Origin of the sequence: Parabacteroides massiliensis (assembly GCF_900155425.1) — a bacterium.
In the GTDB taxonomy this organism is placed as follows: Bacteria; Bacteroidota; Bacteroidia; order Bacteroidales; family Tannerellaceae; genus Parabacteroides; species Parabacteroides massiliensis.
The window spans coordinates 652,400-710,070 of sequence record NZ_LT700190.1 but is presented as its reverse complement, the minus strand read 5'-3'; the positions used below and the strand labels follow the sequence as shown (position 1 = coordinate 710,070).

At 45.2% G+C, this 57,671-nt stretch carries 45 protein-coding genes, 1 tRNA gene and 1 pseudogene (2 of these 47 running past the window's edge); 15 read left to right on the top strand and 32 right to left on the bottom strand.

Annotation, left to right across the window (positions count from 1 at the left end):
- Positions 1 to 503, bottom strand: the 5' end (the start) of a protein-coding gene (gene nusA, locus BQ9893_RS10340; protein WP_075965952.1) for a transcription termination factor NusA. Its footprint begins 772 nt before the window's first position; only the first 503 of its 1,275 coding nucleotides appear in the window; it begins with the start codon at positions 501 to 503; the stop codon falls past the left edge of the window.
- An 8-nt stretch (positions 504 to 511) separates the two neighbouring features.
- Positions 512 to 979, bottom strand: a complete 468-nt coding sequence (rimP, locus tag BQ9893_RS10335; protein ID WP_208610811.1) for a ribosome assembly cofactor RimP — start codon at positions 977 to 979, stop codon at positions 512 to 514.
- 403 nt (positions 980 to 1,382) lie between these two features.
- On the opposite strand from rimP, the gene BQ9893_RS10330 reads away from it, so the two are divergent.
- Genes BQ9893_RS10330 through BQ9893_RS10320 form a run of 3 tightly spaced genes read left to right on the top strand, consistent with a single transcriptional unit; the run spans position 1,383 to position 4,815 of the window.
- Positions 1,383 to 3,590 (top strand): TonB-dependent receptor, encoded by a 2,208-nt coding sequence (locus tag BQ9893_RS10330; RefSeq protein WP_075965950.1) that lies wholly within the window; start codon positions 1,383 to 1,385, stop codon positions 3,588 to 3,590.
- A 3-nt stretch (positions 3,591 to 3,593) separates the two neighbouring features.
- Positions 3,594 to 4,202 carry a nicotinamide riboside transporter PnuC gene (pnuC, locus tag BQ9893_RS10325; protein WP_075965949.1) on the top strand — a complete coding sequence of 203 codons (609 nt, stop codon included), beginning with the start codon at positions 3,594 to 3,596 and terminating at the stop codon, positions 4,200 to 4,202.
- Complete coding sequence (locus tag BQ9893_RS10320) at positions 4,186 to 4,815, top strand: thiamine diphosphokinase (RefSeq protein WP_075966108.1); 630 nt, start codon at positions 4,186 to 4,188, stop codon at positions 4,813 to 4,815. The genes pnuC and BQ9893_RS10320 overlap by 17 nt, the downstream gene beginning before the upstream one ends.
- A 95-nt stretch (positions 4,816 to 4,910) precedes the next feature.
- Here BQ9893_RS10320 and BQ9893_RS10315 read toward each other — a convergent pair.
- The 15 genes and pseudogenes from BQ9893_RS10315 to BQ9893_RS10250 all read right to left on the bottom strand — a co-directional run bounded on the left by BQ9893_RS10315 (position 4,911) and on the right by BQ9893_RS10250 (position 26,185).
- A pseudogene (locus tag BQ9893_RS10315) lies at positions 4,911 to 5,884 on the bottom strand (Rpn family recombination-promoting nuclease/putative transposase).
- A gap of 179 nt (positions 5,885 to 6,063) precedes the next feature.
- On the bottom strand, positions 6,064 to 6,237 hold the full coding sequence (locus tag BQ9893_RS21715; RefSeq protein ID WP_167369850.1) for a hypothetical protein: 174 nt from the start codon (positions 6,235 to 6,237) through the stop codon (positions 6,064 to 6,066).
- A gap of 102 nt (positions 6,238 to 6,339) precedes the next feature.
- Positions 6,340 to 7,806, bottom strand: coding sequence for a DUF3868 domain-containing protein (locus tag BQ9893_RS10310; RefSeq protein WP_075965948.1), 1,467 nt, complete (start codon positions 7,804 to 7,806; stop codon positions 6,340 to 6,342).
- 8 nt (positions 7,807 to 7,814) lie between these two features.
- Entirely contained in the window at positions 7,815 to 8,372 is a 558-nt protein-coding gene (locus BQ9893_RS10305; RefSeq protein ID WP_075965947.1) for a DUF3575 domain-containing protein, read from the bottom strand.
- A gap of 311 nt (positions 8,373 to 8,683) precedes the next feature.
- Positions 8,684 to 9,082 carry an HU family DNA-binding protein gene (locus BQ9893_RS10300; protein WP_075965946.1) on the bottom strand — a complete coding sequence of 133 codons (399 nt, stop codon included), beginning with the start codon at positions 9,080 to 9,082 and terminating at the stop codon, positions 8,684 to 8,686.
- A 170-nt stretch (positions 9,083 to 9,252) separates the two neighbouring features.
- Entirely contained in the window at positions 9,253 to 11,337 is a 2,085-nt protein-coding gene (locus tag BQ9893_RS10295; RefSeq protein WP_075965945.1) for a VapE domain-containing protein, read from the bottom strand.
- Between the two features lie 327 nt (positions 11,338 to 11,664).
- Entirely contained in the window at positions 11,665 to 13,029 is a 1,365-nt protein-coding gene (locus tag BQ9893_RS10290; RefSeq protein WP_075965944.1) for a hypothetical protein, read from the bottom strand.
- Between the two features lie 24 nt (positions 13,030 to 13,053).
- Positions 13,054 to 16,209, bottom strand: coding sequence for a BACON domain-containing protein (locus tag BQ9893_RS10285; protein ID WP_075965943.1), 3,156 nt, complete (start codon positions 16,207 to 16,209; stop codon positions 13,054 to 13,056).
- 20 nt (positions 16,210 to 16,229) lie between these two features.
- Complete coding sequence (locus tag BQ9893_RS10280) at positions 16,230 to 17,354, bottom strand: hypothetical protein (RefSeq protein ID WP_075965942.1); 1,125 nt, start codon at positions 17,352 to 17,354, stop codon at positions 16,230 to 16,232.
- 294 nt (positions 17,355 to 17,648) lie between these two features.
- Complete coding sequence (locus tag BQ9893_RS10275) at positions 17,649 to 18,923, bottom strand: fimbrial protein (RefSeq protein WP_075965941.1); 1,275 nt, start codon at positions 18,921 to 18,923, stop codon at positions 17,649 to 17,651.
- 43 nt (positions 18,924 to 18,966) lie between these two features.
- Complete coding sequence (locus tag BQ9893_RS10270; RefSeq protein ID WP_075965940.1) at positions 18,967 to 20,097, bottom strand: fimbrial protein; 1,131 nt, start codon at positions 20,095 to 20,097, stop codon at positions 18,967 to 18,969.
- A 19-nt stretch (positions 20,098 to 20,116) separates the two neighbouring features.
- On the bottom strand, positions 20,117 to 21,061 hold the full coding sequence (locus BQ9893_RS10265; RefSeq protein ID WP_075965939.1) for a FimB/Mfa2 family fimbrial subunit: 945 nt from the start codon (positions 21,059 to 21,061) through the stop codon (positions 20,117 to 20,119).
- A gap of 38 nt (positions 21,062 to 21,099) precedes the next feature.
- Positions 21,100 to 22,479: a fimbrial protein gene (locus BQ9893_RS10260; protein ID WP_075965938.1), complete on the bottom strand. Its 1,380-nt coding sequence runs from the start codon at positions 22,477 to 22,479 to the stop codon at positions 21,100 to 21,102.
- A 258-nt stretch (positions 22,480 to 22,737) separates the two neighbouring features.
- A complete protein-coding gene (locus BQ9893_RS10255) occupies positions 22,738 to 23,898 on the bottom strand; it encodes a hypothetical protein (RefSeq protein WP_081415427.1) in 1,161 nt (386 codons plus the stop codon).
- Positions 23,899 to 24,151: 253 nt separating this feature from the next.
- Entirely contained in the window at positions 24,152 to 26,185 is a 2,034-nt protein-coding gene (locus BQ9893_RS10250; RefSeq protein ID WP_075965936.1) for a response regulator, read from the bottom strand.
- A 666-nt stretch (positions 26,186 to 26,851) separates the two neighbouring features.
- On the opposite strand from BQ9893_RS10250, the gene BQ9893_RS10240 reads away from it, so the two are divergent.
- Positions 26,852 to 27,775, top strand: coding sequence for a FimB/Mfa2 family fimbrial subunit (locus BQ9893_RS10240; protein ID WP_075965935.1), 924 nt, complete (start codon positions 26,852 to 26,854; stop codon positions 27,773 to 27,775).
- Positions 27,776 to 28,325: 550 nt separating this feature from the next.
- On the opposite strand, the gene BQ9893_RS10235 is transcribed toward BQ9893_RS10240, so the two are convergent.
- A tRNA-Met gene (locus BQ9893_RS10235) sits at positions 28,326 to 28,399 on the bottom strand.
- A gap of 201 nt (positions 28,400 to 28,600) precedes the next feature.
- Between BQ9893_RS10235 and BQ9893_RS10230 the strand changes: the two genes are divergently transcribed.
- The 4 genes from BQ9893_RS10230 to BQ9893_RS10215 all read left to right on the top strand — a co-directional run bounded on the left by BQ9893_RS10230 (position 28,601) and on the right by BQ9893_RS10215 (position 33,487).
- Positions 28,601 to 28,984, top strand: a complete 384-nt coding sequence (locus BQ9893_RS10230; RefSeq protein WP_075965934.1) for an START-like domain-containing protein — start codon at positions 28,601 to 28,603, stop codon at positions 28,982 to 28,984.
- Between the two features lie 101 nt (positions 28,985 to 29,085).
- A complete protein-coding gene (locus BQ9893_RS10225) occupies positions 29,086 to 31,023 on the top strand; it encodes an LptF/LptG family permease (protein ID WP_075965933.1) in 1,938 nt (645 codons plus the stop codon).
- Positions 31,024 to 31,050: 27 nt separating this feature from the next.
- Complete coding sequence (locus BQ9893_RS10220) at positions 31,051 to 32,268, top strand: bifunctional 3,4-dihydroxy-2-butanone-4-phosphate synthase/GTP cyclohydrolase II (protein ID WP_075965932.1); 1,218 nt, start codon at positions 31,051 to 31,053, stop codon at positions 32,266 to 32,268.
- Positions 32,269 to 32,293: 25 nt separating this feature from the next.
- Positions 32,294 to 33,487: a pyridoxal phosphate-dependent aminotransferase gene (locus BQ9893_RS10215; protein WP_075965931.1), complete on the top strand. Its 1,194-nt coding sequence runs from the start codon at positions 32,294 to 32,296 to the stop codon at positions 33,485 to 33,487.
- 74 nt (positions 33,488 to 33,561) lie between these two features.
- Here BQ9893_RS10215 and tsf read toward each other — a convergent pair whose 3' ends face one another.
- The 6 genes from tsf to BQ9893_RS10185 form a co-directional block, all read right to left on the bottom strand.
- Positions 33,562 to 34,551, bottom strand: coding sequence for a translation elongation factor Ts (gene tsf, locus BQ9893_RS10210; protein WP_075965930.1), 990 nt, complete (start codon positions 34,549 to 34,551; stop codon positions 33,562 to 33,564).
- 172 nt (positions 34,552 to 34,723) lie between these two features.
- Positions 34,724 to 35,566 carry a 30S ribosomal protein S2 gene (gene rpsB / locus BQ9893_RS10205; RefSeq protein ID WP_075965929.1) on the bottom strand — a complete coding sequence of 281 codons (843 nt, stop codon included), beginning with the start codon at positions 35,564 to 35,566 and terminating at the stop codon, positions 34,724 to 34,726.
- A gap of 140 nt (positions 35,567 to 35,706) precedes the next feature.
- On the bottom strand, positions 35,707 to 36,093 hold the full coding sequence (gene rpsI / locus BQ9893_RS10200; RefSeq protein WP_075965928.1) for a 30S ribosomal protein S9: 387 nt from the start codon (positions 36,091 to 36,093) through the stop codon (positions 35,707 to 35,709).
- A 5-nt stretch (positions 36,094 to 36,098) separates the two neighbouring features.
- The gene (gene rplM, locus BQ9893_RS10195) at positions 36,099 to 36,554 is read right to left on the bottom strand and encodes a 50S ribosomal protein L13 (protein WP_005637644.1); all 456 of its coding nucleotides are present in this window, start codon (positions 36,552 to 36,554) and stop codon (positions 36,099 to 36,101) included.
- Positions 36,555 to 36,830: 276 nt separating this feature from the next.
- A complete protein-coding gene (locus tag BQ9893_RS10190; protein ID WP_262497380.1) occupies positions 36,831 to 37,292 on the bottom strand; it encodes a PD-(D/E)XK nuclease family transposase in 462 nt (153 codons plus the stop codon).
- Between the two features lie 34 nt (positions 37,293 to 37,326).
- On the bottom strand, positions 37,327 to 37,956 hold the full coding sequence (locus tag BQ9893_RS10185) for a porin family protein (RefSeq protein WP_075966107.1): 630 nt from the start codon (positions 37,954 to 37,956) through the stop codon (positions 37,327 to 37,329).
- 128 nt (positions 37,957 to 38,084) lie between these two features.
- Here BQ9893_RS10185 and dnaE point away from each other — a divergent pair, with 128 nt between their 5' ends.
- Together dnaE and trxA are read left to right on the top strand one after the other, a co-directional pair.
- A complete protein-coding gene (gene dnaE, locus BQ9893_RS10180; protein WP_075965926.1) occupies positions 38,085 to 41,885 on the top strand; it encodes a DNA polymerase III subunit alpha in 3,801 nt (1,266 codons plus the stop codon).
- A 68-nt stretch (positions 41,886 to 41,953) separates the two neighbouring features.
- Positions 41,954 to 42,268: a thioredoxin gene (trxA, locus tag BQ9893_RS10175; RefSeq protein ID WP_075965925.1), complete on the top strand. Its 315-nt coding sequence runs from the start codon at positions 41,954 to 41,956 to the stop codon at positions 42,266 to 42,268.
- On the opposite strand, the gene mnmD is transcribed toward trxA, so the two are convergent.
- Positions 42,263 to 42,943, bottom strand: a complete 681-nt coding sequence (gene mnmD, locus BQ9893_RS10170) for a tRNA (5-methylaminomethyl-2-thiouridine)(34)-methyltransferase MnmC2 (RefSeq protein WP_075965924.1) — start codon at positions 42,941 to 42,943, stop codon at positions 42,263 to 42,265. The two genes, trxA and mnmD, sit on opposite strands and share 6 nt — an antisense overlap.
- Positions 42,944 to 43,366: 423 nt before the next feature.
- Here mnmD and BQ9893_RS10165 point away from each other — a divergent pair, with 423 nt between their 5' ends.
- Both BQ9893_RS10165 and BQ9893_RS10160 read left to right on the top strand, forming a co-directional pair.
- Positions 43,367 to 44,449, top strand: coding sequence for a TlpA disulfide reductase family protein (locus BQ9893_RS10165; protein WP_075965923.1), 1,083 nt, complete (start codon positions 43,367 to 43,369; stop codon positions 44,447 to 44,449).
- Positions 44,450 to 44,456: 7 nt separating this feature from the next.
- Positions 44,457 to 45,074, top strand: coding sequence for a DUF4858 domain-containing protein (locus tag BQ9893_RS10160; RefSeq protein WP_075965922.1), 618 nt, complete (start codon positions 44,457 to 44,459; stop codon positions 45,072 to 45,074).
- A gap of 124 nt (positions 45,075 to 45,198) precedes the next feature.
- Here BQ9893_RS10160 and BQ9893_RS10155 read toward each other — a convergent pair whose 3' ends face one another.
- The 4 genes from BQ9893_RS10155 to BQ9893_RS10140 are packed head-to-tail and all read right to left on the bottom strand — an operon-like array spanning position 45,199 to position 49,234.
- Positions 45,199 to 46,335, bottom strand: coding sequence for a fimbrillin family protein (locus tag BQ9893_RS10155; RefSeq protein WP_075966106.1), 1,137 nt, complete (start codon positions 46,333 to 46,335; stop codon positions 45,199 to 45,201).
- A gap of 53 nt (positions 46,336 to 46,388) precedes the next feature.
- On the bottom strand, positions 46,389 to 47,552 hold the full coding sequence (locus BQ9893_RS10150) for a fimbrillin family protein (protein WP_075965921.1): 1,164 nt from the start codon (positions 47,550 to 47,552) through the stop codon (positions 46,389 to 46,391).
- Positions 47,553 to 47,582: 30 nt separating this feature from the next.
- Positions 47,583 to 48,503, bottom strand: coding sequence for a DUF5119 domain-containing protein (locus BQ9893_RS10145; RefSeq protein WP_075965920.1), 921 nt, complete (start codon positions 48,501 to 48,503; stop codon positions 47,583 to 47,585).
- Positions 48,500 to 49,234, bottom strand: a complete 735-nt coding sequence (locus tag BQ9893_RS10140) for a DUF3575 domain-containing protein (protein ID WP_081415425.1) — start codon at positions 49,232 to 49,234, stop codon at positions 48,500 to 48,502. The genes BQ9893_RS10145 and BQ9893_RS10140 overlap by 4 nt, the downstream gene beginning before the upstream one ends.
- 301 nt (positions 49,235 to 49,535) lie before the next feature.
- Here BQ9893_RS10140 and BQ9893_RS10135 point away from each other — a divergent pair, with 301 nt between their 5' ends.
- Positions 49,536 to 50,672 (top strand): sialidase family protein, encoded by a 1,137-nt coding sequence (locus tag BQ9893_RS10135; RefSeq protein ID WP_075965918.1) that lies wholly within the window; start codon positions 49,536 to 49,538, stop codon positions 50,670 to 50,672.
- A 35-nt stretch (positions 50,673 to 50,707) separates the two neighbouring features.
- On the opposite strand, the gene BQ9893_RS10130 is transcribed toward BQ9893_RS10135, so the two are convergent.
- A complete protein-coding gene (locus BQ9893_RS10130; protein WP_075965917.1) occupies positions 50,708 to 52,846 on the bottom strand; it encodes a S9 family peptidase in 2,139 nt (712 codons plus the stop codon).
- A 37-nt stretch (positions 52,847 to 52,883) separates the two neighbouring features.
- On the bottom strand, positions 52,884 to 53,657 hold the full coding sequence (gene nudC, locus BQ9893_RS10125; RefSeq protein WP_075965916.1) for an NAD(+) diphosphatase: 774 nt from the start codon (positions 53,655 to 53,657) through the stop codon (positions 52,884 to 52,886).
- An 845-nt stretch (positions 53,658 to 54,502) separates the two neighbouring features.
- Between nudC and BQ9893_RS10115 the strand changes: the two genes are divergently transcribed.
- Complete coding sequence (locus BQ9893_RS10115) at positions 54,503 to 56,446, top strand: TlpA family protein disulfide reductase (protein WP_075966105.1); 1,944 nt, start codon at positions 54,503 to 54,505, stop codon at positions 56,444 to 56,446.
- Positions 56,447 to 56,531: 85 nt separating this feature from the next.
- Here BQ9893_RS10115 and BQ9893_RS10110 read toward each other — a convergent pair whose 3' ends face one another.
- A complete protein-coding gene (locus BQ9893_RS10110) occupies positions 56,532 to 57,560 on the bottom strand; it encodes an acyltransferase family protein (protein WP_075965914.1) in 1,029 nt (342 codons plus the stop codon).
- Between the two features lie 103 nt (positions 57,561 to 57,663).
- On the opposite strand from BQ9893_RS10110, the gene BQ9893_RS10105 reads away from it, so the two are divergent.
- Positions 57,664 to 57,671: the 5' portion of a S9 family peptidase gene (locus tag BQ9893_RS10105; RefSeq protein ID WP_075966104.1), read on the top strand. Its footprint extends 2,677 nt past the window's final position; 8 of the gene's 2,685 nt are visible here — the first part of the coding sequence; the start codon lies at positions 57,664 to 57,666; its stop codon lies beyond the right edge, outside the window.

Genomic DNA, 57,671 nt, shown 5'->3' with positions numbered 1-57,671 from the left:
AGCAACTCGTTACCCTCGTCGTCCAACAACAGGATTTCTTTCTTCCATACCTGATAAACATCGGCTGCAATAATGTTGCCGATTTTATCTTTATATTTAGCAAACAAGCTGTCTTTCTGTAATTCAAGTATCTTTGAAGCCAGCGTTTGGCGCAGGTTCAGGATGGCGCGACGCCCGAAATCAGCAAAATGCACCTCGTCTGTCACCTCTTCGCCCACTTCACAGTCGGCATCGATCTTGCGGGCCTCGGTCAGTGTCAGCTGAAGATTCTCATCTTCCAGTTCGTCATCGGCAACAACCGTACGGTTTCTCCAGATTTCGAAGTCACCTTTTTCCGGGTTGATAATTACGTCGTAATTTTCATCCGTTCCGAACATTTTAGCGATCACGTTACGGAATGAGTCTTCCAACACGCTGATCATCGTATCTTTATCTATATTTTTCAACTCCTTGAACTCAGCAAGTGTGTCAATCATACTGATTGTTTCCTCTTTCTTGGCCATAATCTTTTTTACTTGAATCTTATTAGGTATTTTGTATATTTTATTTCATCGAATGTATATGACAGGTCTTCCTGAACAGTCACTTTACGCTTGGCTCCTTCGGGTTTCACTTGTTTTTCGACAGTGACGACCACTCCGTTTTCGTCGGCCGACTTCAATATGCCGGTCAACTTTGTACCGTTTTTAAGCAGCATCTCCACTTCATTGCCTATATTTTTCACATACTGGCGAAGCACTTTAAACGGGGACGTTATCCCGGCGGAACCAACTTCCAACTCGAAGTCTTCCACATCGCGATCCAGATGACCTTCCACATAGCGACTCAACTCCACGCAGTCGTCGATACAAACACCCTCATCATTATCTATTTCTATGATAATCAGGTTACCTGGTTTAATTACTACATCTACTAAATAATTGTCGGAAGAAGCCAATTTTTCTTCTACCAACTGACTTATCACGTCTTTTTCAATCATATACATACAGTTAAGAACAAAAGAAGGGGACTGCCCGCCCCCTCCTCATCTTCGCTTAATCGTCCGCAAATATACAAATAATCAGTGAGTTTTCAAATAAATATATATTTTTTCTGTCTGTTATAGGATTTATCGCGTACATACTTGTATATATATCCCCAAAGCAGGCATATGGCATAGACCGATGCATTTGGTCATTTCATGTTTTTTTTGTTTCTTTGCCCCGAATACAAAGGGGTGCTTGCCGGAATGGTTCCCAAGAAACAGGAAGGCAGGCTGAGATTATACCCATTGAACCTGGACGGATAATGCCGGCGAAGGGAAAAAAGTGTGTTTTCTGCAAAACAGCCCACCTCTGTGCTATTCTTTTTTTTATTAAATCAGGTTATCAAAAAGAAAAAGAATGAAACGTGTTTTTATTATTGCCTCATCATTAGTGGCATTGTCGGCACAAGGAAAAACGACTGAACATGCCGATTCTTTAGGATTTTCAAAAGACATCTCGCTGGACGAAGTGGTCGTCACCGCAACCAAAGTAGCCAAAGGAACCCCGGTTGCCTACAGCGAACTGACAAAAGACGAGCTGAACCGCCGGAACGACGGGCAGGGAATCCCCTTCCTGATTCTCCAATCACCGTCTGTGATCATGACATCGGACGCAGGGACAGGTATCGGTTATTCCGGGTTCCGCATCCGAGGAACGGATGCCAACCGTATCAACATCACGGTCAACGGCGTACCGATGAACGACTCCGAGTCGCATACGGTCTTCTGGGTGAACATGCCAGACTTTGCCTCTTCGGTCGATAATATCCAGATACAGCGCGGCGCCGGGACTTCGACCAACGGGGCAGCCGCCTTCGGGGCAACCGTTGCCATGCAGACACAGAAATCGGAGTTGAAACCTTATGCCGAATATTCAGTCTCGGCCGGTTCGTTCGGAACAGTCAAAAACACGGTCAAGTTCGGGACCGGGCTTCTACAGGACCATTTCGTTTTCGATGCCCGCTATTCCAATATCCAGAGCGACGGCTACATCGACCGGGCCAATGCCAACATGCACTCCTACTTCGCTTCGGCAGCCTACTACGGGGACAACACGTTGATCCGCTTCCAAACATTCGGAAGCATAGAGAAGACATACCAGGCATGGACCGGCGTTCCTTCCTATATGTTGGACACAAACCGCACCTACAATCCTTGCGGTGAATATGAAGAAGACGGTGTCACCAAATATTACAAGAACCAGACGGACAACTACCGGCAGCAGAACTACCACCTCACAGCCAGCCAGCGTCTGAGCGACCTTTGGAACATGAATCTGACACTCCATTACACACACGGAGCGGGCTATTACGAAGATTATAAAGCCGGAGCCAAAGTCAAGAACTACAAACTGCCTCTTTATATCGACAGCCAGGGAGAAACTTTTACCAAAACGGATCTCATCCGCCGCAAGTGGCTGGATAACGATTTCTATGGTGCCATCTACAGCGCGAATTACCGAGGTGAACGTTTACAGTTTACCGCCGGAGCCGCCATCAACCGCTATGACGGCGACCACTTCGGGCGTGTCATGTGGGCAAAGCAATCGAACTGTCTTCCCGAACCGGACTACGAATATTACCGTAACACGGGCGACAAGCTGGATTACAATATGTACACCAAGGCCAATTACCAGTTCTATCCCAACTTGAACGGGTATCTGGACATGCAGTACCGGGGCATCCACTACACGATCGAAGGCAGCGACGACAAAGCCGGCGACCACGTGGATATCGACAAACATTGGAACTTCTTCAACCCCAAGGCAGGTCTTAACTTCCAGAAGGGCGGCCATAGCGCTTTCGTCTCTTTCTCGGTAGCCAACCGCGAACCGAACCGCGATAACTTCACCGAAGCCGGCCCCAATGAACGCCCGCAGCATGAAACGCTCTACGACTATGAGGCCGGCTACGGTTTCGGCAACTCCCGTTTCCACATCGGTGCCAACCTCTACTTCATGGACTACAACAACCAACTGATCCTGACCGGCAAAATCAGCGAGATCGGTGAAGCCCTCACTTCCAATATCAAGGACAGCTACCGGATGGGGATAGAATTAACAGGAGGTGTGAAAATCGCCCGTTGGCTGGACTGGAGCGGAAACCTGACGTTAAGCCGGAACAAGATCAAGAACTTCACCGAAAGCATCGAGGTCTACGACGCTGACTGGAACTACCTGCGCGAGGACCGCAACGACTTAGGAACGACCGACATCGCCTTTTCGCCGGATATCATCGCCAACAGCATGTTCAATTTCAGTTGGAAACAATTCAGTGCGAGCTTCAACACCCAGTTTGTCGGCCGCCAGTATATCGACAACACTTCTTGCAAAGACCGTTCCGTCGACCCTTATTTCGTCAGCAACCTGCGTGTCGGGTATGTTTTCAAACCGAAGTTCATGAAAGAAATAGCACTCGATGTCACGGTCAACAACCTGTTCAACGAGCAGTATGAGACCAATGCCTGGGTTTACTCGGCAATCGTCGGTGGCGAACGCTACAAAGAAGACGGCTATTTCACCCAGGCCGGGACAAACGCAATGGCACGAGTCACATTCAAATTCTAAAAGATGCAACTATTGGAATATTTCGGAGTATTGACGGGGCTGCTTTATCTGCTTTTGGAGATCAGGCAGCACCGTGCCATGTGGGTGGTAGGTTTCCTCACTTCCCTTGTCTATGTCTTTGTCTTCTTCTTTTCGAAGATATACGCCGATATGGGATTAAACATCTATTATGTTGCCATCAGCATATACGGCTTCTGGCAGTGGACACGCAAGCGTAAGGTCGAAACGGCCTCGACCGTAGAGGCCGCCCCCACTCAAGAGGCGATCCTCTACCGCAACATGACGCCCCTCCTTTTCGCCGGGATCGGCTCCGCCATCCTCGCCCTGTTCGCGCTGCTCTATTACGCCCTGCATTGTTTCACCGATTCACCAATCCCGGCAGGCGATGCTTTTACCACCGCCGTCGGGATCGTCGCCACTTGGATGCTGGCACGCCGGATCATCGAGCACTGGATATTCTGGATCATCGTCAACTGCGTCTCCGTCTATCTTTACTACCTGCGTGGGCTCTATCCCACAATGTTTCTCTATCTTTGCTACGCCATACTGGCGGCAGTCGGATTATACACATGGAAAAAGAATGGAACAAGAACAAATGATAGCACCTTATAAATGCGTTGTCATGGCAAATGGCAGTTTTCCGCAAACAGCTCTGCCGCTTCGTCTCTTGCACGAAGCCTCCGTCGTCATCGCCTGCGACGGAGCCGTCGAAGCGTTGGACAAAACAGGCATCACCCCGGCAGCCGTCGTCGGCGACCTGGACAGCCTTCCACCCCGCTTCCGCGAGCGCTACGCCGACCGTATCCATATCGTGGAAGACCAGGAGATCAACGACCTGACGAAATCCGTCCGTTTCGCCCACCGGTCCGGGCAACAGGAAGTCCTGATCTTAGGGGCTACCGGACTGCGCGAAGACCATACGTTAGGCAATATATCCCTGCTGATGGACTACGCCCCGCTGTTCCGCCGGATCGAGATGCTCTCTGACTATGGACTTTTCACTCCTATCCGGCAAACAACGACGCTGACAAGCAAGCCCGGAACCCAAGTGTCCCTTTTCTCGCTTGCCCCTTCCGGCACGATTTCTACTACCGGACTGCGTTGGCCCATCCGGAACCGCCGGCTGACAGCCTGGTGGCAAGGAGCATTAAACGAAGCGACGGGCAACAGCTTTACCGTCACCCTCTCACCGGAGGCCCGCGTCATAGTCTATCGTACATTATAAATTGGATTTAGACCTAAAATCAGCATTTACCGGTGTCTTTATTGACAAAACAATACCATTTTGACACCACCGTAAATCAACAATATTGCAGGTGACTATTTCAGGCTTTCTATTTCTTCTACGGAAAGCCCCGTTACCTGTATAATCGTTTCAAGAGGCAGCGACAGTTTTTTGAGATTGTGCGCGATTTCCAATTGTGTTTGTTTCCCGCCTTCGGCGCGGCCCATTTCAAGACCTTCGGCACGGCCCATTTCAAGACCTTCGGCGCGACCTTCGACAAGACCTTCCCACTTGGCATTCTCGATGGCGTCTTCCTGGATCACGACATTGGTGAGGTGCTCATCGTAGGCGTAGCGTTCACCACGCGACATGGAGTCGTATTTCAGTTTCTCGCGTGCTTCGCGAAGGCCGGGAACAGTCGTGTCCGGACGGATCGTGCCGTCCTTCAGATACTCGATCCACTCGTCAAGAGGCGTGCTCGCGACTTTGTCGAACTCGTTCACACGGATCAGTATGTATTCAGGGAAGATTTCGGCAGGCAAGCGGGGAACGACCACGTCGCGGTCGCGAGCGTTGATGCGTAGCAGGTCACCCGTATGCACACCCACAAAGTAGTTCTGCCCATGATAGAAATAGTCTGTACCGACACCGAGGTCGAAATAGAGAATACTAATGGAATAGACTTTCTTCACGTTCTGATAACTTTCACCGATATATATATATGCTCGGTGATCGCTTTGGCTACACCGTAGAGGATGCGTTCGAGGTAGTACATCTCGCGAGTGTTCTGGACTTCGACGATGATAATCTCGCCTTTACTGTTCAAAGCCTTGATGTCCACACGGTTGAATTTGTCGTCAAAAGTCGCCTGGTTGCCTTCACTTTCGAGGATTTCCAAAATCTTGACTTCTTCGCCGATCATGACGGTCAGGAAACCTTCGAGCACACTGAAGTTGGCCTTCTGGCGCAATAGGCGCTTAATGGCCCAATCAAAGCGAATATATCTTTCCTGCAACTCTTTTCTTTCCATCTCTCCCATGATTTTCTGATCTGACTCTTCCTTTTTCATAGTTAACGTTGTTATTTATTTGTATTCCACAAATATACATATTATTTATGAACAGGATGCCGGACCGGGGAAAATGTTTCGGCAATCGGCTGATCGGCACATTATCCCTCAACAAAAAAAGTCCCGAAGGGAAATCTTGCGATCCGCCTTCGGGACAAATACACCCTCAATTTTACAACTTAATATTTATTCAAACCTCTCGGTTGTTTAATAAAAAGGCAATTCAAGCAGGCCAGATAATAAGCAGAACGTTCATACGCGCACCATGCATTACCTTCGAGATATAAGTAGACACCATGTTGGTTGTCTATCTCATTCATCAGAACTTTTTCGACATCCGCTATACGCTCCATAAATCTTAATACTTTAAATTCTCAATCTTTTATATGCAAACTCTCAATCGCAAAGATATCGGCTAATACAGTAACGGTTGCACTGTAAAAGTATCAATCTTGCTATTCAAAACTATCAAAGAGCCGATTATCGGCCTCCTTCTTACGCAGTTCATCCAAATTGACCGCTGCTTCCTTCACTCCGGCGGCTTTTACCTGTTCCAACAGTTTTCCTGCCTCGTCCAGATTTCCATCCAGCAGATTCAGGACACCACGTGCATGGATGGCTTCGGGGCTATTGCCTGCCTTGCCCAGATAAGTACGGGCCACATCCAGATCGTTCTTCGACAAGGCAATATTGGCGGCGTTCAGATTGGCGACAGGATCATCGCTGTACATACGGACCGCAATCTCGAACACTTCATTATATTCCTTGCTCCCGATCTCGTAGCTGTTGGCCACCGCAAACATTTCGCTCAAGCTCAACTGCTGCGGATGCGTCTTGATAATCTCGCGGCCTTCTTCGACCGTAAAGAAACGCACCTGGTAAGCGACACGGTAATCGGAACGGCGCAACGAAGGATAGATATTCTTCAGCACATAACGGTAGGGGACCCCACCGTCCAAAGCAGCCAGCTTGGCGTCTTTCTTGTCCGGGTCGTCATTGCTGTCGATGACAGCCAGCACAGCCTCACGCGAAGGAACGCTCCGGTCGGCCTCCACTTTCGCTTTCAGGCCATTCCAATCTTCAGAACCGTTTTCCAACGTGAAAAGCTCCGGTTTGAAGTCATGTTTCTTCCGTATATATTCGGAAAGCGCTTTCACACGATTGCCCGCCAGAACCGTATTGGACTTGTAGCTGCCTTCGGGCGATGCAAAACCTTTCAGGATAATGCCTTCGAGCGTGATGTTCTTATCGTTTACGACCGTACTGACCGTATTGTCGATCTTTGCCAGTTCCGCCGCATTGTTGCGGAAGTCCGGCAGGATGGCATATTTACCCACTTGGAAGTCCAGATAAGCAGTCCCCACTTCGGCACGGTGTTTTACCGTTTCCGCTTCCGGAGAGATATAGGCCAGGACAGGCTTCACCTCATACCGTTTGCCGGGGCGGGTCAGGACCTTGTCGGCTATCACGAGCGGCTCACCCTGCGCTTCTTTCCCGCAACCGCACATGTTCGGGATCAACACGAAACGGGCGTCTTTCATCCACGATTCAAACGGGATTACCGTCTTATAGCTGATGACATTTTCGCTCTTTCCGGCCTGCACGACCAAAAAGCGGGGTTCATCCTGCAAGTTGTCCAACGCGATCTCACGGTCATACACCTTCTGGCTGATCCGTCCGTTCAGCAAGATGGAAGGCAACCCTTCCTGCTGCGAAGCCGATTCCAGGACCGGTGTCAGGGAGAGATTCTCACGGGATTTGATCCGGCTGCCGTCGACCGTGATCACGGCGTCGATCACCAATTCGTTACCCTTTTGTTTTAGCTCGTTACAAACCGCTTTTACCGGGACCTGAGCCTGGATAGCCGGCGAAACGACAGCTAACAGAGCTGCCGCCATATACATTTTCATCGTCTTCTTCATAGCTCCGATTATTTAATGAAGTAAATAATAGAAAGAGCAGCCTTCGTCACTCCGAAATAGTCTTTCGTTTCGCTCTTCTGAATCGTACCACACGATGCGCACGGATATTTATCATAGTCCAGATGCGCCCATCCGATACCAATCACAGCCTCCATGCTCCAACGGTTGCTCAGCAGCCACTGGTAGCCATAGGACACGCCGGCTCCGTAAAGGTTGCCTTGATAACGATAATTCTCCATATTTTTACTCAGAAACTTGATCCCGCCGACATTATAATCGGCATAATGAGCATGAACTCCGAGAAAATGGCCGTTAAACTTCTCGCATAGCCAATAACGTGCTTCCGGCTGAACCATCCAATGTTTCCAACGCATGTCGTCGCCCAACTTCCATCCGTTGTAGTTACCGGACAAGTCCAGCGTCCACTTCTTGCCCAGCCCCATCTCAACCCCAAGATTGATCGTTGCAGTCGCGTCATACAGCAAGTTTGACTTTACCGCAAACTTCTGTCCATAGACGTTCGTCATTCCGGCCAGAAGCAAAAAGAGGAAAAGTATTTTTTTCATACACTTCATTTTTAATTATCTTTTGTTTTTCTATTCCATAAACAACAGAGGTGATAATACAGTTTATCCCGACACAAAAATAGAACAAGTCTTTACCACGCACGGTAGGCACACGTTTCAAGTTTCACGGGCAAAGCTACCAAGAACGAACCGTATGATATAAATACCGACGAAAAAAGGAAGAGGGCGATAGAAATACCGATTTACACAGTAAACCTATTATCACACACAGACAACCTCATCAAACCGGTATCACCCTAAAACATATCAAAAAGACAAAAACAAAAAGCAATCAAAAGTTTGAAGCATGATCAAAACTTTTCCGGTTCTCGTTCGAAACGGGCTCGCTTCAGTTTTTGGTTGATTGCTTTCGAGACGCGTACGTGCATGCCTTTTACGGAGATGGATTCGGCGCGGATTTCGTTTTTGCGGTCCACACGGCGGTATTTGGCGGAAACGCCGAAAGTGCAGAAATCGTCGAGGCAGACATCGTAGCCGTCTTCCAGTTTCTCCTCGATATAATCTGCCATCAACATCCACGAACGCGCCAACTCCGCACGCAGGGAAGACGAACCGCGCGATATGTCATCAAACATTCGCTCTTTGCCTATCGTGCCGCGACTCACTACTTTGGGATAAAAACCCGTTACTTTCTCACCTTCCTCATTCAAGTTATCGTAAATGGGGACAAATTTGTATCGTATGCTCATAATATATTGTTTTATAAAAAATTTCTATTACCTAACCGACACCTGGCACTTTTCGACTCAACACACTGTCATGATGCCACTTAAGCAGTGCCGGTCCAGTGTCGGTTCGATATCTATCCAGTGTCGGTTCTGTACCGGATATATACAAAAACAGTAATAACCGGCACCGTTCACCTCTTCACCGGGATAACATAATAGTACTTCCTGTCGTTTTTGACCTTTTTCCGTACATTATACTTCGTCATCAACTTCCCGAACAACTCCAGTTTGGTCTCCGTCAGATCCGTTTTGCTCTGTTTGCTGATCGACATCAGAATTTCGGGAGCGGACAACGGCGTACACTCTTCTTCCTCTTCCGGGGCTCTGAAATAATACAAAAAAAGCTCCTCCAACAACGGACGCTTTTCGAACGCCCGATTATTCCGATGCAGCCTGACTTCTTCTTCCGCCGAAAACCAATAGCGTTCTCCTTCGCGCAACGCATTGACAGCCTGTGCATAGAGTTGAGGATAGTCGACCGGCTCTATCCGGATCATTCCCGTCACCTCCACTCCGATGAAACGGCGGCTGCCGGTGGTGTCGGTCAGCAAAGAGAAGGTGTTGGAGGTCGCGATAAACGAAGCGAACCGCCTCATCTCCTCCACGTTCCCGCCATAGGGTTTGCGCAACGTCACTTTCGCCTTCTGGAGCAGGTTCTTCAGATAGGGCTGGCGGGATGCGGGTATCGAGTCGAACTCGTCCAGGTTGATCAGCGCGAAGCGGTTCAACGCCATTTCCGCATCCTTCCGGCTTCCCAGGTCGATCCCGTCGACATAGTAAGGACGCAGTTCGGGCGGCAAAAGGTTCTGGCAGAAGGTACTCTTGCGGCAACCTTGCGGCCCGACCAGCAGGGGCGACGTGCTGTTGGCATGCTCCCGGTCCATCTGCAACCAGTGTGCCACCATGCTGAGGAACCAGATATAAAAGAAATCCTTCCACTCCTTGTTTTCGCAAGGCACACAATCGGCAAGGGCGCGAATGCGGTCCTGCCCGTCCCAGTTCGGCAGGTCGAAAAGATACTCCTCGACCGGCCAGTAATGGGAGATGCGCCGGGAGTCCACGTAACGCTGCACGTCGTATTCGATCGCCGATATTCCTTCCAACTGCGCTTCGAAACAAATGCTCTTGACCGCCTCGGTTGTCACCGGGCGATAATCCATGAACAGCGAATGCCGTTCGCGATATTCCTTGCATTCCTTCATGCGGTTGAACCTCAACTCATAGCGCCTCGTCATGAACTCTTCCATCTGCATCGCCACCAGCATCCGCCGGGGCATACAAAGCCTGAGGCTGCAAATCTTCTCTTTCCGGTAGACATTTCCGAACGTCGCCCTCAGTTCCATCTCCAGCTTCTTGCCGAACGGATGTATCAGGGCAAAACGGACGGCGTCTTCCTCCGGAATGGCGGATTGCCGGCATTTACGTGCCAGATATACCATGAACTTCTTACGTTCTTCATTGTCGTTGTCTTCCGGCCCGACCTGCCGGAACGTGTCGGCAAGGCAGGTTTCATAGAGGAGCGATATGCGTTTGTAGCGTTCATAGCCGGGTGGCATGCGCAGCAGAGGGTCCGGTTCGGCATCGTGCACCTCGCGTGTCGTCACCGGTGCGGGCATCCGCAAAGGTTGTTCCAGGCGGATCGGCAATGCGTCCGGATTATAAAACAGGTCGGGATCATACGACACGCGGCATCCTTGTTCCGGAACGGGAAACCCTTCTTCTTTCCATTCGACGGGCACCTGGAGCTGTGCTTCGTAATAGCGGCCCGCACGGAGGCAGGCATGGGCATGGAAAAAGCGCATATGCTCTTCCGTCTCCGGCAACGAACCGTCGGGCCGGGTGAAAGGGACCACGATTTTGACGCTCCGCCCGCTCGATCCGACAAACGAAGCAAGCGTTTGCGGAAAGCCTGCCGCACGATCCCGTATGGCAGCCGCCTCCGCACGGTCGATCAGGTTGCCGAAACTGAGCAACACCAATCCGGTATAAGAGGCCACGCCGATCCTTTCGCTATCCCGTTTCAGCGTAACGCCGAACAAGACAACGGGAACCTTCTCTGCTGCAAGGCTTTTCGTTTGGGGAGTCAGATAAGGTATGTTTTGCCGCAACACGGATACCGGCTTCCGGCTGTTTTCCGTTTTCATGCCGTTGAGAACAAGGCTTAATTCAAGATTACGGAAAGCCGCTAAGTCACCGCGAAGCTGTGTTATCTTCATATTGGTTTGTGTTTTTTTAATCTTCCGCAAGGTAAGGCTAATATTTCAGATATCCCCTGTTTTTCAATTATTTTATGCGCAACTACTCCAAAACACGCCAAGAACTAATGCAAAGCATGCCGGAAACTACCTCAAACCATACCGGAAACTACGGATAGGTAGTACTACATATCCGGCATATGTAGTACCAGCTATCACGAATACATAGTACTACATATCGTCCTTACATAGTAACTACCTACCAATACTATCTGGTATGGTTTGAAATAGTTCCCGGCATGGTTTGGGTTAGTTTGTGGAGGGATCCGAAATAAATTAGGTACGGATTTATCGGCCAATAGTAATTGTTTTCCATACTCCACCTGCTTTTATATAAAACACAGCAGGAAATGAGACAGTATCGTCAATCCAAATAAATGTTTCATAAAAAACATTTACATCACCTCTTTTCTGTTGGGCAATGATACCCTCAGGCATATCAATCATTTGCCATCCTCCTTGATAATTAGTAAAAATCTGAATTTTCGCATAATACATACCATTTTCATCATTATACGAAGCAATCGGTGTAGATGTATTTACTGCCAAATAATCCACACCATCAGTTGTAATATCATTCAAACCTTTCTCAATACAATTTCCTTGTGACGACGTATCACCCACGATCATAACTGTCGTTGAAGCTGAAATACGAGAAGCATTATCCGGAATAGATTTTTCGAATGCACTCTTGGCTGAACCGACTCCATATTCATGAACTGCATCGATCTTAAAAATATAACGGACATTTCTTTTGACATTCATATCTTCATTTTCTGTGTTTTGCAACAAAAAATCCAATCGATAATAACCGAACTTTCCAACTCCGTCTATTGTCGTGTATCCTCCGACTATCAAGCATAAACTACGACTTGGTTCACCACTGGGAAACGTTTCAGTCTTCAAAAGGCTTTCGGGAACATAAAACTTCGCTCTTGCATTATTCAAGTTCTGTTTATGAAAAGCTTCACTAAGAACACGTTCTCCTTTAGCACCGGACGGTATTGAAATCGTTCCTTTCTGCAAAGTCCCATCCGACTTAATCGGAGCTATAAAACCTTTATCATAAGTCCCGACCAGATAAACTTCCTCCAAATCAAAATTGATTACCAAGTCCGTATCTACAAGAACTTCCACACAAGCCAAAGAACGTGTCATCGGGATTGCAATTGGAGTATCATCCGTATACAAACCCTCGGGCAAATCCACCTCACCCCACATCGGAATAGAAACAGAACCTTCTTGAGACGGGACATCAAAAATCAAACTCTTCAAAACATCAGCCTTTGATGTATTCAAAGCAAATTCGTGTGTAATTGAAGACACATTAGCCAATGCCATCAATGTTACTGGTTCCTGAGTCGCTTTCAAATTGGCAGTTACAGCTTTAGCCGTTCCTCCATCAGTACCCACGGAACCTACTACCTGATAAATCAACTCATCTGATTGATTAAACATATAAAGCCACAAATCATTGATTCGATTTTCGTCTGTAGAGACAGCCTTTGTCACAGCTGGCAATTGCATATCGGTCAATTCCAACCGAATTTTGGCTACCACATCATTATCATTCCCTTTCACGAGGTCTTCTTGTGAACAAGAAGCAAAGAGAAGTATAAATGAAAAAATATATATCAAATTATTCGTTTTCATATTCTTTTTAATTTTAATAATAACTTACCACCATCTATCGTTCTGAGTGACAGCAATAGATATCGTTTCCCCGTTTGAGTCTTTTAAAGTAACAACTGTATTTCTTTGATACCAACTATTCTTAGATGCAGAAACAGTCAACCTATTTCCATTCCTTTTTACAGTCAGCCATTCTGCATATCCAGATTGAACACTCCAGTCATACTTGCTATTTGTAACAGTTATATCTTGACTATTAGACGGATTCCAGTCAAAAGTAAGTTTATTCGGTGATGCCTCGAAAGTATAAGAAGCGACCTTTTGAACCACCTTAATCGAATATTCACTGCCCTTCGAAGTCTTTACTATTAAAGTTGCTTCACGTTGTGCGCCTGCATTTTCTTCCGATGCAGTAAAGACTAACGTTTGTCCTGCACCACCATCCGGATCTCCTGAATATTTGTCAAGATAGAACCAAGGCGCTCCCGGGTTAATGACTTCCCAAGTTTCGTTGATAACTTTAATTGTTGCTGATTTCTTTGAGCCTTCAGCTGCATCTAAAATTATTCTTTCCGGGAACTCATTCAACTGACTAAAATCCTGAGATTCTTGAATTTTCACACAACGTACAGAACCCGCGAACTGTGTTTGTGCATATAAGTCATAAGATGTTTCTATAAATTTATGAAGATGACGGCCATTTCTTGTATTTCCATATTCCGTTCCATGCAAGAACATCGCGCCAGGCCTAAAATCATCCCCATTCTTTCCATATTTAATAGGAGTATTTGTCCAAACAATACTATTCACTTTCAATGAATTTTGATCATCTACTTCAGAAAAACTATAATTTACGTTTTCCCCGACATTCATATTTTTAGGATCATAAACTCCCGCTAACGGGAACCATGTGCTATTTGTGGCAGAAACAGATGAGTTGGTAACGCTCGGCCGACTGTTTGCGATATAGTTAATCCAAAAACCATAATGAGAAGCATTATCACTATAATTCGAACCTGACGGTATATAATAATTATTCCCATTATAATTATTTTTATAGTTCTCATCGCTATGGAACAAATAAGCCAACAGAGGAGGCACTCGATATCCAACCGGACATGGGTCATACACTGTTTTATTCCCCTCATTTACTGCACTTCCTGAATACATTTCCATACCGGAAGGCGTTCCCCATAAATAAGTTCCGTTTTGATCTACATTACACAAACCTGTTTTTAACAAATCGGTCGGGAACTTAATCGATTGCGCCAGACTTGTCGTTTCTGTAACTCCCCAAGTATAAGTTCGTGTACCAGAACCACAAGGTTGATAATTATAGGTGTTCTGCCTTACCTGATTTTGAGGTCCGGCCGCTCCAATAAACGGATCTTTACGCCCCCACTGATACAATAAGCCCAAAGCATCGTTACCCGGATTATTGGATAATGCTCCTATATAACGATCCATAAATGTATAGTCCTTAGAGTTTCCACCCCAGTTTTCTGTTGTAATTCCACCCGGGACAACCCAAATATGCCACGACCAGATACATTCGTTTGCACTGTTAAAAGCTCCAATTAAAGCATTTCCGCCTTTCTTCTTAGGAGTTTTATCTATATCGACATGGTAATTAACAACGCCACTAAAATCATTATCAGGATCAACTTGTACACTTGTTTGATCATACACTCCGTTCCCATTATCCAAGCGAACCAATCCTTCGGATGTTTCCCAAATAATCCCGATCTTCGATGGTTTCAACTTCAACTCTTCTTCCGTCAACAATTGTTTGCCATCGGCAATCATTCCTTCACGGCCATTACCCTTTACGCTTATATTCAAAGGATAAGTTCCTGATTCCGAACGAATATAGCAATTGGCTGTTTCTTCCGGGTCGATCTTTACCAAGATTTTCTTTTTCAACTGGCCTGATTGAACAAAGAAATACCCGGACGCCAATTTATTAAAACCAGAAGGCGAAATAACAACGCTATTACTTTCATGATTTTCCGTTATTGTGAAGCCATCCAACATTGCATCGACGATCTTCCATTCACCCCATGTCGTAGTAATATTCAAATTTGCCGGCGCTTGTTGCCCTATATTGAAATAAAATAAATTCGAACTTACTGCTAATGTATTTTGCTCGTATGGAGAACGTATGTACACATCACTCATCTCCTCTATATTGACAGTTATATCATTTTCTCCCGCTCCGATCTTCGACACATGTACCTTGTAAGTATGATTACGAAGAATATCCAACGCAGTACCGCCTACTTTACCTGTATTAGTCATATAAACACGATATAGTTTGTCCACGCCCCCAATCTCTCCTGCCATAGTCAGATAGACCCCGTCATAAGAAATAGAAGATGTTGATTTGCCTGCTTCCGGAATATAGATTTCATTTATACAGGTATTGTTGTTTACAGCATCCCCTTCATATACCAATGACGGATTCACATTGGGTGATGCCGGCAAAGTAGGAGTTATAACATTTTTATCCTGTAAGCGAGAATCGGGAACGATCAAACCATTACTCAATGAGTTATTTACCCGTATGGATGTCAATGTAAAATTACTGCTCGCATCTTCTGAAAAAGAGACATTGATACGTGCCAAAGCCCTCAATAAATCTACTTCTATAGGAGTAGCTGATATCTGACCTGTATACTCACCCCACATCGGGAAACGACGATAGTTTTCCGTACTGGTTGCATTCCATTTTTCATTGACCGTATAAGCCAAACGAGCCAAATAAGAACTCTTTGTATCATTAATCTGAATTTGAGGAATGGTCGTCAGAGTTCCATCATTAGTTTCTCCTTCATTTACAACATTTGCTAAAACAACCAAAGACAAATTATCATTTGCCATTTGCATAGGTATCTTCTTCGCAATAAGTGAACCGCCGTTATCATCAACAGTCTGCTCCGAACTCTCGACTTTTACAGAAGAGACCGAACGTTCCGGCAGATAATTGCCCTTATTATCAAAAACCAGTATTTTCAAAACCTCCACCTTCGCTTCTTCAGTCGAAGTAATAGCACGTGTGGTTATCTGTGAGGGATTTGGCAAATAAAGATTCAGACTAACAGTCACATTCTCCCCTTCTTTCACATTTGATATGATTTCTTCATCCACACAAGACGAAAAAGCCAACAACCACAAGAGTAATAAATTGATATACTTTTTCATATCTAATTAATTTTTCTTGATTATTTAAATTCTACCCCATTATTTCCACCTATCAAAACTTCATTCCATCCAACGACCTCCAAAGATTCAATGCCTGCCGCTGTAACATGAACTATAACATTCAAACGATACCAATTACCGGGTTCCACCCAACCATGCCCTGTTGTATTTGTCGCTCTATCCGGATTAATCACATAATCACGCGTTTCTCTTTTCCCGTCTACCGTAAAGGCCAAATGTAAAGTCACAGGATTAGTTTTCACTGTATTAGGAAAGACCGCTGAAAAAAAGCAATTCGTATGATTCAAAGGTGTACCCTGTGTTTTAATATGATCTTTAAAATTATCAACCTTTGCTTCTATATCCAATACGGATGGTTTTAAAATATTATCCACCATCTCACCTTTATCTGAATCTAATATTTCCATCGGTATCAAGTTTTTCGTATCATAAAAATCATCAGTCCCTTCTTCAAATAAACCGGTATTCTTTTTAAGATTTGTAAACCATGCTTCTGTTAAACGTACTTCTGTTGTTTCGACGCCATCCATATATTTGACATAGAATCCGGTAAGATCGACAACAGCTGTACGTTGAACTGCTTCAATGGAGACCGTAACTGATGGTAAATTTCCAGTTGTTGAAGACGAACCTTCAAAACCTTCCGGCCAAGAAATAGTTCCTTCTCCAACTTTCACTCTATGTTCAGCCTTGTCATCTCTAATAGCTCTTATCTGAGACAAAGTAGTACAAGCATCCAGTTTTTCATGTAAATGCGAACCATTCACAACTGCGATTATCTTTGTCACAGCACCGACTTTCACCAATATATTCTTTTCGTATTTTACTGTAGTACCCGAAAGTTCTGTCGCAAATGCGCGATTAACAATATTGCCATCATTATCAAGCAGCAACAAATAACAAGAATTAATGTAGTCTCCTGCCAAACTCCCATTAATATGAGATTCACCACGACTTACCGCCTTTGTTGTAGCTTTGGCGGTTGAAATATCAACTGTAACATACGCTGACCCCTTCTCCAGAATCAAATTTGTCGAATTTCCATCTAAAACTTCATCTTCCATTGAGCAAGAAACGACAGCCAAGAGGATGCAAATAACGGAGAGTATATTCTTCAGTTTCATAACCTAATATTTTTTCGTTTAACTAACATCTGCAAAAGTAGAGGGAATATAAAGAGGGGGCGATAGGCGAAACTTTCAAGATTAATAGGTAAAAATAACAAAGGAAAGATTGAGAGGCGCACCCTTTAAATGCGATAGAAATAACGACAAAACACTTTCTGCATGATTGCGACCAATGGCATTCCCGCCCTAAAACAAAAAAGGCAGTCAAAACAGCCTTGTTCTCGCGTTTGACGCGGGGACAAGACCGTTTTGACTGCCTCCTCCGATATTCAGAAATCGATGTCCTATCGATCAGTTTGCATCTTCTTCGTTCTGCTCGATCACGTTCCACGGAGCGACTTCGATCTTTGCAGAGATATGGGCGTTCAGCCTGATATCATCTTCGTTTGCAGAGCCTTCTCCGGTAATGGTGATATTCAATTTATACACATGGTTCATCAAAACTTCCGGTACATCATCCGCTCCGTTATCTTTCAGAAGGACACGCATGTGCTTCGTGGATTTCACGCCCGCCGCATTCTTAAACTCTACAACCAAAATAAGACCGGTTTCATAAATCCCATCCGTATGAACGGCATCTGTATTTTCTGCTGTCCTGGCAGCATTGGAAAAGATGTATTTTACAAACCTACCTGTTTCAAAATCGAATGATTTTTCTTCATTATTAGTTGCTGTAATATCAGTATATTCAGCACTTGCATAATTCGGTTCTACCGTACTATTAGGAGCAATCCAATACTGGACAGGAGTGTAAGCGCTGGACTCATACCCTCTTACATAATCGCCCGTACCTCCTGCGAATCCGGATTGAGTTTTGACATTTGCTAAAGCAATCTTTTTCAGTGTTATGGAAGCACCGGGATATTCCGTCAGTTTCAACTTGACAGATTCAACCTGTACCCTTGATATCAAACGGGTCAAAACAACATAGTCTGTTGCCTTATACGCATCAGGGGCGGTTTCCGGATCTGTCTCGGATGCTGTTGCATTTGCGACTACACCGCCTCCGTTTTTAACCCAATTCTCATACCAATCGGTACTGCCATCTCCCTTTTTAATGTTAGGGCGAAGTCCTTTTATCTTGATTTCTTTGCTGACCATCGGAAGAACAGAACCGATAGCATACGAATCTGCCTTCTTTGTCAAGACCGCATTTTTCAGAGCTCCCAATGTGGCTGGCGTTGCAATTTCTTCGCAATTACCTAAAAAGACAGCAATAAATTCATCAGAAGAAGACGTTCCGTCGGCATTAGGAGTGACTTTTACTACAAGATGCTTGATCTCGCTAATCGTGGCCTCTCCTGTCGCTGTCTCCGTCTTTGATGTCACAAAGGTCGCATTATCATCGGTCCCCTTAAATATCAGAGCCGTCAATTTCTGAACTTTAGCTTCCTTTTCCTTTATTTCACTATCAGCTGTCGCTTTTGTCTCCAAAGCCGCAGTCACCCCAAAAGAGACATAAGCATCCACCTCTCCCATCCGGGAATAATCGGTCGTTTCGTCCTTTGAGCAGCTTGCCATCGTGCAGATGGCCAAGGCTGCTAAAAATAAGTTTCTTAGTTTCATTAGTTCTAATTTTTTTATGTTTCTATTTATTTTACCCTTCTCGCTATTTTATTACTACTTCCTGGTTGACAGGGCCCCATCCTACGACTTCAACGCTTACGCTCAAGTCTCCGGTGGAAGGTGCAGGAGGCGTCGGGGGCGTAGGAGGATCAGGCGGTGTCGGGTCATCGATATCGATGCCCTCGAAACTGTTCGGTCCGAAAGATATATTCAGACGGTAGATGTAGTTGCGTTTCACATACTTATGAGGATCGCCTTTCAACACTACTCCATTTTCGTTGACGACAGCCGAGAAGTTTTTCGTTTCCGCCTGATAAGCGGCGTTGGCCAAAATCGTGGCGTTGATAACGATCGCGGTAGGATTTTCGCTATCCGTATTTTCCATCACATACTGGCGGAAAGGTGTTCCGGAGAGCGGAAGGTTCTGCCCCAAAGTGACAGCCGGGCTGTTATCCAGGTTTCCGTCGGCCATCACTGCACCCCAATAGGCCGTGCTGGCATAACGCGAAGCGGTTTTCCGATTGGCGAAATAGATACTGTTGATACGGACGGTACGGCCTTTCAACTTATCGTTCGTTTCGAAATTTGTCGATGCGCTCTTCAGTTCGATACGGGCAGCCAGGCGGGTCAGTTCCAATGGAGAAGAGAGGTTGTTGATGTTTGTCTGTGTCGAATATCCGATATAGTTATCACCTTCTTCCAACCGGTCGTCGGAGGTAATCACTTGGGCGCTCATGGCGAGGCTCGACTGCGATTGGTCCGACAACTGCGCCAGACGTGTCTGGAAATCTCCATAAGAAGCCACTCCCTTGAATGCGTCTGCCGGCACATTGGCAAGGATGGCGATCATCGCAATTGTTGCTTTTGTCGGGACGTTCAGCACGGTTGCTTCTCCCCCGGACACCGACATTCCGTTTGTCCAATAAGGATCGACCAGGAGTTGCGAACCGTCGGCAGTGAATGAAAGAACCGCTATGCTGTTGATATTCATCTCGCCTTCGAGCGCGTTCTCGTCTCCATCCGCTTTCAGGGACGAACCCGGGGCGGATGCTTTCACCTTGATATCCAGCGTGGCATCCTTCAGGTCGTTCACATTCACGGGCTGGTTGTCTTTCGAACAACTTGCCAAAGCGAACAACGACAAACCGACTGCTATTATGTTTCTTATTTTCATATCTGTTCTTCTTTAGAGATTAAAATATTATATCCTCTTCCACTACTCCCCACGGAGTGATACGCATCTTGGCCGAAACAGTCCCGTCTTCGCCAAACAGGAGCAACACATCCAAACGGCCGCCTTCGGGTATTTCGAACGGATCGCCATTGTCGTCCACATAGACCGTCTTATTGATCCGCCCGTCTTTGCTGGAGATCGATATGCTGAGGTCCTCGCCGGCGAAAGAATTCTGCTTGCCGCCGAACCGGGCCTGATCGATGACTCCGGTCGTCAGCCATTCCTGCGCCGTATCGTAGGTTCCTTCCGGATTATAAGCGACACTGTCGCCGGTCAGCGCTCCTTTATTGTCGTGCGTATTCAAAGTGCGGTTGATATAGAAATCGAAATCGGCCGCGCTTTTCAAGCCATAGGATCTCAAAGCGTTGTTCAGGCCCAATGTCTTGATCGTGTATGTCCCGGTTTTGAGGCGGATCACCACCTGCCCGTCACCGCCGACGATACCGCTGCCGAGCGAAGTCACTTCTTTCGTTCCGAAATAGAGGCTGTCGGGAGACTGTGCGAATCCGTCGGCCGAGCTTTTCAACTGCACCTTCAAGTCTTCCAACTGTTTCGGGTCGGTGACCGCCTGGTTGCCTCCTTCGAGGTTACCCCAGGCTATGATATTCAATTTCGTGTTGTCCGGATAGTTATCCAGTTTGATGGCTTCTTTCGAAAGGATGAAATCTTTGTCCAGTTTGCGTGTTTCCAACAATTTCTTGTTTTCATCGAAGATATACAGCGTGGCATCTTCCACCAATCCCAGACCGGTGATATCTGTGATATCCGTGCCGTTCAGCCCTTCGACCTTCAACGTCAGTTTGCTACATTCAGCCAGCTCGTCCTTGATGCAACCCGTCAGCATGGCCGCAAGCGCGACTGCCGCCAGCAAAAAAGACTGTTTTATAAATGATATATGCTTCATAATACTATATTTATATCTTATTATTACCCTATCCCACATCAATCTACTTCTTCATCTATTTCGATCACATTCCAGTCTGCAACCCTGACCTGCGCTGCAACATGCGCGAAAGCGGCAGGGCTGAACGGATCGTCCGAACCGGAACCCAATATCTGCACGGCCACATTATATTTGGTATTGCGTTGGATACGCACATCCGTCTTTCCTTCATCACCGGTGATCGTTCCGCCCTGGCTGAGGTCATTGACGATAACCGTATAGTAGCGATCTTTTTCGGTCATTTCTTCATTATCGCCTATCTTATATCGATAGGTTCCTCTCAAGACCAACAAGGTGTAGTTACGTTTTCCTTCCACACCGGTTTCACCATTTTGGTTCGGGTAGACATAGCAAGGAGGGACGAGGGCGCTTGTGTTTTCCCAGTCGAGAGCCGCAGTGTTTGCATTCGTCCCCGTCCGGGCTTCTATTGTTTGAACCGGGTCCAAAACCCGTAACATTGAATTATCGCCTTTGGCTTCTCCTGTTTTATAGGTTCCTACATAGGATGCAAAGTTTTCAGGAGCCCGATAATATGTAGGATCAAGAGCTCCATCTGCCATCGGCGACTGCTCGATTGTCTTCACTTCGCCATAAGTCCCGATTCCGGCCGTGCTCTTCACATTGGCTACAAAAACAGAATCCAACGTGAAACTTACATTTTTATATTCCGGATTTCCTGCATCCGGTGTCTCCGGCAATAAAACGCCTTTCAGGTTGATGGCTGCAACCGTACGGATCAGCTCAACAGCCTTGTCTCCATAAACCTCTGTTCCTGAACCATAGCCCTCAACAGTTAATGCGCCTTTAGCCCCGAACCCCACGAAGTTTATTCCCGGGACAAGCTCAAGTGGCAATACGGCACTACTCATCGTAAGTCCATTACCTTCCGTTTCCGACGACAGAGGTGTTGCTAAAGCGACTACCTGTTCTAATGTCAAACGGCTATCCGCATTCGTGCTGTTGACAGAATTTGTCAGTGTTTTCAACACTTCGGCATCCAAGTTTGCGATCAACAATAAATTAATTCCCCCGGATTTCACTTCACCGTCAATCACGGTTTTGCTTGTCGGGTCCGCGTAGTTCTGCGTAAAAAGGGCCGCTATAGAACCGACCTTCATATTGTTGCCATTGTATGCTCCATTATTAAAAATCACCGCCGTCAACGTTTTCACCTTCTTGTCCCAAGTGACCTCTGTCCCTGTAACATCATTGCCTATAAATCCACCTTTTGTCTTTATCCCATCCGTCCGGACAGCCAATGATAATGTTGCATCCGGTACGACAGGTGTAATCGTCAGATTCACCGGATCATCATTGTCCGAACACGAAAAGAATGCGCAGGCTATTAATGTTATCAAAAAGCAACTTTTCAGTTTCATAGATATAAATATTATTTTGTTTTTTTACCTTATTAAAGAATCACAATACAAAGATAGGTTACAAATAAAACGGAAAAGATAGGTAGTTCTCTCGTTGTCTATAGACGAATCTATCAAACTTCCGATGTGATAGTTTTAGCTCTTATCCTGCGATATACACCTATAAAGCTAATGGAAAAAGGGCAACATGCTCCTTCCGCATAAAAGCAAAAAAAGTGCTCCCGGGCAGGAAGCACTTTTGGGGATATAAAAAAGGTATTATTTGACCGGAGTAGTTTGAGAAACGTCATCCCAGTCAGAAACCACAGTCTTAACTTTCAGAGCAGGTCTATTGCCATCTTCACCACCGCCAATACCGGCAACAGCTAAAGATATTTTATAGTTTTTATTAGGAAGGATACCTGCACCGGCGTCTTGTCCTTCTATTGTTCCGGTTTTACCAATCTCAATATTGTAATAACTGTTGTATGTATTACTAATTGTCTCTCCGTTACGTATTGCATTCTCCACAACCATTTTACCATTAAGCGTGAAAGCGGTAGGATTGGCATTCGTATATGATTCGCCTTTAATCGCTTCATTAGGCAATACATAGAATACAATAGATTCAGGTTTTGTTACTGCTACTGCAGCCGCTGTTTCACCGATTGTATACACTGCAAAATCTTCAGAAGCATCCGATTTTATGTAAGAACTGATTTGTTCACTATTCTGATGATTATCCCATACCCAAGTGCCAGCAGCCAAACCTCCGACAAAATCATTTCCAACAGCATAGGATCTTTCACTATTTGAGCCGCGTTTTGCAAAAGTAACCGTAGAATTTTTGGGTGCCAAGTTCACAGATGCTGAAATAAAATCAAATTTAAACGTACCGGCAGTAAATGCATTCTCACTTCCCTGCTGCGACATATCCAAGGTCAGGCCTACCAATTCTACACGAGCCAAATCACGAACCAAAGTCAATGTCGTTTCATTCTCTCCGGCAGCAATTGTAACATCTGTTGAAAGACCATGCATCGGTAAATTTGTTCCCCCGATATTGTCAGAGACACTTATTACTTCATTCGCCGGCACGGTTGTCATTTCTTTTCCAAAATTAGCGAAACCCACACAATAAAGCTTCTGGCCTACTTCCAAATCGTCAAAAGTGTAAGTATAATCCGATTTAATACCCGAAGTAAGATAGACACGATTAATAACGGTGTTTGTTTCTTGCTCAAGCAAAAAGATATTAATATCATTTACAGCAGTTTCAGTCTCTGCTGCAATAACTGCTTTTGTAGACTTTACGCCAAGATCAATCGTCAGAGAAGCATCTCCCTTTGCATCCGGGCCATTCCCAATCACATCGTCGTTAGAGCAAGAAGCGAACGCACATGCGATCATTGTTGCACACATTAAATTTCTTAGTTTCATATTCTTCTAAATTAATAAGTTAATAAATTCGTTTATAGAATGATTCTTAATTCTTTTTACCCTATAGATTATGGTGTTGTTTGGGGTATTGTCTTTCAACATTGCAAAGGTGGGAGAAAAAGCAAAGACACATTAGGGGTGTGACTCTCAATTATAATCGGTAAAGCTCTAAGTGGTTATTTTGATTTATTTGCACCTGCTTTTGAGATATTTTTAGTTTTGCGGTCTTCATATTCAAACGGAACGCCCGGCCTTAAGCCGGAACTCCGTATTGCGAAGGGGTAACTCCGTATTGCTCGGTAAAGCGTTTGCGGAATGTGGCAGTATCGTTGAATCCTACCATCTCTGCGACTTCCTGTACGGAGTATTGCTGGCAGGCAAGCAATTCGGCGGCTTTTTTCAGCCGTATGTTGCGCGTCAGTTCGAGAATACTCAGATCTGAGTATTGTTTAATTTTTCTATACAATGTTGGCAGACTCATATTCATTGAGTCTGCCAACACTTTTGACACAAAAGTCGAATCGTCGAGGTGTTTCTCGATATTTTTGATGACAGCGTCCATGAACGGGTTGGCCGGCCGTACACTTTCTTCATCGTGCGAGGAAGCGGAAGAATTTGAGAAGTTGCGCTTCATCTCTTCGCTCTTCTTCATCAGACTGTTGATCTTGCTTCGCAAGATTTCCACATCGAAAGGTTTCGTGATGTAATCGTCTGCCCCGGCTTCGATACCGGCAATCACCTCTTCACTCTCGACCTTGGCCGTCAACATCACGACAGGTATCTGCGCCATGTTGGGATCATTCTTGATTTCACGGCAAGTCTCGTAACCGTCTTTCACCGGCATCATGACATCGCAAAGGATCAGGTCCGGTTCGTCTTTCAAAGCGACGTCTATCCCCTCCTGCCCGTTGCGGGCTTCCAGTACCCGGTATTCATTATAAAACACATGCTTCAGGAACCAACGGATTTGGTCGCTGTCGTCGATCACAAGGAGCTTCTTCCCGGTTTCCTTCTTTTGCGGGATCACCTGGATCAGTTCGGCGATTTCTTCTTTCTGCCGGGCATTCAGTTTTACCAAATCAGATTCGGGTTCTACAAACTCGACACGGCGATCCAACAGATGTTGTTTGCCAAGCGGGATCATGATCGTGTAGGAAGTACCGTACTTATCCGACTTGCTCCGGTACATGCCGCCTATTGCCTCGGTCATGTTCATGATCTGCTTCAAGCCGCGACGCGTAGTTTCGCCTTCATCCAGACCTTCGTCTGTCAGGACTAACGTGCTGTAGGCCTTCCCTTTTTCCTTTACGACGGATATATCGAGCGTCACTTTTCCATATGCAAACGTATTCTTGAAAGCGTTCGACAACAACATACGCAAAGCGAACTCCATCTTGCGACGGTCCATCCATACCCAAAGGGCGGGGGTCTGCGTGTTGATACGGAAATCGACATTGTTCATAGCCACCCAATCGACAAAGATATCGCAAATCTGACGGGTGATCTCGACCATGTCGTAACGGGCTATACGCAAATAGTTGGCGACATCGTTCGAGCGGCTCGTGCCGATCAACTGGTCCGCCAAGTCCTGCATGGCAAGCGTATTACGATAGGCGGAAAACAACTGGACAGACATGTCTTTTCCGGGATCGTTGTTCTGTACTACCAAGGCAAGAGAACCCTGTACCAAGGAAAGCGGGGTACGCATTTCGTGGATAGTCTCGATAAAGTAGTTGTCGTGGATGCTCTCGGCGTCTTTCAGGCGGTTTTCCGCTTCGGCAAGTTTGTCAGCAGCTTCGCGCTGGATTATGTCGTTTTCCTTAATCTTGGCTACGATGAGTTGCTCCAGTTCTTTTTTATTATTATTCAATGTGGAGATCGTCAATTCCTGTTCGTTATTCTCTCGGATCAAATCACTATTGGCTTGCGACAGGCTGTCTTTCTGCTTCTGTAGGACCCGATATCTTTCTTCCTGTTGCTCGATTTGCTCTTCCAACGATCTATTGCGGGAAACAAGTTCTTCGTTTCGGGCGCTAATTCCTTTATTCAGACTTTCAAGTACAGCGTTTTCCTTGATGATCCGATCCGAACGGTCATTCATATTGGAGTGCAATTTTCTCATATAAAGAAACAGGGGAACAAAGAAAAGTAGTAGAATCACCACTACAATCAATGTCTCACTACCGAATAGTTGTCCGTTTTCATGGGCAGCCCAAATTAATGAAGTACTGAAAAGAAGCCCTGTCAATACTCCACTCACCCTCCTGAACAGAGATTTTTTCTTCATATTTATATGCATTTATTATATATCCTTCTATACGTCCACAAATCCCTCATCGATATTACACGACAAAGATGGTAAAAATATTTTTCTTACGAGATATTTAACACTAACTATTTTTCAAACCGCAATGATAATCATTATCTTTTTCATATAGATTCCGATCCCCCAAAGATGACACGAACACCTACATATTGATAGGTTTAACATCTTTTACGCGCATATTATTGTAGAACAGAAAAAGACATTCTATTTTTGTACAGAAAAATATTTCATTTGATTTATTTTACCCTCAATTTTTTATATGCATAGGCGTACATCCGGATTGTTCCGCGTGTGCGCCACTTTTTTCCGTCTGTGTTCTCTACACGCACACAAATCATATCCAATAGATAAGGAGTTATAACATGGCATACTTCCCAAAAACTATCACCCCTGAACGATCGACAACTTTAAGGGCCGTAATGATAGCTTAACCAACCCCGATTGACACTATCTCCTGTTATTTTGATCGGTTTAACATATTTTACACACGGAACCATCGTAACATTCAAAAAACCTTGATATTTTTACGGTATTAAAAAGGGAACAAAGGTTTTGATGAGGGTCTTAACCTGAAAAAAGTTCCATCAGAGTATAGGGGTATTAATGAGCATATAAAAAATTAGGGTCATGAAAAAGGGTAAAATTTTCACAAATTGTTTGTTTTCTTTTTGGACATTGTCCATTGTTTTGTCTTTCGCAAGTTGTTCTGCCGATGGCGATTCCACTTCAGTCATAGACGATAGAGTCCCTTTAGAGACAGAAGTTCCTTTTTATGTAATCTTGAAAGCGTATTCCAACAACTCGGATATAACAGCCAATGGAGACGTAAAAAACACGACATTGTATGTTTTCGATGGGAACAACGACTTCTACAAACAAATCACGGTAAACAAAGAGTATCTTTTGCAGGTCAAGCCGATCGAAATAAGTTGCCCGGAGGCTGACAAGATCACGGTTATTGCCTGGTCTGGCCTATCGAACGAAAGCGAAGAAATCTGCAATATGAACCGAGCCAACATCATCTCCGACCTGCAAGTAAGCCTGAAACAAAACAACGGCGTTGCCAACAGCCTGCCGGGAGACCTATTTTACGGACAAATCGTTCTATACCGCTCTTCCACAAAAGCCACTGCACAAGAATTAAGGATCGAGCGCAAGGTCTCTTCCATGTCAATTTTGGCAAAAGGGGCTTTAAAGGTATTTGATTCCAAAGAAGGCAATTATTATTATAAAATCAAGAGAACTAAAAGTTCTTTCAACTGCAATGGCGAATTGACCGACAACGATATTGAATATATCATTCCGGCAACTTTAATAGAGAACGGGAATTTGACTACAGGCACATTCTCTATTTTACCTGCCGACAATATAACCATAGAGCTTTACAGAGACGAGGTTTTGGTTCTTTCTTCCGAAAATATCAAAAACTCGGAAAACGTGGCTGCAAACGAAGGAGAACAAACAAACATCGTTTTTGATCTTTCCCGCAACAACATCAATATTAGTGTTTCAGACTGGAATACCGTCATTCGGTATGTCACAGTCGGATAATTCGACCCTCAATTTTTTATATGCAATAAGGCGCACATTCGGATTGTTCCGAGTGTGCGCCGCTTTTTTTTATCAATGCATGATTCTCCGTGATAGAAACACCGGCTAATATGACACAAATGCGATCGTTAATAAATACTCCATTACCCCGCCTGCATTTGCAATACAGCAAAATGAGACGAACACAATGCGCGTATGACACATTTACCACGCAGGAGAACACAAATGATAATGTAACTTTGTGACAAGAATAACACAATACAATTTGTGAAATTTTACCCTATACTCTGTTTGCACGAATCCCTTAATTCTGCAAGCAAACCTAATTAATATAACCGTGAGGTTACATAATTAACATAAAAGTCCAGGCTCTCTGTCTCTTTTTAACAAGAACAGAAAATCTGGACTTTTTCCTTTTTCCGGCTTATCTCTTTTTGGTTTAACTCTTGGGTTAACTCAGCCTTTGAAAACCCCGAAAATTCGGATAAAAACCATCCGAAAAGACATAAAAAAAGCAGTCACTTATATCGTAACTGCTTGATTTTCGAAGTAGCGAGACCCGGGATTGAACCGGGGACCTCATGATTATGAATCATGCGCTCTAACCAGCTGAGCTATCTCGCCATCATGTTGTCATCATTTCCTTGATTGACGCTGCAAAAGTAGAGCTTATTTTTATATTGTGCAACACTTTCATGAAAAAAAATTCAATTATTTGAGGAGTTTCCTGTTAATAACTTAATTCATAGTTGCTTTTTTTAGAGACAGATTTGGCAGATATCAATTCTTTTATTACCTTGCTGCGCAATAAAAACACAATGAAAGATGAAAAAGGAGAAATTTCATATCGAATACATTTTCGATAAAGTTTCACGACGAAGTTTATGGAATCACCTCACTACTCCTCCAGGACTGTCTGCTTGGTTTGCCGACGATGTTATTATTAATGGTAACACGTATGTTTTTAAATGGAACAAAGCCGAACAGGAAGCGGAAGTTTTGTCTATGAAACCGGAAATGAGCGTTCGTTACCGTTGGACAGATGAAGAGGATGAAAATGCTTACTTCGAATTCCAGATCCACAGCCATGAATTAACAGGATCGACATCTTTGCAAATAACGGATTTTGCCGAACAGGATGAAAAAAGAGATTCTATCGATTTATGGGACACACAAGTAGAAGAACTGAAGCGTACGCTCGGTATTTAGCTTGTTTTAGTGATTTCTGTTAGCGATCATATCGTTTTTTCACTACTTTTGCGCCGTCAACCGGATAAGCAATGTTGAAAATAAAACGATTATATACATTTATGCTGCAGACTTTCCTGCCGTTGTTCTTGATGACCTTCGGTATTTGTCTGTTTATTGTGCTTATGCAATTCCTGTGGAGGTACATTGACGACATGGTCGGGAAAGGACTGGGGATTCCTGTTTTGGCGGAAATGTTTATGTATGCCGCCCTTTTTCTCGTTCCGATGGCGCTCCCGTTGGCCATTTTGCTTGCCTCGCTTATGACTTTCGGGAATCTCGGCGAACGATTGGAATTGTTGGCTATGAAATCAGCGGGCGTCTCGCTTGTCCGCATCATGCGCCCGCTAATTATCACCATCGGTATTATAAGTATCGGGGCTTTCTTCTTCCAAAACTATGCCATGCCTGTCGTACAGGTCAAACTATACTCGCTGCTCTGGTCTATGCGCCAGAAATCACCGGAACTGGATATTCCGGAAGGAGTTTTCTACAGCGAAATCACCGGATTTAATGTATATGTAAAGCATAAGGATACAAAGACGGGGCTTCTTCGCGACATGATGATCTATGATTATTCCGAAGGGTTCAACAAAGTCAGTGTGATGGTCGCTGATTCGGGACGCCTGAAAACTTCGGCGGACAAAATGTTTCTGATCCTTTCCCTATTCAATGGGGAATCTTTTAGAAGCCTGGACAAACAATCGACAACCACCGGCACTAAAAGCTCCGTTCCCTACCAGAGGGAAACATTCAAAAGCAGGGATATCCTGATCGAGTTTGATGCAAACTTTTCACGAACGGACGAATCATTCATGCAGAACCAGTTTATGGGTAAAAACATGCATGACCTGCAAATTTTCATTGACTCCGTTTCCGTGCGCTTAGACAGCATACAAAGCGTCAATGCCAAGAATGTTTACGAAACTTCATACAAAAAGACACTTAAAAAGCCCCAAGACGCAAGACAAAATAACGTAAAGGAAAATCCAAACAACGAGAATTCTGATACAAAAGCGCCGACAGAAACTTCCAAGACAGACGAGCCGGTAATCGTCATGAATTTCGACAGTCTCTACCAGGCAGAAAATCCAGGAAAGAAAGCAACGATCCTGACACGTGCGAAATCGAGCATCGAAAATATGAAAGCCGATTACTTCTTCAAAGCAGCCACTCTCGGAGACGAGGCCTACAGGGTACGCCGCCATTTGACGGAATGGCACAACAAATTCACGATCTCGTTTGCTTGCCTGGTTTTCTTTTTCATTGGTGCACCGCTTGGGGCTATTATACGAAAAGGCGGTTTGGGAACACCGGTCGTACTTTCCGTCCTTCTTTTCATCTTTTATTATGTCATCAACAACATCGGCTTCAAAATGGCCCGCGACGGTGTGTGGGAAGCATGGCAGGGGATGTGGTTGAGTTCCGCTGTTTTAGCCCCGTTAGGTATCTTCCTGACCTATAAAGCAGTCAACGACTCCGTTATCCTGAATGCCGACACATATTTGAATGCTTTGAAAAACCTGTTCGGAAAACGTTCAGGCAGAAAAGTTGAAATGAAAGAGGTGATCATGTTCAACCCTGATTACGGGCAGATCATCCTCCGTCTGAAGCAATTGGCCGAAGAAAGCAAAGCTTATCTGGCCGCCCATAAACGGTGGACAAACTATTTCCGTTTCTGGGAACAGGGTGGCCGGGACCATACGGCCGAGCAATTGGCGGCAGAAATGGACAGCATCATCGAAGAATTGTCCAATTCGGACCAGAACTTGGTTCTGAACAAGCTGATGGACTATCCGATCATCAGCGGTTACAATCAGATAAATGCAAAAATAAACGGAAAAGCAGGGTTGGCAATCGGCCTCTTTTTCCCGATCGGGCTTCCCGTTTATCTGCTTGCCACGTACCAACGCAAACTTTTGCGGCACGACATCAGGATGGTACAAAAGACAAGCAATGAACTGATTGATATAATTGAAAAATTACCCGTATCTTTGTGAAATAAGAAATATAAGTAAAAAGAATATATGAGCGAAATCAAATTAAACACCATTGAAGAAGCTATTGAAGACTTCCGCGAAGGAAAATTCTTAATCGTTGTCGATGATGAAGATCGCGAAAATGAAGGTGATTTTATTATTGCCGCCGAAAAGATAACTCCCGAAAAAGTAAACTTCATGTTGAAAAACGGTCGTGGCGTACTGTGCGCACCGATCACGGAAGAACGTTGTCAGGAATTGGAGCTGGACATGCAGGTTGCAAACAACACGTCCTTGCTGGGAACTCCTTTTACGATAACGGTAGATAAATTAGGTGGTGGCTGCACGACAGGCGTTTCGATGTTCGACCGCGCAGAAACCATTTTGGCCCTTGCCGACCCGAAAACCAAGCCGTCCGACCTGGGACGTCCGGGACATGTCAATCCGCTTCGCGCCCGTTCGCGTGGTGTGTTGCGCCGCGCCGGACATACCGAAGCGGCCGTAGACTTGGCACGCCTCGCCGGTTTATACCCGGCAGGTGCATTGATCGAAATCATCAATGAAGACGGGACAATGGCCCGCCTGCCCCAACTGATCGAGGTAGCCAAGAAGTTCGATATCAAAATCATCTGCATCAAAGATTTGATTTCATATCGCCTGAAAACAGAATCGATCGTAGAAAACGGCGTCGAAGTAGACTTGCCCACCCAATACGGGCACTTCCGTCTGATCCCTTTCCGCCAGAAGAGCAACGGATTGGAACATATCGCCTTGATAAAAGGCAAGTTCGATCCGGACGAACCGATCCTGGTCCGTGTACATTCTTCTTGTGCAACCGGTGACATCTTCGGTTCCATGCGCTGCGAATGTGGCGAACAGTTGCACAAGGCAATGCAGCGTATCGAAAAAGAAGGCAAGGGCGTAATCGTTTACCTGAACCAGGAAGGACGTGGCATCGGACTGATGGAAAAGATGAAAGCCTACAAACTTCAGGAAGACGGTTTGGACACTGTCGATGCAAACCTGCACCTCGGACACCAGGCAGACGAACGCGATTACGGTGTCGGTGCCCAGATCCTGCGCCACTTGGGAGTCACCAAGATGCGCCTGATGACCAACAACCCCGTCAAGCGTGTCGGGCTGGAAGCATACGGGTTGACAGTCGTAGAAAACGTTCCTATCGAAGTGGCTCCGAATCCTTACAACGAATTCTACATGAAGACGAAAAAGGAACGTATGGGACACGTCTTACACAATATCAAATAATTCATAATTACATAATAACACTATCATGACACAAGTATCAGCACGTTTAGCAAGTTTGTCGCCATCCGCAACATTGGCGATGTCCCAGAAGAGTGGTGAATTAAAGGCTCAGGGAGTTGATGTTATCAACTTGAGTGTCGGAGAACCCGACTTCAACACACCCGAACCCATTAAGGAAGCGGCCAAAAAAGCTATCGACGAAAATTATTCTCGTTATTCTCCCGTTGCTGGTTATCCGACTTTGCGTAACGCCATCGTTGCCAAGCTGAAAAACGAAAACGGATTGGAATACACAGCCAACCAGATTTCTTGTGCAAATGGTGCCAAGCAATCCGTTTGTAATACAATCATGGTATTGGTAAATCCGGGCGACGAAGTGATTATCCCGGCTCCGTTCTGGGTCAGCTATCCGGAAATGGTAAAATTGGCTGAAGGTACGCCTGTAATCGTTGCTGCCGGTATCGAACAGGATTTCAAGATCACTCCGGCACAACTGGAAGCGGCTATCACTCCGAAAACAAAGGCATTGATCCTCTGCTCCCCGTCCAACCCGACCGGTTCGGTCTACAGTGCGGAAGAACTGGCAGGCCTGGCCGAAGTCTTGAAAAAACATCCGGAAATCATCGTGATTGCAGATGAAATCTACGAACATATCAACTATATCGGCAAGCATAGCAGCATCGCACAGATAGACGGGATGAAAGACCGTACGGTTATCGTAAACGGCGTTTCCAAGGCCTATGCCATGACCGGATGGCGTATCGGTTTCATTGCCGGACCGGAATGGATCGTAAAGGCTGTGAACAAATTGCAGGGACAATATACTTCCGGCCCATGCTCCGTATCCCAGAAAGCGGCAGAAGCTGCTTACACTGGTTCACAGGCTCCGGTCGAAGAGATGCGCCAAGCATTCGAACGCCGCCGCGACCTGATCGTCAGCTTGGCAAAGGAAGTTCCGGGATTCGAAGTCAATCAGCCGGAAGGCGCTTTCTACCTGTTCCCGAAATGCAGTTATTACTTTGGCAAAACCGACGGCACACGCACGATCGAGAATGCCGATGATTTGGCTATGTACCTACTGGAAGTGGCCCATGTAGCTTGTGTCGGCGGTACATCTTTCGGTGCTCCCGAATGCATCCGCATGAGCTACGCTACCAGCGATGAAAATATCGTGGAAGCAATCAAACGTATCAAAACAGCCTTGGCAGCATTGAAATAAACGTTACCATCAAATAAAAAAGGAGATGTTTCGCAAAACATCTCCTTTTTTTATTTCATTCTGCCAGTGCAAAATTATTCGGCACGCAAAGTGAAGCGTTTGAATGCCAAGATCTGCAATTCAGGATCAGCTTCCTTCATTGTTTCTCTTACAGTCTTCTTGCCATCCATGATATCTTCCTGGTTCAGCAAGCAAACTTCCTTCAAGAACTTGCCAAGACGACCCTTAGCGATGTTCTCAATCATCTGCTGAGGCAGGTTTGCAGCTTTTTCAGCTGAAACAGTAGCGATGATTTCTTTTGCTTTGGCAACATCTTCAGCCGTGATCCAACCTTTAGCCATGTTGCTTTCCATATGTTCTTCGCTATCAACGTGCGACGGGTTGATTCCGGCTTTCTTCAGGGCAGCTTCAACAGCTTTCTGTACCTGTTCAGCTTTTGTCTTCTCGATAGCCACTTGGATTTCCTGTTCTTTTACAGATTCAGGAACACCAGCTTCATCAATAGCGATCGGGTTCATGGCTGCGATCTGCATAGCGATATTGTGAGCAGCTTCTTCCGATTCCTTGTTGAATGCGGCGATCGTACACAACTGGTTCTTGCCCATGTGGTTGTAAACAGTCGTATAAGGACCTTCTACCACATTGTAGCCATCCAGTTCCATTTTTTCACCTGTGATTCCGCTACGATCCGTTACAGCATCCTGTACGGTACCTTTGCCCATCGGCAACGCTTTCACTTCATCCAAAGTCTTGCACTTGTTAGCTACAGCAGCATCAAGAATAGCCTGAGCCAGAGCTATAAAATCTTCATTCTTAGCTACGAAGTCAGTTTCACACTTCAGAGCGATGATAGCAGCGAATTCACCGTCTTTCTTTGCCAACACGCAACCTTCAGCAGCTTCACGGTCAGAACGTTTAGCAGCAATAGCCTGTCCTTTTTTACGGATAATTTCCATTGCTTTTTCGATGTCACCGTCAGATTCGGTCAAAGCCTTCTTGCAGTCCATCATACCAGCTCCACTCATTTTGCGCAGCTTGGTTATATCAGCCATAGTTACAGCCATAATCTTATTTCCTTATTTATTAAATGTTTACTTTTATTAATTGACAATAGGGAGACTTTAAAAATTGACAATGGACAATTGACAATTGACAATTATCGTCAAAAGCCAATTGCCCACTGCTTATTTTATGTATCTATAATTATCAATTGTCAATTTTCAATTGTCAATTGAATTACTCTTCGTCCTTAGCGAATTTGTCAGCAACGTTAGCGTTCAAAGCTTCGTCGTCTTCCTTCTTAGTACGTTCTTTCTTTACAGCAGCTTTAGCTTTGCGTTCTCTTTTAGGAGCTTCGCCTTCACCGGCAGCTTCTGTATCGATCTTTTCAGCTTTACGTTCCTGCAGACCTTCGTTCATTGCTTCGCAGATAGCGCCCAAGATAACTTCTACAGATTTTGTAGCGTCGTCGTTAGCCGGAATCACGTAGTCGATGTTGTTCGGATCGGAGTTTGTATCAACCATACCGAATACAGGGATACCCAGACGGTTGGCTTCACGAACTGCGATGTGTTCTTTCATTACGTCAACAACGAACAAAGCAGATGGAAGACGAGTCAGGTCTACAATAGAACCCAAAGTCTTTTCCAACTTAGCACGCTGACGAGTGATCTGAAGTTTTTCTCTCTTGGAAAGATTATCAAATGTACCATCTTTTGTCATCTTATCGATAGTAGCCATCTTCTTGATAGCTTTACGGATAGTCGGGAAGTTGGTCAACATACCACCCGGCCAGCGTTCGATAACGTAAGGCATACCTACAGAAGCAGCCTTATCAGCGACAACTTGTTTAGCTTGTTTTTTAGTAGCAACGAAAAGTACTTTCTTTCCCTGTTTTGCCAGGTTTTTCATTACTTCTGCTGCTTCGTCTACTTTAGCAACTGTTTTATATAAGTCAATGATATGAATACCATTGCGCTCCATGAAGATATAAGGAGCCATTGCGGGGTTCCACTTTCTTTTTAAGTGTCCGAAGTGTACGCCAGCTTCTAATAACTGATCAAAATTAACTCTTGACATTGTTTCTTTCTTAAATCGTTTACTTTCTTTTGTTTAACTCAATCATCAGGTAGTCCTTCCGTATGTCAGCATATAAAAAGAATCCTGATAATTTAGATACTAAACGCTTTGCTATACTTGTAAGGGACTCACAAATAAGATTAACGTTTACTGAACTGGAATCTCTTACGAGCTTTAGGACGTCCCGGTTTCTTACGTTCAACAGCACGCGGGTCACGAGTAACGAAACCTTCTGCGCGAAGAGCGGATTTGTCTTCCGGATTGATCTTAATCAGTGCGCGGGCGATAGCCAGGCGAGCAGCTTCAGACTGTCCTTTGAAACCACCTCCATCGAGGTTGATCTTGATATCATATTGTTCTGCAACGTTCAGCTTTGCGAGCGGCTGCTTAACAATGAACTGAAGGATTGTAGAAGGAAAGTAATTAGCCAGATCACGTTTGTTGATAGTAATCTTTCCTGTACCTTCGCTTACGAATACGCGAGCAACTGCTGCCTTACGTCTTCCTATTGCATTTACTACTTCCATTGTGATTATTTATATGAGTTTATATCGATTAATTTAGGCTGCTGAGCTTCGTGTTTGTGCTCTGTTCCTGCATATACATACAGATTATTCAACAGTTTTGCACCCAGACGATTCTTCGGAAGCATACCTTTTACTACTTTACGGAACAGACGGTCGTCACCTTTAGCCTGCAAATCAGCCGGCGTGTAAGCGATCTGTCCACCGGGATATCCGGTATATCTCAAATAAATACGATCGTTCCACTTGTTACCTGTCAGAACGATTTTGTCTGCATTGATGATAATTACGTTATCACCACAATCAACGTGCGGGGTAAAATTGGGTTTGTACTTACCGCGCAAAAGCTTTGCTACCTTTGCACAAAGACGTCCCAAAGTCTGTCCTTCGGCGTCAACAATGACCCACTCTTTGTTTACAGTTGCTTTGTTTGCAGAAATGGTCTTAAAACTTAAAGTATCCACTTGCTTAAAAAATTAATAAATTAATAACTCTAAAAAACAAGAATCCAATCCTCGCGTGCGCTGTCGCTACGGACACTTGACGCAACAACGTGCTAAGAATTAAACTCTTAGTACAATTTTGATAATATTCGGCTTGCAAAGGTACGGTTTTTCCGCAAAACACAAAACTTTTAGCAGAAAGAATTTACACAAGTAGGTCAAATACAGAAAAAAAGGTCCGATAACCTTCAAGCTACCGGACCTCCACCTATAATCTTCTGCAAATGATTATTCCAGCTACAATTCTGCAATCGTTCCAGCATCCAGACCCGTACACTCCATAATGGCAGAAACTTCCATACCTTTTCGTTTCATATTAAGGGCAACTTGGCGGACACCCTGGAACAAGCCTTGTTCCAGACCTCGTTCCAGACCTTGCTCCAGACCTTGCTCCAGACCTTGCTCCATTCCCTTTTTTAGTCCATCTTCCAGACCTTTTTCCACACCCTCTTGATAACCTTTCTCTATTGCATAATCCCACGTATTCTGATTATCACGATAGACCTTCAGACATTCTTCATACTCCATGCGTTCTTTTTTGTTGAGATTAACAATCTTTGCTAACTTTTCAAGTCTCTCAAACAATGCTTTTTGACCTTTGAATGGTATTGTTTTTAACTGTTCCATATATTTCAATGTATAAAGCCAATAATCCAAACCTGTTTCACACTCCTCCTCTTTCTTATCGAAAAAAGGGATCCGATAGTTTTCAGTATGCCGGAGTAATAAATATTTACCGGAACATATATCCCAACGACAGAGTCACATTGTTTTGATACAAGGACGATTCGCCTTCGCGTTCTATGGCACGGCGGTCCAAAGTTCCGTAAAGAGCACTGATGGAAAAGAAATAACGGTTGTAATCCACGCGCAAGCCGACATTGACACCCAGATCGAACGTTTTGAGGTCAGCCTCTTTGGTCTGGCCGAAATGGATATCGACATTCTGGTTTTCGGTTTTCATCTTTCCAAAAAGGGAGAAGTCGAGAGCCGGACCGGCATAAACACCCAGCTGCACATCATTTATAATAAAGGTATAAGCTAAGTTCACCGGGACCTGGATAGAATAATAACTGCATTTACTGAAAGAAATCTTTGCCCCTTCCACCTGCGGATTGGAGTAGAAAGAACCTCCCTGATTCGTAAACGCCAGTTCCGGACGCAAAGACAAGCCTTTGTATAGATGTATATCAGCAAGTCCGGCCAAACTGAAGCCGAAGCGGGCTCCGGCATTGTATGTACCTTCAACTTTCTGCACCAGAGAAGAATAAGCGCCACCCGCACGAACACCGAAAACAACCTGGCCGACTGCCGGCATAATCATCAACACTGCCAAAAAAGCGATAAATATAATTTTTCTCATATTACGAATCTCTGAATTATCAAAAGCAAAGATAGAATTTTTCAGCCGGAAATATAACAGCTGACTGAATAAAATTATAAAAATAACCCGTACCTTTATAGGCTGAAATAAAAAGATCAAGAATTAATATGGAACCGTTTATACATCTGCACGTACATACCCAGTATTCATTGCTGGACGGACAAGCATCGATCGATGCTTTGATCGACAAAGCGCAAAAGGATGGCATGCCGGCGATTGCCGTCACCGACCACGGTGTGATGTTCGGGATAAAAGAGTTCTTCAACAAGGTTTCCAAGAAAAATGGCAAACCGTTGGGTGCCATCAAAGATTACGAGAAAGAGCTGAAGGTACTGAAAAGTAAAACGGAGCTGACCGCCGAAGAGCAAGCCCGCCTTGAAGAAATACCCACAAAGATAGAAGAGGAAAGGAAAAAAGTATTCAAACCGATCTTCGGTTGCGAATGTTATTGCGCCCGTAACGGACGACACAGCAAGCTCGCTTCGCAGAACGACCGAAGCGGATGGCACCTGATCGTGCTGGCCAAGAACCTGAACGGCTACAAGAACCTGATCAAGATGGTTTCCTTGTCTTGGACGGAAGGTTTTTACGGACGCCCGCGTATCGACAAGGAGTTGCTGGAAAAATATCACGAAGACCTGATCATATGCTCCGCCTGTATCGGGGGAGAAATCCCGCAGCATATCCTGAACGGAAGAATGGACAAGGCGGAAGAATCGGTCCTTTGGTTCAAGAACCTGTTCGGAGATGATTACTATCTGGAAATACAGCGGCACGAGACGCATGATCCGAGCGCCGCACAGGATGTGTACCCCCACCAGGTAACGGCTAACAAAGCGATTCTGGAACTGGCTCGCAAACACAACATTAAGGTTATCGCAACCAACGACGTCCACTTTGTCAACGCGGAAGATGCGGAAGCGCACGATCGCCTGATCTGCCTCAGTACGGGTAAAGACCTGGACGACCCAAACCGTATGCGCTACACCAAACAGGAATGGATGAAGACGACGGCAGAGATGAACGCCATCTTTTCCGATATTCCCGAAGCCCTCAGCAACACGCTTGAGATAGCCGACAAGGTGGAATTCTACTCCATCGACCACGGTCCTATCATGCCGACCTTCGCCATCCCCGAAGAATTCGGGACGGAAGAAGAATATCGCCAGAAATTCACCGAACAGGACTTGTTCGACGAATTCACCCGCGATGAAAACGGGAACGTCGTCCTGAGCGAAGAGGCTGCGCACGAAAAAATCAAGAAATTAGGTGGTTACGAAAAACTATACCGTATCAAACTGGAGGCCGACTACCTGAAAAAGATCACATACGACGGAGCGAAGATTTGCTATGGAGATAATCTGAACGACGAAGTCAAGGAACGGCTGAACTTCGAATTGCATATCATGAAGACGATGGGTTTCCCCGGCTACTTCTTGATCGTGCAAGACTTTATCCGTGCCGCCCGCGAAGAACTGGGCGTTTCGGTCGGTCCCGGACGTGGATCGGCTGCCGGTTCGGCTGTTGCCTACTGCCTGGGGATTACCAAAATCGACCCGATCAAATATGATTTGCTGTTCGAGCGTTTCCTGAATCCCGACCGTATCTCCCTCCCTGATATCGATACAGACTTCGACGATGACGGCCGCGGGGAAGTACTCCGCTGGGTAACGGAGAAATACGGAGCCGAACGTGTGGCGCATATCATCACGTATGGCACGATGGCGACCAAATCAGCCATCAAGGATGTCGCACGCGTACAGAAACTCCCGCTTGCCGAATCGAACCGCCTCGCCAAACTTGTCCCGGACAAGATACCGGACATGAAGAAGTTCAAACTGAAGGATGCAATCAACTATGTGCCGGAGCTGAAAGAGGCCGCCACAGGAAGCGATCCGCTGGCACGCGACACCCTGAAATATGCCCAAATGCTGGAAGGGAACGTGCGCAACACGGGCGTACATGCCTGCGGCGTCATCATCGGACGTTACGACATATCGGATGTCGTGCCTGTCAGCACGGCCAAGGACAAAGATACGGGTGAAGAGATGCTCGTCACCCAATATGAAGGTTCGGTGATCGAAGAGACCGGTTTGATCAAGATGGACTTCTTAGGCCTGAAAACTCTGTCCATCATCAAGGAAGCGATAGAAAACATCCGGCTGACGACCGGCCAAGAACTGGATATCGACCATATCAGCCTGGAAGACCCGGCGACCTACAAACTGTATTGCGACGGAAAGACAACCGGTACATTCCAGTTTGAATCTGCCGGTATGCAGAAGTACCTGAAAGAGTTGCAACCGTCCAAGTTCGAGGACCTGATCGCGATGAACGCCCTGTACCGTCCGGGACCAATGGACTATATTCCTTCTTTTATCGCCCGTAAACAGGGAAAAGAGGAAATCAAGTACGATATTCCCGTCATGGAGCGATATCTGAAAGACACGTATGGCATCACCGTCTACCAGGAACAGGTCATGCTTCTGTCGCGCCTGTTAGCCAACTTCACTCGCGGCGAGAGTGATGCCCTCCGTAAGGCGATGGGTAAGAAGCTGATCGAGAAAATGAACCACCTGAAATCCAAATTCATGGCGGGTGGAAAGGCTAATGGCTACAAGGAAGAGACTTTACAGAAGATATGGGCCGACTGGGAAAAATTCGCCTCATACGCTTTCAACAAGAGCCACGCGACTTGCTACTCATGGGTTGCTTATCAGACAGCTTTTCTGAAAGCGAACTACCCGTCCGAATATATGGCAGCCGTCCTGAGCCGAAGTTTGTCGAACATCGTGGATATCACAAAGTTCATGGACGAATGCAAGGCGATGGGCATTCAGGTTCTCGGTCCGGATGTGAACGAATCGATCCTGAAGTTCAGCGTAGACAAGAACAAAAACATCCGCTTCGGCCTGGGCGCCGTGAAAGGCGTCGGAGAAGCCGCCGTACAGAACATCATAGAAGAACGGAAGAAGAACGGTCCTTACAAAGACATCTTTGACTTTGTGGAACGTGTCAACCTGACTGCCTGCAACAAGAAAAACATCGAATCGCTGGCATTAGCCGGTGCTTTCGACAACTTCAGCATCCTGCGGGAACAGTTCTTTGCCGAAACTGGGAAAGGGGAAATATTCCTCGAAACGCTGGTTCGCTACGGCAACAAGTTCCAGACAGACAAGAACACGGCAAGCAACTCTCTGTTCGGAGGAGATGCTTTTGTCGCCATCTCCAAACCGGAAATTCCGAAATGCGAACGCTGGAGCGACCTCGAACGCCTGAACAAGGAAAAAGAGCTGGTCGGCATCTATCTTTCCGCCCATCCGCTGGATGAATACCGTATTATACTGACGTATGTATGTAATACCGGTATGGCGGAGATAAACGAGAAGGAGAACCTGGTTGGCAAAGACCTGCTGTTCGGCGGTATCGTTACGGATTTCCGCGAAGGGATGACCAAGAAAGGGAATCCTTACGGCATTATCAAGATAGAAGATTTCACCGGCAGTGGCGAAATTGCATTGTTCGGCAAAGACTATGTCGATTACAGCAAATTCGGCAAGCGCGGTATGTACCTGCTGATCAAAGCGCGTGTGGAAGACCGCTACAATTCCGGGCGTTTGAGCCTGTCCATCGGATCCATCCAGTTGCTGCAGGAAGAGAAGGACCGCCTGATCGAAAAGATCAGCATCACGGTCCCGATCCACGGCCTGGACGAACCGACCGTGAACGAATTGTCGACCTTGATAAAAAACAATCCGGGCCAAAGTTTGTTATATTTCAAAGTGGTCGACAGCGAACACAATATCATCCAGAATTTCTTCTCGCAGAACATACGGCTTAATGTCACACGCAACCTGGTCGAATTCTTGCAGACGAACGAAAATATGGATTTTAAAATTAACGGGTAGTCTTTGTGCGGTATAAAAGAATTTGTACTTTTGCACGGAATTTGAATATATAATTCATAATTAAAGATATGGCACTACAAATTACAGATGCAAATTTTGAAGAGTTGGTAAACTCTGGTAAGCCTATGGTTCTTGACTTTTGGGCAGAATGGTGTGGTCCCTGCCGCATGGTCAGCCCGATCATCGACGAACTGGCTACCGAATATGAAGGCCGCATTACGATCGGCAAAATGGATGTAGACAACAATAACGATGTTGTCGCACAATTTGGTATCCGCAATATCCCGACCGTCCTTTTCTTCAAAGACGGCAAGGTTGTAGACAAACAGGTCGGTGCTGCACCTAAAGCTACATTCGTATCTAAAATCGAAGCACTTTTATAATTTAATAGCACGAAGCATTTCGCGCTTTCCAGGGGGGCCGGGTATTCTTTCGACAGAATATCCGGCTTCTTTCATCATACGCCTGACGGCTCCTTTCGCACAATAGGTCGTCAAAACGCCGCCTCCGGTCATACGGGCATACAGCCGGTTGAAGATTTCCTGATTCCACATCTCCGGTTGCTTATCGGGAGCGAACGCATCGAAATAGACCAGGTCGATCCGCTCCGGCAAAACGCACGTATTACTGTCTCCTTGTATTTTATGCAGTTCAAAGAACTCCGTAATCGGGACCGAAATGTTCCACTCTGCCTGATGCAAAGCCTGAAAAGCATCTCTCCGCCCGCCACAAATCATTTCTCCGTAATTCAGGCTCTCGATTACGTCCGCATCCAGCGGATAAAGCTCAACCGAATAGTAATGTATTTTCCGTCGGTGCGCCTCAGCATCCGACAAAGTCAGAAAAGCATTGAGCCCGGTTCCGAAACCCACTTCCAAAACAGTAATCTCCTTCCGTTCCAGATGGTGCAACCCGGCTTCGATAAAAACATGGCGCGACTCCTGCACGGCACCGTTCACGGAATGGTAGTGCTCGTTCATTTCAGGTATAAAAAGCGTATGGCTTCCATCCGCCGTCAGCTGTAGTTCCCGTTTGATATGATCCATTGCGTTCTGCATATATTTCCTAAATAACAGGACAAAGGTATATTTTTAGCCGGAATAGCACGAATGTTGACATAAAATGTTCGAGATGTACGATCATGTTTCAAAGAAGATGGCGGATTAACCCGACAACAGAATTTGGGGCAGATGTCATTTTATTATCTTTATTTGGATAAATCTGTACTTTATGAAAGGTTAAAAAATATTACCCGTTAGTGTAATTCCCAAAACATGGGGTACTAATCCGATTTAGAGGGGGTAGTAGTGACATTTTGATAATCTTAAAATCATATTCTTTTATCATCTCGGAAGTCAACACTTCCCAAAAACAATTAACATTTTAAATTGATAAGAGAAATTACACTAATTATATCATATTGTGGCATAAGTTGTTTTATATTCGCTCTATGAATCATTTACATTAATAATATTCTTCTTATGAAAACAAATATTCTATTAGCTTTGTTAATCACATTGGGAGTGGTTTCATCCTGTACGAATCCGACGCCTTCCTATACCGTAACCGGTAGCATACCCGATACAACTTTCAATGGCACAACAATCTATATCCACAACCGCGACAATAACCGGGTAATAGATAGTACGATCATCGAGAACGGTTCCTTCTCCTTCATCGGCAAAATTGATACAGCTGTTTTATGCTTTACGCAAATCGGGAAAGGGTATTACACGAATTTTATGCTTGAGAACGGCACAATCAAACTGGACATGGAAAGACCGAACACTCCGTCCGGCACACCGCTGAATGAGGTATTCACAAGTTACATACAGGCCGGAGACAGCCTCGACAAGATATATCAGTCAAAATCCGAAGAGATAAAAAAACAAACGACCGACCAGGCGGAAGCACGGGAACTGTTCAAAAACTATTACATTTCCGAATGGAAACCGGCCTATATAGCCATGTTGACCGACTTTGTCAACAAGAACCAGGACAATTACATGGGTGCTTTTGCTCTCCAATCGCTGGCAAACTTTATGGAGCCGGAAGAACTGGAGCCGGTAATTGCAAAGTCGAGCGCGTTCATACAAAGCAGAAACATCATACAAAAGCTCATACAGCGACTCGAACGTCTGAAAAAGACAGCCGAAGGACAACCTTTCACCGACTTTACCGTCGAAACGGAAAATGGCGAGAAGGTCTCTCTTTCCGATTATGTCGGGAAAGGGAAATACACGCTAGTCGACTTCTGGGCAAGTTGGTGCGGACCGTGCCGGGCAGAGACTCCGGTACTGGCGGAAGTGTACAACCAGTATAAAGACAAAGGATTTGAAGTTGTCGGCGTCGCGACATGGGACAAGCCGGAAGACACCCAAAAAGCAATCGAAGAGCTGAAAATCACCTGGCCTCAGATATTAAACGCCCAAAATATTCCTTCCGAGCTGTACGGCTTCAATGGAATACCTCATATCATCCTCTTTGGTCCTGACGGAACAATTGTTGCTCGCGACTTGAGGGGTGAAGGGTTAAAAGCAAAAGTAAAAGAAGTGATGCAATAAATAGGACATGCGCAAACAATTATTTATAGTGATGTTGATTTGTCTGAGAGGTGCCGACTATATGTCTGCACAACAGTGGACAAAAAAGGATTCGGTCTGGCTCCAGAATGTCCTGTCCGGCAAAGAAAAGCTGGAACTGAATCCCGAGACGATGAAAGCGATTCAATCAGGTTCTCTTATAAACCTGGATGAACCGGCCTCCGAGATGAAGATGGCGCCGGTAACCCCGTTGCCCATCCTCAAGGATTTTACCGAATACATACAAACGGATTCGACCAATCGCAAAAAAGCCCCCAAGGACCTGCCTCCCGGTGTTTTCTGGTTATACTCTCCGCCTCCCGGAAAGATGTTGCCGGTCTACAAAAATATGCTTAAAGCCTGGAAGAGCGACCCGATGAATCGTTCTCATAACAGCGGTTTCGTCACTTTCGACTTCGCAGAAATGACCAGCAGGAAGAGCTATATACACAAACGTAATGCCAAAAGAGACGGGACATGGAAGAATTATAACAACCTGCCGACTCCCGACATCATCAAGAAAAAGAAGAAGTTCGCAACCGATCATCCGGAAATAGCCGGACAGGATACGCTTTTGTTACGCAAGGACTCGTTGTCATTAAAATAAGACGACACTACAAATAAGCCCTACAAAAAAAGAGGGTTGTATCGAAATCCCTTGTCTCCACGCTTGACGCGAGAACAGGAGAGTTTCGATACAACCCTTTTTATGGATTACGATTCAATCGAAATTACATATTAACTTCGTGGTCATTGCCTGCATCATCAACCCAATCTTCTGTTTCAGCTTCAAATTCGATCGGTTTCAGAATTTCATCTCCATTTTCATCATAACCACCACCGAAAATCATCGTGTAGATATAGCGCTTGCCCGGTTCCCATGAAGCTTCGAACGGAACATAGATTGTTTTGTATTCATCTGCTGAACCATACAGATAAACTCCTGCCTGTTGGATTTTGCAAGAAATTTCCAGATAAGACTGTCCGGCATTCTTAGCATTGTCTATAGTTTTTGTATCGTCTGCAACAACCCATTTTGTCAATGTTTGCGGAATTACAAATATAGGAGTTTTACTGGAAATATCCGTTGCTTCTGTATTACTCTTTACTTCGATTGCGGCATTTCTTATTACGGTAGGACTATAAGCACCACCTTCTTTTAACACCCAATTGTCAGCAGTAGTAGGAACTGTTTTAGCATCACTTGGCAAAGTAAAAGTTCCAGACATTTTAGCATTACAAATCTTAATACTGCTTATAGTTACATTCATTGTGGCAAGTTCTGTTCTTGCCTTGAAAACCACTTGTGAAAGGATATGTTTGAATGTAAATTTCACTACTCCGTTATTCGTACCCTTCGTCTGATTCAGGGCAATTCCATACATAACATCATGATCAGCATGCTTACCCTCTCCGTTTCCATACTCATCCATGCATGCATATTCTATTTTTTGCATCTCATGATTAAAATTCCACATATAATGATATACATAATCAACCGAGTAACTTCCCGGACTTATTGCATAAAAATTCAAAGATTCTGTAGCTGGCCAATAATGAACATCACTCTGATCTGCATAATCCCATTTCGTACCATTATGCTCTATTTTCACTCCACTATTCCCCATAACAACGTCATCCTTACCCATAAAAGCAGTACCATCCGCCGTATAAGCAAACACATCAAAATCTGTAGTTGTCAGATTATCAGGCGTAATAGGAGTTGCTTTTGTCTCTGCCGCATTACTCACAACATTAAAACTAATCGCATTCTGCGAAGAAGTTTCCACATTTGCAATCTCCTCCTCAGAACAACCAACCAGTAATGCTCCAAAGATTGCCAAAAACATTACATTTTTCTTTTCCATAATCAAAAAAAATCAATAATAATATAATTAATAAATCTAATTGTTTCAGTCGTTTAATAATTGATATCATGAATTTCATCACCCCATTCTTCCACCTCTGCATCAAAAGTGATCGGATCAAGAATAGCATTTCCGTCGGCATCATAACCGCCTCCAAATATCAACGTGTAGACATAACGTTTACCCGGCATCCAGTCTGCACTGAACGGTACATAGATTGTTGCGTAGCCGTCAGCATTCACCGTCGTTAAATTCTGTCCGTTCTGTTGGAGCACACATGTAACCTCCAGGTAACTCTCTCCAGCTGCATCAGCCTCTGCTATGGTTTTCTTGTCTGCGCCCGAAACAGTCCATGCAGTCACGGTCTGCGGTATGACAAGCGAGGGAGAATCTCCACTAACAGTAATATCCGTATTCTCAGTCCCGACACTTATATCTCCATCTTTTATGATATAAGGGGAATATGTATCGGATTCTGCAACATTCGACCAGCAATCTCTACTCGTCTCCGTCTCAGCCGTTGTATATCGAACATCAGGATAGGCGAAAGTTCCGCCCTGCTTGATGTTGTGCAGTTTGATATCTTTTATGGTTACCGTCAAGGATTCCAAATTCCTTCTCGCCTTGAAAACGATTTGCGAAAGTATATGCTTGAAATGGAATTTCACCACTCCGTTATTCGTACTATACACCTGCTCCTTGGCTATACCATACATCACATCGTGGTTCTCATGCTTTAACTGTTCATCATTCGGCAAGTCAGTATTAAATTCATCCAGGCACCTGTAGTGAACACCCTGAAAATCAGCATTAAACTCCCATTCATAATGTTCATCCGTTTTTCCAATTGTCGTTCCCGGATATATTGCGTAGAAATTCAACACATCCACAGGCCAATAGTGAAGATCTCTTATATCAGAATAATACCATTTTTTTAGGGTTGTATTCCACTTTATCCTCACGCCATTATGATTAAAGTTCTTATCAAGAGTTCCCATAAAAGGTTTTCCCTTCGTAGTATAACAGAAAACGCTGAAGTCCTCACTCTGCAAATTAGAGGAATTTATAGGAGTCGCCTTTGTCTCCGCGGTACTCCCAATCACATTAAAACCGATCACATTCTGTGAAGAAGTTTCTACATTTGCAACCTCAACATCGGAGCATCCAGCCAATAACACCCCAAAGGCAGCCGCAAATATTGCATGTTTTTTGTTCATAACACATTTATACTTATAAAACTATATCACTTATAAAATTATATCCACATTTATATCCTCCCAATCATCAACATCTACGTCAAACCCGGCGCCGTCACTTCCGGGTTCGGATGGTATTTCATAACCAAAATTCAACACTATATGCACATCACCGACATGTCCCACAACCGGAACATCATGTACTTGGTCGCTTACGTCCTGCTCCAATACGGACATGCTGCCGGAGCGGTTCTTGAGATACAGCCGGAAAACATTCGGCTGTCCGTCAAGGGCAGAATATCCGAACGTATAGAATCCGCCTACAATCTGATTCTGCGAAACCATTCCCCCAAAGAACAGACTCTCTGAAAGATCGGCAGGCAAACAGTCGGCAGCCATGTTAAGCGAACCGGACATGCCTGAAAGAGCAGCCCGCAAATCCACCAGCCTTTCCAATCCTCGAATACCGTTCACCTCATAGGTGTAGTGGCACACCATATTTACGGGAACGAGCCGCACCACCCTTTCAGTCCCTTCCGGAATGTCTATGAGGCTGATCTCATCTATATGATCGCCACACAGCCAAGGGGGAGTGACAGCCATCTGTTTGCCGTCGGGCGAATTCGTGTCGCGCGTATCGGCCGTAAAGAGAGTGTAACTGCCGCTCTCCATCCAAACCATTCCGTCGGTATCGTAATTAAAGCAAATCACCCGGTAATCATTCTCCGGAATTTCTATTTTCCCATCCTTTCCTTCAGGGAAATCGAATATCCACGTGTTGCTTTCATCGTCTACCGGATAAAATACAACCCTCATGCCTTCCGGTTTGTCGTGATTGGAGATTTTAGTCCAATCGAACACAACCCGTACCGTGGCAAAATGCGGATGGCCGTAACACAACTCCTTATGTTCGCAAGCCATCAACCCCATCAATAAAAACAGGAAAACAACCCCAAACCAAATCCGTTTCATCGCCGACCTCCTCTCTTCCGGGTTGGATTTTCGTTTCCGATCAACCATACCAAAGAAATTTCCACTTTTGTCGGGAAGATACAGCTTCTTTTGTGTGTGCTCTGCCATACATAATGGTTGTCAACAGGCAAATACTTTTTATACAGACCATGCAAGTAGCCTACACCCGCCGTAAAATCAATATTCAAACGCCGTGCCACAGGAAGCGAATACCCGTAAGAGACTCCACAACCGTAAGTCCACTTGTCAGCCAAAACACCCTCACCGCCCAACTCGAAATCATAGGTTAACATCTGCCCATACAACCCTATATGATGTCCTTTCTGTGGCTTTTCTGCGGCCTTATTCAACCAATAACGGACCTCCAGATCACCTCCATAAACACGCCAGTAATGATGACGATGGTCATTCTTCCACCACGCATACATCCAATTACAAGCCACCGACCAGTTCTGTTTCCAATAAAGCTCAACGCCGATATTGGGAACCAACAGCGCATCATAAAGCATATTCGACCTTACTCCCATGTAAAAAGAGGAACAATCTTTTTCTTGTGCGGAAACGGCTGTAAAAAACGGTAATAACAAAAAATAAAGGCCTATCACCCTAAAATAAGGCGACCTTCGAGAAACGAAGAATGTGCACCTGCACACATAGTATTTCACATCTAAACACTTGCATTTTATAATGCTATAAAATGCAAGTATCGCAGCGATACTTAACCAATACATTTATGTATAATACCCTTGCTGTTGTTTTTTTCGCGTGCAAAGAAAAATATTTTTTCTTTATTGGCAAAAAAACACAAGCAAAAAAACAAGGCCAAGTCCCACTCTCCTCATAGATAATATCTATCGCCTACGCCTTGATATTCGTAGCGTCAAGCAATCAGGCAGGCTAAACACACTCACCTCGTACACCTGTAATTCCGCTATATTACAAACAGATAGATCGTTAATTTACTCAAAAAACAGATCCAATTATTGCATATCATATTTCTTTTACATTTATTTGGCAAATAAATAAAAAATCATGAAGAATATAATCGTAATATGCTTTCTCGTTTTGATGCAATCGGGGATTTTTGCCCAAGCACAAACAAATACGACAACAGACGTTTACCAACAAGGACAGGACGGATATGCCTGCTTCCGTATTCCGGCTATCGTCCAAAGTAAAGCGGGAACCTTGCTTGCCTTTGCCGAAGCACGGAAAAAGAGTTGTTCGGACACAGGTAATATTGATTTGGTTGTGAAACGTTCCGAAGACGGAGGTAAAACCTGGAGTCGCGCCATTACGGTATGGGACGCCGGCGACAACGTTTGCGGCAACCCGTCTCCTATCGTAGACCGGGAGACAGGTCGTATCATCTTGGTCTGCTGTTGGAATTTAGGCGAGGACCACGAGCCGCAGATCATCGACGGGACAAGCAAAGACGGCCGGAGAGTATATGTCCTTCATTCCGATGACGACGGCAAAAACTGGTCTGCCCCCAAAGACATCACATCCTCTGTCAAACGTCCCGATTGGACTTGGTATGCGACAGGCCCCTGCCATGGAATCCAGTTGCAAGGTAAAAAGAACAAAGGACGGTTAGTGGTTGCCGCCAACCATATGGTGGCAGGGACGAAGACCTATCATTCCCAACTGATTTATTCCGACGATAAAGGCGAAACTTGGAAACTCGGAGGTGTCGTCAACGAACACGGAGGCAATGAAAGCAGCGTCGTCGAACTGAAAAACGGATACCTGATGCTGAACATGCGCAACTACAACCGAAAAGAGAGCAAAAGCCGTTCCTTTGCAATCAGTACAGATGGTGGAGAAACGCTCTCCGCCATGTCATACCTCCCCGAACTGATCGAACCTATCTGCCAAGGGAACACGCTTAACTATATGAAAAAGGAAAAGATCAGCCACAACATCTTGTTTTCCAATCCTGCCTCAACGGACAGAAGAGAAAAGATGACAATCAAACTGAGTGAAAACAACGGCAAAACCTGGCCCTATGCTTATCAAGTCTATTCAGGGCCAAGCGCTTATTCGGACCTGACCAATTTAGGGAACGGATATATCGGGCTGCTATATGAATATGGCACAGACAATCCGTATGAAAAAATCGGCTTTACGATAATCCCCTTCGAACAACTAAAAAGACAAAGCGAATGAGGCTATGACAGCCGGAATGGGAGTCAGCCATCTCCTCACTCCCACTCCGGCGGTTCCTGCCCCAGCAAGTTTTTGACGAAGAAATCGTGCATTTTGTGCATTTCGAACGGACCGCCGAGGCTGTGGGTCTTGCCCGGCAGATAAAGCTGTTCGAAGTTTTTGTTGGCTTTCATCAAGGCGCTGACGACCTGCAAGGTGGAAGCCGGATCGACATTGTCGTCCAATTCGCCGTTGATCAGCAGCAACTTGCCTTTCAGGCGATAGGCATTATCCACATTGGAGGAGGCACTGTAAGAGGCGTCGACCGGATAGCCCATCCACTGTTCGTTCCACCAGATTTTATCCATCCGGTTGTCATGACAACCGCAAAGGGCGACCGCAACCTTGTAGAAATCGTTATGGAACAGCAGGGCCGCCATCGCATTCTGACCTCCGGCCGACCAACCATAGATGCCGACACGATCCAGATCCATATACTTGTACTTCGCGCCTGCCGCTTTCATCCAGGCGATACGATCCGGGAAACCGGCATCTTTCAGGTTCTTCCAGCATACATCATGGAAAGCCTTCGAACGGTTGGATGTCCCCATCCCGTCGATCGAAACGACAATGAAGCCGAGTTCCACCAGTTTGGATACCAGATGATGGGCCGGCTTGAAATCCTTATCCACATGCGAATCATGCGGGCCGGCATAGATAAACTCCACGACCGGATAGGATTTGGAAGCATCGAAATGCATCGGCCGATAGATATTCCCCCAGATATCCGTCTGTCCGTCCCGTCCTTTCGCACAGAACACTTCCGGCATCAGCCAGCCTTCTGCCAGCAACGCACTCACATCGCACTTCTCCAATCCGGCAACCACAGAAGCATCCGAAGTCCGCTTCAACTGACTGACAGACGGCAGGTCGGGACGGGAATAGACATCGGTAAAATAAGCACGGTCGGCAGAGAAGGACACACGGTGGTTCCCGTTCTCAGGCGTCATGTCGGTAAAGCCCGTCCCGTCCAGGTTAATCCGGCAGTAATGCAGGTTATAAGGATCTTCGCCCTTGTTGAAACCCGACGCGGTGAAGTAGACAACCCGGTTCGCCTCATCCACGTGATCGACCTGGCGAACCACCCATTCGCCTTTTGTCACCTGCCGTTCCACCTGCCCGTCTGTCCCGTTTATGAGATAAAGATGGCGCCATCCGTCGCGCTCGGAGATCCAGAGCAGTTCTTTGCCGTCGTCGAGGTCGTACCGGTAGTTGTTGTAATAGTAGATAAAAGTCTTTGCCTGCTCGTCCACCAGATGACGGATGGAACCGTCCGCCGCGCTCACTTCGCCAATGACATAACGCTGATGGCCGCGCTGGTTGAACTCGAACGTAAAGGCACGGCTGTCTTCCCGCCAGCCCGTCAGGTTCAAAAAGAACTGGTTTTCGTAAGGAGCGACATCCAATGCCACCTGCCTCCGTGCCTCCACGTCGAAGAGCGCCGGCAGGTAAACCGGCAACACATCGCCCGGCTTCGCGTAATCGCGCCATTGCAGGATCGGCTGCTTCTGACCGGACGGGCTGGACTCGATCAGCGGAATACGGCGTTCCTGCACGTCGCGCACCTTCACCGTTGCCAGCTTCCGGGAGTCGGGCGACCAGATGATCGACCAAGCGTCATAGCGCAGATGGGCCGTGCCGTCCATCGTCAGGGCAATCTCTTCTTTCGGCTTATCCTTCTCTTTCTCATCCCGTACAGGAGAGATATAGAGGTTGTTATCTTTCACATACGCTTCCCATTTCTTATCGGGCGAGACGACAGGAGCCGGAGCTTCTCCACGTCGGCGCCAGCGATCCGGCCTCTTTTCTTCTTCCTTCAACAAAGACTCGGCCAGTTTCTTTTGCTTTTTGGAAAAGAATGCCGCCAACCCTTTCTTATCTGCGGCACGCTGTTTCTTTCCGCTCTCCGCATTGACAAGATAGAAGAAATCTCCTTCCTTCTCATGGTTCTTATACCAGAAATAATGGGAACTGTCTATCCATTCGGGACGGATAGCGGGAGAATAGACCCGGTCGGAACATTTCAGGATCGTGTCGGCACGCTCGTAATCGGCACGTGTCACCTGCGAAGCAGCGTTTCCCGCACCGAACGCCATCACCAACAAGCAAAAGATAAACAAAGTCGTTTGTTTCATGATAAAGATTTATGATTTAATTCCAATTCTTTAACTCTCAATTTTGCAACCACCAGTCGATCATCCTTCGTGCCAAGCTCAGTTTGTGCGGTATCTCCGGCAGGTTGTCTTTCGAAAAGAACGAACCGGTGCTCAACTCCTCATCCTGCAACTTGATTTCACCGCTGACATAATCGGCAATAAAACCGATCATCAGGTTGCTCGGATAAGGCCAGGGCTGATTGCCGAAGTAGGTGATGTTACGGATCGTCAATCCGGTTTCCTCCCTCACTTCACGCTCTACGCACTGCTCCAACGTCTCGCCCGTTTCCAGAAAACCGGCCACGAGACCATGAAACGTACCCCGGAAGTTACGTGCATGCACCAAGAGGATTTCTTCGCCTTTCCGGATCAAGACAAGAATGGCGGGCGATACTGCCGGATATATCTCGTTTCCGCAATCCGGACATTTCTTCACGATCGGCCCTTTCAACACCGTCGGCGTTCCGCAGACAGGACAAAACCGGCTGTGCTGATCCCAATAAACAATCTCGTATGCCTTTCCCGCCTGGTCGTAAAAGTAGCGATCGATATGATCGTAAGAGGCCCGGAGTCCCATCGGCAGGTAAACGTCTGTCTCCACCAAAGGCGCATCGGTAAAGGCGGCCATCGCCATTGTCCCGTCTTGCATTTCGACCGGAAGCGAACGGGCGACTGTCACAGGCGCTTCGATCGTACAAGGAATCGCATAACCGTCAGTTTTCTTTTGCAACAGAAGTTGGTCTTTATAGAAAACGTACCAATATAAAGGTACACTGTTTATTGTTTCCATATATATCTGATTTTAAAAAACACCGCAAACATACGAAAAAAAACACATCGCTATCACGATCGTTTCCCTTCGCATAAGAAAACAGACCACATCAACAATAATAGGGTTCGACCGTACGCATATTTAAAAATAAAATCGTATATTACAACACTTTTTTCAATCCATAACAGCAGACGTAGCATCTGTCTGCTCTGCACTATAAAAGGAAAGGAGGAATATATGGTAAATAAAGTCATTATAAAAATATCATTCTCGACGTTTTTGATAAGCAGGATTTTACTAAACCTCTATTTTTATCTAAAGTATGGAGCCGATTATTTGCATACGGAAGATTTGATGGTCGGGATTCCGCTATGGACCCTATTATCTACTTACGCTGTTTATGGTGGAGCCAACTATTATTATAAGCAAAAACAATTGTTTATACCGGACAACCACAAAATCGACAGCAAAAACATGAAAGAATGGTCGGAATATCGGCTATATCTGTTATCACGGTTTATGCGAATATTGGCACTCATGTTCAGTATGGCTTTCCCGGTCTACTTATTAGCCTATTTGGATCACTCAAAAGAAATACATTCCAGCCCTGTCAAAATTATTACTTTTTTGCTTCTGGCGATAGGATGCGGAATTTGTAGTAGAATTTTAAAAAGACGTTATACCAAACATCTCCAAGGTTGATCCTGAAAACAGACCTTTCAAATGTTATAAAAAAGGAAGAAGAAGCCATTGCATATTAAGATATGTTACAAATTACGAGACAATCGTATATATATATATATTGATTCCAAATCAAATAAACTTGTATATTTCCAATTCTAATCACCTAATTCAAAATGAATATGAAACATCATGGACTTTACTTATTCCTTCTTTTCTTCTGCTGCATAGGATTGCAGGCACAGGAACGCGTGATCGAACAACCGGCTTTCGATGCTTGGAGCTCGACAACTCTGGAAATAGATAAAATCGTACTGAGCGACACTGCCACAGTCTTTTATATCGATGCTTACTTCCTCCCGAAAAACTGGATTCAGATCGTAAAGGAAACGACCTTACAGGCCGATGGCAAAACCTATCCGATCAAGGCTGGAGACGGCATCACACTGAGCGAGAAGTTCTGGATGCCCGAATCGGGAGAGACCTCTTTCCGCCTGATATTCCCGCCATTGCCGAAAGAGACGAAAAACGTTGACTTTATCGAAGGGGACGAAGAAGGAGCTTTCAAGATATGGAACATCCACCTGGACGGTTCGCCTGCCTACTCTTCCCTGGCAGGGAAAAAGAACCCGGCGGAAACATCTGTATTGGAAAAACCGGAATTTAAAAACGGTACGGCTCTGCTGAAAGGACATATCGCCGACTATAAACCGGAAATGAAGCTACAAGGACGTGCCTGGAATTTCAACCTGCTGAACGGGAGCACGGAAGAATATAGCATCGCAGTACAACCGGATGGAAACTTCACGTTGGAAGTTCCTCTGTATTATCCTACCAGCCTGAACGTTTCCAGCAACTTTATGAGCGGTCAGATATATCTGAAGCCGGGAGAAACGACTTTCGTAGAAATCAATATGCCGGAGATTTGCCGTTCACAGTCCAGAAAGCAAAAAGACAAACCATCATTGGGAGAGAAATATTATTTCACCGGGGCTTTGGCTGCTCTCAACAACGAATCCAGCAATTCTTCCCTTCGTTATGTATCCGTCTCTCCCAAAACCCAGGAAGACTATATGCAGATGTTTTCCGATATCAGCACGATGAATGCAGATCAGTTCAAGGCCTACTGGATGGATCGCTACCGGAAGGAAAAAGCCGTATTGGACAGCCATACGGAATTAAGCGATGCTTACCGTACGCTCCTGCACAACAGCCTGAAAAAAGACCTGGCGGAACAACTGCTTAGTGTCAGCTGGATGACAGAGTATGCTTATCGCACTGTCAATCAGATTCCACGCGACTCGGTAATACCCGAAGACAAGAAAGTGAAGCCGACAATAGAATATTATGATTTTATACCGGAACTGGTCAGCAACGACCCGTACCTGCTGTATGACGGTTCTTTCACTTACCTGATCTCCAACCTGCAATATACGAACTTCACCGGAGAGAACGATGCTACCGGAGAACAAGTCTACGACAACACAGCCGATCTCATTAAGATTATGGGAACAGACAAGGGGATTCTTTTCGACCTCCTTGCCGCACAACGCCTCTCCATGCCGATAAAAGAATTCCGTCCGTTAAGCGACGAAGAGATTGCGCTGGCGGGGAAAATCTCTCCGGTCATCCAGGAAGCATTCACCCAGATGAACAAAAAACTCAAGCAGCTTATCGAAGAGAACAAAAAGAAATCCGGCTACACCGTCAACCGCGTGAACATTGCCGACATCCCGGCCGAGGAACTGTTCAACGCCATCACCACACCTTACCGCGGCAAAGTCGTGTTTGTCGACTTCTGGGCGACTTGGTGCGGTCCGTGCATAGCAGCCATGAAAAAGTCCGAACCGGTGAAGGACGATTTCGTCGGCAAGGATATCGTTTTCCTCTACCTGGCCGGCGAAAACTCACCGAAAGGGACTTGGGAACAGATGATACCGGACATCAAAGGCGAACACTACCGGATGACGGATGCACAATGGACATATATCTGCAACAAATTCGGCGTGCAGGGTGTCCCTTCTTATATGATCATCGCCAAAGACGGCACACCAACCCATTTCCAAGTCGGATTCATGGGAGCGGATAAGATGAAGGAAATGCTCATGACGGAATTAGATAAATAAAAACCGACTTTTATTACGATCTTTCAGGCACGGATTTACACTGCGAAATCCGTGCCTGAATTATGCCTGAATCACAAGACAGACCTTAAAGACGAGATAATATCCTATCAATAAACGACCATACATAGTTATATAACCTCAGAACATATATATTGACATTCAACAAGAACAAGAAACCGACTACAACATAAATCAATTGCAGGAAAAGATGTTCTGCTATAATTTGATCCAACCCCAAGGTTCGCTTCAATCCTCCTAACAACAGCGTTGAATATGCATGAACCAGATATATCTCATATCCGTCTTTCGAATATATATCTATATAATAACGTACTATCCTAAATTTATCATATAAGAAAACAAGACCTTTTTTCATATAAGTTCCCCCTATTCCCAGGATTGTCAAACCATAAGCGAGAAACAACAAATTGGGCGAAAACTTATTCGCTTGCAAATCAAAAGGTCTCTTCTCAATTCCAAAAGCATAAATGACATAGCTTATAGCGACTGCCACACAAACCACATTTTGCCATCCTAATTTCTTTGTATAATACAGCCCCCATATCGTAAAAAAACAATAAATAATCACTGTTTGAAGCAGATCCGGATAATGAGACTTAAACAACTGCGATAAAACCAGGGCAACACCCCAAAGAATAAAAGGCGGCTTATATCGGTGAATAAACCAGACACAAAAAGGAAGACAAAGGCTAATCAGTATATAAGGAGATATGAACCATATATGGTCGAATATCCGATTTTCCAAAGGAGGATTGAAAAGCACATAAGACACCACATCTTCCAAAGATATCCTATATCCATGCTTCCAATAAATATACAAAACAACCGGCAAACAACATAATGTATATTTCCAGTATGGAATTGCTATTCTCTTGACCTTACCTTTCACATATTCCCAATACGTTTTTTTCGACGACAATGAATAAGATGCACCGACAAGATAAAACACTGTCACCATCGCAAAAAAGATGCCGGAAACCCAGCCTCTTTCGAAAATGCCGACTTTAACACCTTCCCACCACATCAAATGGCAGACACAAGTGATATAAATCATTATTCCCCCTCTATAGATATCAAGATTCCGATCCCTCATTACAAATTTTATTATCAATTCCCCTCAATGGCGTCAAAGATACTTTTTTACTTTTCATAAAAAAAGAGTAATATTGCATACTAAAAACAATTCTTACAAACAGATGAATTA

Bases quoted from the DNA above. Each gene is read 5' to 3' on its own strand.
- BQ9893_RS10330 (WP_075965950.1), top strand. From the start codon at position 1,383: ATGAAACGTGTTTTTATTATTGCCTCATCATTAGTGGCATTGTCGGCA.
- BQ9893_RS10145 (WP_075965920.1), bottom strand. From the start codon at position 48,503: ATGAAACGGATTTGGTTTGGGGTTGTTTTCCTGTTTTTATTGATGGGG.
- BQ9893_RS10225 (WP_075965933.1), top strand. From the start codon at position 29,086: ATGCTGCAGACTTTCCTGCCGTTGTTCTTGATGACCTTCGGTATTTGT.
- BQ9893_RS10240 (WP_075965935.1), top strand. From the start codon at position 26,852: ATGAAAAAGGGTAAAATTTTCACAAATTGTTTGTTTTCTTTTTGGACA.
- tsf (WP_075965930.1), bottom strand. From the start codon at position 34,551: ATGGCTGTAACTATGGCTGATATAACCAAGCTGCGCAAAATGAGTGGA.
- trxA (WP_075965925.1), top strand. From the start codon at position 41,954: ATGGCACTACAAATTACAGATGCAAATTTTGAAGAGTTGGTAAACTCT.
- rimP (WP_208610811.1), bottom strand. From the start codon at position 979: ATGATTGAAAAAGACGTGATAAGTCAGTTGGTAGAAGAAAAATTGGCT.
- BQ9893_RS10215 (WP_075965931.1), top strand. From the start codon at position 32,294: ATGACACAAGTATCAGCACGTTTAGCAAGTTTGTCGCCATCCGCAACA.
- rpsB (WP_075965929.1), bottom strand. From the start codon at position 35,566: ATGTCAAGAGTTAATTTTGATCAGTTATTAGAAGCTGGCGTACACTTC.
- mnmD (WP_075965924.1), bottom strand. From the start codon at position 42,943: ATGCAGAACGCAATGGATCATATCAAACGGGAACTACAGCTGACGGCG.
- BQ9893_RS10165 (WP_075965923.1), top strand. From the start codon at position 43,367: ATGAAAACAAATATTCTATTAGCTTTGTTAATCACATTGGGAGTGGTT.
- BQ9893_RS10300 (WP_075965946.1), bottom strand. From the start codon at position 9,082: ATGAGCATACGATACAAATTTGTCCCCATTTACGATAACTTGAATGAG.
- BQ9893_RS10285 (WP_075965943.1), bottom strand. From the start codon at position 16,209: ATGAAAAAGTATATCAATTTATTACTCTTGTGGTTGTTGGCTTTTTCG.
- BQ9893_RS10320 (WP_075966108.1), top strand. From the start codon at position 4,186: ATGATAGCACCTTATAAATGCGTTGTCATGGCAAATGGCAGTTTTCCG.
- rpsI (WP_075965928.1), bottom strand. From the start codon at position 36,093: ATGGAAGTAGTAAATGCAATAGGAAGACGTAAGGCAGCAGTTGCTCGC.
- BQ9893_RS10110 (WP_075965914.1), bottom strand. From the start codon at position 57,560: ATGAGGGATCGGAATCTTGATATCTATAGAGGGGGAATAATGATTTAT.
- BQ9893_RS10280 (WP_075965942.1), bottom strand. From the start codon at position 17,354: ATGAAACTGAAGAATATACTCTCCGTTATTTGCATCCTCTTGGCTGTC.
- BQ9893_RS10185 (WP_075966107.1), bottom strand. From the start codon at position 37,956: ATGAGAAAAATTATATTTATCGCTTTTTTGGCAGTGTTGATGATTATG.
- BQ9893_RS21715 (WP_167369850.1), bottom strand. From the start codon at position 6,237: ATGGAGCGTATAGCGGATGTCGAAAAAGTTCTGATGAATGAGATAGAC.
- BQ9893_RS10160 (WP_075965922.1), top strand. From the start codon at position 44,457: ATGCGCAAACAATTATTTATAGTGATGTTGATTTGTCTGAGAGGTGCC.
- BQ9893_RS10260 (WP_075965938.1), bottom strand. From the start codon at position 22,479: ATGAAACTGAAAAGTTGCTTTTTGATAACATTAATAGCCTGCGCATTC.
- BQ9893_RS10155 (WP_075966106.1), bottom strand. From the start codon at position 46,335: ATGGAAAAGAAAAATGTAATGTTTTTGGCAATCTTTGGAGCATTACTG.
- nudC (WP_075965916.1), bottom strand. From the start codon at position 53,657: ATGGAAACAATAAACAGTGTACCTTTATATTGGTACGTTTTCTATAAA.
- BQ9893_RS10275 (WP_075965941.1), bottom strand. From the start codon at position 18,923: ATGAAACTAAGAAACTTATTTTTAGCAGCCTTGGCCATCTGCACGATG.
- BQ9893_RS10265 (WP_075965939.1), bottom strand. From the start codon at position 21,061: ATGAAGCATATATCATTTATAAAACAGTCTTTTTTGCTGGCGGCAGTC.
- BQ9893_RS10250 (WP_075965936.1), bottom strand. From the start codon at position 26,185: ATGAAGAAAAAATCTCTGTTCAGGAGGGTGAGTGGAGTATTGACAGGG.
- BQ9893_RS10295 (WP_075965945.1), bottom strand. From the start codon at position 11,337: ATGAAGATAACACAGCTTCGCGGTGACTTAGCGGCTTTCCGTAATCTT.
- pnuC (WP_075965949.1), top strand. From the start codon at position 3,594: ATGCAACTATTGGAATATTTCGGAGTATTGACGGGGCTGCTTTATCTG.
- BQ9893_RS10220 (WP_075965932.1), top strand. From the start codon at position 31,051: ATGAGCGAAATCAAATTAAACACCATTGAAGAAGCTATTGAAGACTTC.
- BQ9893_RS10135 (WP_075965918.1), top strand. From the start codon at position 49,536: ATGAAGAATATAATCGTAATATGCTTTCTCGTTTTGATGCAATCGGGG.
- BQ9893_RS10130 (WP_075965917.1), bottom strand. From the start codon at position 52,846: ATGAAACAAACGACTTTGTTTATCTTTTGCTTGTTGGTGATGGCGTTC.
- BQ9893_RS10310 (WP_075965948.1), bottom strand. From the start codon at position 7,806: ATGAAGAAGACGATGAAAATGTATATGGCGGCAGCTCTGTTAGCTGTC.
- BQ9893_RS10230 (WP_075965934.1), top strand. From the start codon at position 28,601: ATGAAAAAGGAGAAATTTCATATCGAATACATTTTCGATAAAGTTTCA.
- BQ9893_RS10115 (WP_075966105.1), top strand. From the start codon at position 54,503: ATGAAACATCATGGACTTTACTTATTCCTTCTTTTCTTCTGCTGCATA.
- BQ9893_RS10290 (WP_075965944.1), bottom strand. From the start codon at position 13,029: ATGAAAACGAATAATTTGATATATATTTTTTCATTTATACTTCTCTTT.
- dnaE (WP_075965926.1), top strand. From the start codon at position 38,085: ATGGAACCGTTTATACATCTGCACGTACATACCCAGTATTCATTGCTG.
- BQ9893_RS10150 (WP_075965921.1), bottom strand. From the start codon at position 47,552: ATGAACAAAAAACATGCAATATTTGCGGCTGCCTTTGGGGTGTTATTG.
- BQ9893_RS10270 (WP_075965940.1), bottom strand. From the start codon at position 20,097: ATGAAAATAAGAAACATAATAGCAGTCGGTTTGTCGTTGTTCGCTTTG.
- BQ9893_RS10140 (WP_081415425.1), bottom strand. From the start codon at position 49,234: ATGTATTGGTTAAGTATCGCTGCGATACTTGCATTTTATAGCATTATA.
- BQ9893_RS10305 (WP_075965947.1), bottom strand. From the start codon at position 8,372: ATGAAAAAAATACTTTTCCTCTTTTTGCTTCTGGCCGGAATGACGAAC.
- BQ9893_RS10255 (WP_081415427.1), bottom strand. From the start codon at position 23,898: ATGAAACTAAGAAATTTAATGTGTGCAACAATGATCGCATGTGCGTTC.